This is a genomic window from Faecalibacterium sp. Marseille-P9312, assembly GCF_902497445.1.
Classification (GTDB): domain Bacteria; phylum Bacillota; class Clostridia; order Oscillospirales; family Ruminococcaceae; genus Faecalibacterium; species Faecalibacterium longum.
The window spans coordinates 1-55,880 of the sequence record NZ_CABVEW010000010.1 but is presented as its reverse complement, the minus strand read 5'-3'; the positions used below and the strand labels follow the sequence as shown (position 1 = coordinate 55,880).

Sequence of the window (55,880 nt, the reverse complement as noted above, 5' to 3'; positions counted from 1 at the left end):
GCAGCCAGCGCTCCAGCGCAATGTCCAAAATCGGGCGCAGGATCTTGCGCGAGCTGCCCTGTTTCCGTCCAGCATTCCTGCCTCGTAGAGCTGCGTTTTGTATGCCGCTCCCAGCCGATGCAGCGTGTAGTCCTGAAAGGCTGCTACTTTCTCGCTTTGCGCCTGCTTGTCCTTGAAGAACACCCGAATATCCGCATCAGTCAGTTCGTCCACTCCAAGGATCATCTTTTCCCGCACAACTTCGTACACAAAGTCAAAGAAAAGCGTATCGTGTGCAAGTGCTGCTACCAGCGCAAACATCTTCTGCGTTGCAATATCGCTGCTCAGGAAAACCGGGTAAAAGCTGGGGTCCAGCATCTTTATGCGCGCCGTAACGGTAGAGAGTAGATCATCTGTGCCCGTGCCTTTGTGGATGCGCTGTAAATATTCTCTTGCTCGTTCAACAGTTTTATTTCCGAAAAACTTTTGCCCTCTGCCAGTAACTGGACCGTTTTCCGAAACTCAATAAACCAGAATGAAAATTTCACGGCTCCTGCACTATATGGTTTTCTGTTCATCTATATCTTCTCCATTTTCATTCTTCGATTTAATGTATTTTCTGCTTTTGACTCTAGCATCTTTTGGTTTTGGAGCATTTGCCGGAATGATCCACTGATGCCCAACACGCTGTGCTCCTTCGATGCGGCCTTCTGTACATAAGGTCTGCACTCGTCTTGCACAAATGCCCCATTTTTCAGAGATTTGTTTAATTGATACGTATTCCATAGTAACCCTCAACATCGTTCATTCACAGATTGTGGCGGTCTATAACAAACCATAAACGAATGAAATCAATGCAAAGGTCTTACAAATCTCGGAATGGTTTTTTATGTCAAATACACCTTCCCGTCCTTTAACTAAAGAGGAATAGAATTAGAAATCCGGACTATTCCTTGCTATCTGAGAAGGTTTCAGTAATCCATCAGACGAGACTGAGCTCACAAAGCTATAACCCCATCATCTTTATAGGGAGCACAAAAAAAACGCCATATGCTGTACTGTCCGTCCTTCCTCCTCTTTCCATCCAAAAAGACAATACCAGATAAATTAGCACCTCCCTTTTTCCGTCCGTCAACGGATTGTTTGTCAAGCATTTCAAGTTGCACAAAAGGAGCTTGTTCAGTAAAGCAATATGCACAATATGTTTTCTCATGTCGAATACAGAAATAGCCATTTAGCGGCATTGCCATACAACTTTTAGCAAAAAACAAGAAAATTTGTTGACTTGCAATGAGTGAACATGCTATTCTGGTGACAACAAAAGCACCGTTCAGTGCTTTCCTCACACGAAAAGGCATAAAGAAAAAAGGAGAGTAAAATGATGAAAAAGCGTATGGCGGCGTTTGTTACCGCTGGTGTGCTCGCTTTGTCGATGCTCACTGGCTGCGGAAGCAAACAAGAAAGCTGGAAGGTCACCTGCCCGTGGGCACCGTCCGGTGTTGCTGCAATGGTAAGTCAGAAGGCTGCGGCCATGTCCCCGGATTACTCGGATAAGAAGATCACTCTGGTGGCAGAGGCCATCAAGGGCGATGCTGCTACCGTCAACACATGGGTATCCAGCACCAAAGCAAACGACAAGGAACTGGTTTTCGCTGGCGAAGGTCTGTTCGCCATCACCGAGACGCTGGACCCGGCCAAGCTGCAGTTCAGCTATGACGATTTCGAGTTCGTTGAGAACCTGTATTCTTCCGTTTTCGTTCTGTCCGCAGATTCTTCGCTGAACCTTAAGAATCTGAACGACCTGGAAGCCTATGTCAAGGCTGGCAACCCGGTGTCTGTGGCAGTCAACGGTGCTACCGGCTCTGAAGCTTTCCTGGCAGCGGCTCTGTTCGGTTCAATGGGTGCCGGCGACCAGCTCAAGTTGACTCCGTATCAGTCTGCAGCCGAGGCTGCACAGGCTGTGGCAAAGGGCGAAACGAATTTCGCTGTTTCTCACCAGTCCCAGATCCTCGAAACCTACCAGCAGGGCGGCGTTGACGTGGTCTGCGCATTCGACGACAAGGCTATCGAAAACGGCCCCTTCGCAGGGGTCGAGGGCGTCGGCTCCAAGGGCTATCCCTTCTTCCGCAACCGCTGCTTCGTGATGGCGCGCAAGGGCACCGATGCTGCAAAGGTTGCAGAACTGAAGGAGCTGTACGACAAGATCCTTGCCGACCAGGAAATGGTCGAGTGGTTAAACGATACCATGCTGCTGGAAGTTGACACGATGAGTGAAGATGACGTCAAGGCTCATATCGAAAACGTCAAGAGCATCGTTGAGCAGTATAAGGACATCGTAGCCGGCTGATAAAAAACTCATAGCGAAAAAAGCCGAAGCAGGGGGAACGGGGGTCATCCCTTTCCCCCTGCTTTTACATTTCAAAAAGGAGTTGAAACTGGTGAAAAATCTGATAGAACATACCGAGGCAAAGCTGGACGAATGGGGTACAAAGCTCGAGCTGAAGAATATCGAGTACCCTGTAGACCTGATCTGCGGCGTTCTGTTTCTGGTCATCGGCATTGTGTTGCTGCTCATCATGCCCCAGCAGGTGCAGATTTCGGAAAAGGACGTTGTGAACGGCCGCGCCTTCCCGACGATGCTGGTCTGGCTCATGCTGGCCATGAGCGCCCTTCTGGTGGGCCGGGAGGCATACAACATGGTGATGCACCGTCCCGTCAAAACGAAAACGCTGAATCTCTTGGTGGAAGCAAAAGCTCTGGTCATCGTCTTCATTCTGGTGATCACCTATCTTCTGGCGAAGGTCACCGACCTGTTCGTGGTGGGTGCCGTGTTCTGCGCACTGGCCTTTCTGCTGTTTTTCCGCTGCAAGAAGCCCCTCTACTACGCCATCACGGTCTCGATGGCCGTACTGATCTGGGTCGTGTTCCACTTTGTTCTGAATGTTAGTTTCTGAGGAGGCAGAATATGGGTTTGTTTGATTTTATCGGCCCGGCCTCCGGGCTGCTCTTCACCCTCGAAAATATCATCTGGATCAACCTCGGTGTCTTTATCGGCTGCGTGTTCGCAGCCATCCCGGGCCTGAGCGTTATCCTCTGCATCATCCTGTTCCTGCCCGTCACCTACACCATGAGGGCGATCCCCGGCATGATGTTCCTTCTGGGCATCTACTGTGCGGGCGGATACGGCGGTTCGGTGTCGGCTATTCTTATTAACACGCCCGGCACTCCCCATGCGGCCGCTACGATGCTGGACGGTAATCCGCTGTCCAAGATGGGCCGCACGAAAGCCGCACTTAAAATTGCGCTCTACGCCTCCACCTTCGGCGGCATCTTCTCTGCGCTGGTGCTGCTCTTCCTCGGCCCCCAGGTCGCCAAAATTTCGGCGCAGCTTGGAACAGCCGAGTACTTCATGGTCTGTCTGTTCGGCATGACCATCATCGCAGGCGTTTCGGGCAAAAGTCTCGTCAAGGGCATCATCGCTGCCTGCCTCGGTCTGATCATTTCTTGTGTTGGTGCAGACCCCATGACCAGCTATGACCGCTTCACCTTCGGTATCCCTCGTTTGTATCTGGGCCTCGACCTTGCCGTCACCCTCATCGGCCTGTTCGCACTGGTGGAGATCATCGGCAAGGCTGAATTGAAGCGAAATGAACTGAACCTCCACGCCGGAAAGATCGGCAACGACGACGGCAAGATCACGAAGGATGAGTACAAGCGGATGCTCCGCCCGGTGCTCATCGGCTCTCTCATCGGCTCCTGCGTGGGCATCGTGCCCGGCACCGGTGCATCGGAGGCCTCGTGGTTCTCCTACAACACCGCAAAGAATATGTCCAAGCATCCGGAAGAGTTCGGCCACGGTTCTGTGGAGGGCGTTGCTGCGGCTGAGTCGGCCAACAACGCCGTCTGCGGTGCAACCCTCATCCCCCTGCTGACACTGGGCATCCCCGGCGATGGCTGCGTGGCTATCATGCTGTCCGCTCTGATGATCAACGGTCTGAACCCCGGTCTCTCCCTCTTTACCACGGATGGCCCGATCATGTATGCCATCATGCTGGGTCTTATCCTTGTGAACATCTTTATGTTCCTGCAGGGCAAGTACCTGACCAGCCTGTTTGCAAAGGTCGTCTCGATTCCGCAGCAGATCCTGACCCCCATCATCGTTATCTTCTGTTTTGCCGGTGCTTACTCGGTAAACAGCAGCTATTTTGATTTGAGCGTGGCACTGGTATTTGGCGTGATGGCATGGTTCATGCGCAAGCTGGAGCTGCCTGCCGTCCCTGTGCTGCTGGGTATGGTGCTGGGCAACATGACGGAAACCAACTTCCGCCGCGCTCTGCTCATCTCGGATGGAAGCCCCAGAATTTTCGTGAGCAGCGTGTACTGCTGGATCTTCATTGCGCTGATTGTGGTCGTCATTCTCGGCATTCTTCGTGGCAAGATGAAGGAAACAAAAGCCGCTAACCTGAAACCGTAAACGGAGGTAAACACATGGCATATAATATTATTTTCTATTTCAGTGACCAGCAACGCTGGGACACCTGCGGCTGTTTTGGTCAGCCGTTGAATATCACGCCCAATCTGGACGAGCTGGCAGCAGAAGGCGTGAAGTTTGACAATGCCTTTTCGCCTCAGCCAGTGTGTGGTCCCTGCCGTGCCCTGTTCCAGACCGGCAAATACCCCACCGAGACTGGCTGCTTCCGCAACAATCTGATGCTGCCCTCCAACATCAAGACTTTGGGCGAGTACATGGAAAAGGATGCCGGCTACGAGACGGCCTACATCGGCAAGTGGCATCTGGCTTCGGACGGTGAGCTGGAGAAAAAGCCCACCGTTGACCACACCATCACCGCTGTTCCGCTGGAGCTGCGCGGTGGCTATACCGGTTACTGGCGTGCTGCGGATGTGCTGGAGTTCACCTCCCACGGCTACGATGGCTATGTGTTTGATGAGAACAACAACCGCATCGATTTCAAGGGCTACCGTGCCGACTGCATTAACCAGTTTGCGCTGGACTATCTTGACCAGTATGCCGGCGAAAAGCCCTTCTTCATGACCGTGTCGCAGATCGAGCCGCACCATCAGAACGACCATAATCACTACGAAGGCCCCAACGGTTCCAAGCAGCGATTCGCAGATTTTGTTCTGCCGGAAGATCTGAAGGCTCTGGGTGGAAACGCAGCGGAAGAGTACCCGGATTATCTGGGCCAGTGTGCCAGCCTTGATGAAAACCTTGGTAAGCTGGTGTCAAAGCTGAAAGAAAAAGGCCTGTATGATAATACAGTTATCCTCTATGCTTCCGACCATGGCTCTCACTTCAAGACCCGCAACCGTGACGCGCACCTGAACGGCTATGATGATTACAAGCGCTCCTGCCATGACGGTTGCCTGCATGTGCCGCTGGTCATCTGCGGCGGCCCGTTCACGGGCGGCAAAGAGATCACCGACCTGGTCAGTACCGAAAGCATTCCCAAAACTCTGCTGGCTCTGGCAGGCGTGGATGTCGGTGATAAGATGATCGGTGAAAATCTGCTTGACGTTGTGGAAAAGAAAAACCATAATAGAGTCAATGAGGTCTATGCACAGATTTCGGAAAGCCGTTGCGGACGCTGCATCCGTACTGCAGATTATATGTATTCTGTCTATGCACCCGGCGTCAACGGCGGCGAGGCTGCGGCATCCGATGTTTATGCAGACGACTTCCTTTACGATATGCAGAAAGACCCGTGGCAGCTGAACAATGTGGTCGCAGATCCTGCATATGCCGACGTCAAAGCGGAGCTTCGTGAGCGCTTGCTGAACTGGATTCAGCACGCAGAAGGCACCCGCCCCACCATCACCGACTGAAAAGGAGCGTTTGCCCATGCTCTCGGCTGCTGAGAAAAAATCTGCTCAGGTATATCGTTGGCTTCTGGCTTATATCGACGAAAACAAGTTTTCTGGAAATCAACGACTGCCCTCGGAAAATGCACTCTGCCGAAAGCTGGGCGTCAGCCGGGAAACGATTCGAGTTGCCATTGACCGATTGGTGAATGAAGGAATCGTGTACAAAGTCAAAGGGAGCGGCACCTATTTCCACCGGGAAAAGGTGATGACGCGCGATTTGAACACCGAGGATGCACTTTATAAGATCGGCCTTGTTTTGCAAGGTCAGGATACGAGTGCAAATTCGGGATTAATCGAAGGGGTTCGCAGTGTCCTGACGCAGGAGCAGGTTGACCTCCATGTATTTCTGACCGATAACAAATTCTGCAACGAACGCCGCTGTCTGGAGACTGTGGTACATCAGAATTTTCACGGTTTCATCGTGGATGGTGTCAAATCGAGCATCCTCAGCCCAAATCTTGACTGCTACAAGGAGCTTTACCGACGTAAGATCCCGGTGATATTCTACAACAACTTCTATCGGAACTTGCGCTGCCCCCGCGTAACGATCAATGATATCGAATGTGCCCATCAGCTGATAGAACGCCTGATGGATGCCGGACACAGCCACATTGCAGGCATCTTCGTGTACGACAACTACCAGAGCGTAGAAAAGTTTCAAGGCATGGCGGAAGCGATGCGAAATCGTGGTTTGGAACTGAACGATGATTACATCAAGTGGTGTATTTCGGACGAAGCCCACAACGAAAGCTATGTCCGTTCCATTGAAAGATTTCTGAAGAGCATCCCTAAATGCACCGCTATCGTCTGCTGCAACTACATCATCTATCGGCTGGTCATGAAAACCTTGCAGAAAATGGGGAAGACTGTACCCGAAGATTATTCGCTGGTCTGTTTTGATTATTCCGAAGAAACTTATCGGCAGGAGGATGTTACCTGCTCCGTGGAGCAAGGCTTCGAGATGGGACGTCAGCTTGCGCTGCGGCTTATGGAGATGATTTCCACCGGCGAATGCGATGACCGGAACTACACTTATGTCATGAAGCCCATCCTCTACGATGGCCATTCCATCCGGAAGCTCAAAAAGGTAAAATAAAGATTCTCCCGGAGGCAGTACTGCTCTCCGGGAGAATCTCTTTACCGGTTTTGTTGTGCCAGAAAATGTGCAGCAGTATGCAGGCGCGGAAGCACATAGGCAAAGAACTGCTTATACGCTGCGCAAAAGCGGTTGCTTCCAGAGGCATCCCAATCTCGCTTGCATCCGCCCCGGCAGAGCAGCTGATAAGCACATGCTGCGCATTCCGCCGGGCGTTTGCGGCCCTGTGCCAGAAATGTCTGGCTTGTGGGAGAATCAAGCGCATCTTCAACGGTACAGTGGCTCAGATTTCCCAGCTTCCACTCATCCAGAACATAAAAGTCACAGGGATAAAGGCTTCCGTCACCTTCTACGGTAAGATAATGTCCACAGGAACCGGAGGAAGCGCAGGAGGTAGGCGGCATTCCCAGCAGGATACGCAGATAGTCCTCAAAATTGCGAACGCTGATATAATTGCCTCGTTGCAGCTGCTGATACCAATTATCAAAGACGCCGCACAGAAAACGACCATAAAGTTCCGGCGTTAGAGAATATGCCTGCCCTCCAATCGTATCAAGTGGGTCAAGACATGGGATGAATTGCAGATTGTGCTGTCCCAACTCGCAGAGGCTTTTGAAGGCTCGCTGCGGCTTTCTGGCCAGCTGTCCGGTCACAACACAGAGCAGATTCGTTTCGACCCTGTAGGCATCCAGCAGCGCAAGCGCATGAGTTACTTTATCCCATGTGCCCTGCCCAGCTGCGTCCAGCCGATAGAGATCATGGTTCTCCTGTGTGCCGTCCAGAGAGAGGCCTACGAGGAAAGAGTTGGCTTTGAAAAAGGAAGCCCACTCTTCATCCAGACAAATGCCATTGGTCTGGATGCTGTGGAACACAGAGATATTGCGCTGCATGGAACGCTCCGTTTCCAGAAAGAACCGGAAGAAATCCAACCCGGCAAGAGTCGGTTCGCCGCCCTGAAACAGAAAATGGACGCTGCCGCCTTCCTCTGTGGCTGCAAAAGCCTTTTCAACCAGTTCTCCTGCCATTTCATGGGAAAGCAGTCCCATATTTTTGCAGGCTCGGCTGTTGGAAACATCGTCATAAAAGCAGTACCGGCAACGCAGATTGCACAGGCTGGACGCTGGCTTGACGAGAAATGTATTATGTTTCATAGAGATTCCCTCCGTGCTTCGCAGTTCTTAAAACAAGGATACCGGAAAATACGGGCTTTCGCAAGCAGTAACAGTTAAAAGCTGTTTGAAATAGCAAGAAAACGAATATAGTTGTCCGAAAATCAAAAAAAGGAGAAGAAAACTTGTATGGATGAAAATAAAACATACGGTACACGGTCAGCACGGCTTTGGAAGCTGTTTTTGAGTACGCTGTACATTAGCAGCTTTACCTTCGGCGGCGGTTTTGTCATCGTGACCTTTATGAAGAAAAAATTTGTGGATGAGCTGCATTGGATCGATGAGCAGGAAATGCTGGACATGACTGCTCTGGCGCAGTCCTCGCCGGGCGCAATCGCGGTCAATGCTGCAATTCTGGTAGGCTGGCAGGTAGAAGGGCTTATGGGAATGACCGTGGCAGTGTTGGGCACGATCATTCCCCCTATGATCATTCTTTCCGTCATTTCCGTGTTCTACAGCGCCTTTGCCGCCAATCATTACATCGCTTTGCTGCTCAAGGGAATGCAAGCCGGCGTAGCGGCGGTCATTCTGGATGTGGTATTCGACCTCGGCGACAAGGTTCTGAAGACCCGCTCGTGGGTGTATATTGCCCTGATGGTCGCAGCGTTTGTCGCCAATACAGTGTTTGATGTCAATGTGGTTGTGGTCATCCTCGCTGCAGCAGCCTTCGGTGTAGTACGGGCATTGAACCAGTGGAAAAAAAGAGGTGCAAAATGATCTACTTACAGCTTTTTCTCAGCTTTTTGCAGGTAGGAATGTTCAGTGTAGGCGGCGGTTATGCTGCCATGCCTCTAATACAAAGTCAGGTGGTGGAACAGCACGGCTGGCTGACCATGCAGGAATTCACCGATCTCATTACGATAGCAGAAATGACCCCCGGTCCCATTGCGGTCAACTCAGCAACTTTTGTAGGTCTGCGTATTGCACAGGCTCCCGGAGCCATTATCGCAACTCTGGGCTGTATCACACCCGCCCTGTTCTTTGTTTCACTGCTGTCATACATCTACCGCAAATACAAGGATATTTCTCTGCTGCAAAGCGTTCTTGCCTGCCTGCGCCCGGTCATTGTAGCACTGATTTTTGGGGCAGGGCTTTCCATCCTGTCCATGGTAGTATTCGGAGGTAATGCAAAAGCATTTAGGAATGTAGATTGGATCGGCGTCAGCAGTTTTGCAGTTGCGTTCTTTGCGTTGCGCAAGCTCAGGAGGAACCCCATCCTGACTATGTGCTTGTGTGGTGTGGCGGGGCTTGGACTTCATGTTCTGTTCGGAGTATAACAATTGACGCCTGAAGGGATGCATTGTCGTGGCAAGCAGTACATCTGTCTATACAAACGCCTATTTTGCGTTGCAAAATGCTTGTTGGGGAAGGTCAAAAAAAAAAAAATGGCCTTTTGAGACAGCACAATGGAATCCCGAAGGTACGCTACACTTACTGCTCTTTCCGTGGCAGACTTTTCAACTGCACCTGCTGTACAAAGGACGAAGCCCAGCGGCTGTGTGAAGATTGGCTTATAAAACAGGACCGCTGCTATATAAACTAAAAAAGCCTCTGAGGACAACTCCCAAATGGGAAGAGTCCTCGGAGGTATTTGTTTAGCGGGTGTTCTGCTGTCTGCGAGCGTCCTTCCGCACAGTTTTCTGTCCGCATCAAAGATATTTTCGGATGGTCGGAACAAGGATATTCCGATTGATTAACTTTGCGATACTGTTCATGTTGTAGTTGGTTCATTGCAGTTTCAGCTTACAACAAAAAATGAGATAGGCACCCCTTTCGGGGAAGTCTATCTCATTTTTTCGTTGGGGCTATTTTGCAACAGCCCCCCCCCCCTTTTTTATAACAACCCTGCCTTACAGTTTGGGAGAAACGCTTAGTGCTTCAGTTCCAGCAGCGCATCGCCCTGCTTTACGGCACCACTGGCTTTAGCCGCGACAGCGGCATAGTCATCCGTATTGCAGACAATGAGCGGCGTGGTCACGGGATAGCCTTCGGCCTTAATGGCCTCCAGTTCAAAGCGGATCAACGGCTGGCCTTTCTTCACCTTGTCACCCTCGTTGACGAGGTAGGTAAAGTGCTTGCCACCCAGCTTGACCGTATCGATGCCGATGTGCATCAGCAGTTCGGCACCGTCAGCTGTGGTCATGCCCACGGCATGGTGGGTCTCAAAGGTGGAGGAGATCTCACCGTCAGCAGGTGCCACCAGTTCACCATCGGTGGGCTCAATGGCAATGCCGTCCCCCAGTGCACCGCTGGCAAAGGCTTCATCCTTCACATCGGCCAGCGGGACGACGGTGCCGTTCAGGCAGGCAGACAGCACGGTATCCTTTGCTGCGGGGGCCGCCGGAGCGGGTGTTGCAGTCGCCGCCGGGGTCTTAGGTGCATTTTCCAGATAATCTTCCAGCTTTGCCTTGATGACGGCCACCTTGGGGCCGTACACCACCTGCACACCGTTGCCCTTGCAGATCACGCCGGAGGCACCGGAGGCTTTGAGCACATCCTGCCGGACCAGCGCAGCGTCCTTGACGGTGCAGCGCAGGCGGGTTGCACAGCAGTCCACGTCGGACAGATTCGCGGTGCCGCCCAGACCTTCTACGATCAGGGCGCTGACCGGGTCATCCCCTGCGGGGGCGGTGCTGCCGGAAGCGGCGCTGCGGGCGTTCACGTCCGCACGGGTGTACAGCTTGACTTCCTCGGCATCATCGCGGCCCGGGGTCTTGTAGTCAAACTTGGAGATCATAAAGCGGAAAATGATGTAGTACAGTACAAAATACACCGCACCGACCACGACCACCCACACCCAGTGGGTCTTGGCGTTGCCCTGCATCACACCGAACAGCACCAGGTCGATGAGACCGCCGGAGAAGGTCATGCCCACGCCCACATTCAGAATGTGCATCAGCATGAAGGACAGACCGGCCAGCACGCAGTGCACCGCGTACATGGGCAGTGCCACAAAGATAAAGGTAAATTCCAGCGGCTCGGTGATGCCGGTGAGGAAAGCCGTCAACGCAGCAGACAGCAGCAGGCCGCCTGCCGCCTTTTTCTTTTCCGGCTTGGCGCACTGGTACATCGCCAGCGCCGCGCCGGGCAGACCGAACATCATAAAGGGGAACTTACCGGCCATGAAACGGGTAGCGCTGACCGAGAACACCGTGGTGGACTTGGAAGCCAGCTCGGCAAAGAAGATGTTCTGTGCGCCGGTCACGGTGACGCCATCGATGATGGCGGTGCCGCCCACAGCGGTCTGCCAGAACGGCATATAGAACACATGATGCAGTCCAAAGGGGATCAGCGCACGCTCCAGCAGGCCGTAAATAAAGGTGCCTGCGTAGCCGGAAGCCAGCACCAGTGCGCCCAGCGCGGCAATACCGCTCTGCACCACCGGCCAGATATAGAACATGGCAATGCCGACCACCAGATACACGATGGAGCTGACGATGGGCACGAAGCGGGTGCCGCCGAAGAAGGCCAGCACCTGCGGCAACTCGATCTTATAGAACTTGTTGTGCAGCGCCGCCACGCCCAGACCGACCACGATGCCGCCGAACACACCCATTTGCAGGGTCGTGATGCCCAGCATGGTGGTGGTGGAGTTGGCGGGCATTGCTTCTACGCCGCCTGCCGCATTGATCATGGCCTGAATGGCTGTATTCATAATGATATAGGCCACTGCGCCGGACAGGGCGGCCACCTCTTTTTCCTTGCGGGCCATGCCGATGGCCACGCCCATGGCGAAGAGCAGGGCCAGATTGTTGAACACGGCGCTGCCGGTCTGGCTCATCACGTCCAGAATGGTGTAGATCAGGGTACCGGGGTGGATGACGCTGTTCAGGCCATAGGCCGCCAGCATGGTTTCGTTGGTGAACGAGCTGCCGATACCCAGCAGCAGGCCCGCTACAGGCAGCAGTGCAATGGGCAGCATAAAGCTGCGTCCCACGCGCTGCAGCACGCCAAAGATCTTGTCTTTCATCTTCAGTTCTCCTTTTCTCAAGTTCGTATCCAGCATATATATCCACACAGGAAAGACCTGTGGAGAATCAAAGGTGGCGCAAGAAAGCTTACTTCCCCATCCGAATCCGTTTCAGATGGATCGTAAGGAACACCAGTTCCTCGTCCGAAAGCTCCTTGTGCCAGGTGTTGCGGACATACTCCGCAATGCAGCAGGCGCATTTGTAGTGTTCGCTGCAATTGCGGGCGATCAGGGCGCGGAACACTTCGTCGTGGGTATCGTTTTCCTGTTCCTGTTTTCCTTGAAATACGCGTTGCGCAAAAAAGCGCAAATGCACTGTAAAGCGGCTGAAATCCAGTGCATCCCGGTCAAAATGGCAGTTGTAAAAGTATTCCACCACCTGCACGCAGCCATCCACAAAGCGGGTGACATCGTTCACCACGCTCATGGTGGTGTTGAGCTCTGCGTTGACGATGTGCAGCGCAATGAAGCCGCCCTCGTCGTCCGAAAGGTCTGCATGGCAGCGCTGGCGGATGGTGTCAAGGCACTCCATACCAAGGCGATACTCTTCCGGGTAGAATTCCCGAATGGGAGCCATCAGCGGGTTGGAAAAGCGAATCCCCTGCTCGCTGCGCTGAATGGCAAAACTGATGTGGTCGGCCAGCGTGATGAGCAGGCTTTCGTTCAGCGGGTAGTTCACCCGGCTGCGGATCATTGCCACCAGCTCATCGGTGAGCAGCAGATGCTCATACGGGATCTGTTCCAGAAGTTCCACCAACTTCTGCTGCACGGCAGGGCTGGTCATGCGGTAGCTGCGCTCCACGGTTTCAGCCTCGATTTTATAGCCCGGCTTAACGCCAAAGCCCAGACCGCGCCCGGTGACGATCAGCTCACAGCCCGTGGGGTCCACCACGCGCAGAATGTTGTTGTTGATCGGTTTTTTGACGGTATATTGCATTGTTTCTCCTCCTCAGGTTGAAAAAGGCAATAAAAAAAGACCACTCTTGACACAGCAAACATACCGAAGGCTGAAACACGCTTTCGGCTTGTGCTATGCAGAGTTGGTCTAGCCCGCCAAACGGTAACAATCCAACGACGCTGCTCACGTACAATTTTCTTTTTTGTAAGGCACGAACAAATTAAGCACTTGAATGGAAATTTATTCTATGCTTGATTACAATACCATATTCTTTGCGGAGTGTCAAGATGGGAACGGGTTTCTTTTTCACTTTATCAATTTTGCCCAAACTCAGGTGATTTTCTACAGCAAATTGACAAGTAAGAATATTCTTTTTTTTTTTTGCTTTATATGTGCAGTTGTTTTCAATCGAGATCATTGCGGAGAAAGCTGTGCTCTATCTCGTAACTCATCACCTTCACAAAAAACGGTCAAGAATTGCTGCCCTATATACAAAAAAGCCGCCGAGGACACCTCCACAATGGGAAGAGTCCTCGGCGGTATTCGCTTATCGGGTATGCTGCGGTCGGAGATTGCTCTTGTCCTCCGCAAAGAACAACTCCACATTTTTCTGTGCTTTCATCAACTCCTGCATCTCGTCCCGTGCTTTGCGATAGTCTGGATAGGCTGCTTTCTTCTTGATCAGCAGTTCGGCGTATTCTGTATCCAACTCCTTGACCTTTGGCAGCTTTTTCATCCCGGCTTCGTCAAAGGCAGCTTTCGCTGCCTTGTGCAGGGTGATCTCCTCCCGGTGGGCTTCCAAAAACTTTTTACTGTACCCTGACTTGCGGTAGGCATCATAGGCTGGGCGGGTCTTGGCATAGTTGATGATGTGGGTTTTCAGGACAGCGATTTCGGCCAACCTCGTTTCCGCCGCCTTGATGGAATCGCCCAGTTCGTGATAGCAAGCAGTTGCGGCATCCACACGGTCCTGCATTTCCTCAATGCTTCCGATTTTGTTCTCCTGCAAGAAAATCAGCGTCTTGGACATTTCTTTCAAATTGTATTTTTTCGCCCATCGTGCATAGCCTTCGCTTTTTCCCTCGGCCAGCTTTGCCTGAATGTCAACCAGAAATTGGAACGGCGGCTCTTGGAGCGGCTGTATTTGACGTGGATGGTGTTCAGTTTTTCCCGCAATCACCGCTTGCAGTTCATCCTCGCTGTACCCAGCCCCCAGTGTTTTGAAGCGTATGAACCGTTTTTGCCGTGCGCCCTTGACGGAGGTGTATTTTCCACGCTTGACCTCATAACCTTGCTGTTCCAGTTTTTGCAGAAAATCTTCGTAATCCTTGGGCTTTTCTGCAATGATGCTGTCGATGATGCCACACAGCCTATCACGATTGCTTTCTTTGGGTGGATAGAGGGTACGTTTCTGCCGTTTTCGGTAGGGCTTTATTTCAATGACAGAGAGCTGATGCTCCAGACAGATCAAGTCGCTCAACCGCTGCACTGCCAACGCCGAAAAGAAAAAATCCCGGAATTTTCTGGTGCCATCCAATGCTGTGGAGTTGAAGATCACATGGTTGTGGATGTGCTGCTGGTCCGTGTGCGTTGCCACCACAAAGGCGTGTTTGCCCTTGGTAAAGCGCATTGCTAGTTCGTAGCCCACCTTATTGGCTTCCTCGGCGGTGATCTCACCGGGCTTGAAGGACTGTCGAATCTGATAAGCGATCACATCATTTTTTTGTCTGCGCCCAGTCATCAGTTCATACTGGCGTTTGGAGAGCATAAATTCTTCGTCTGCGGTCAAGGGGCTGCACTCATAGCTGCTGACCAACTCTCCCTTGTTCGTTTTGTCAGGATTCTGCGCATAGTCCGTGCGGCTTTTCAGGCAGGCCGCAACCGACTTGCCCTTGTTTTTGTGCAGCGCGATCAAACGTGTTGCAGCCAATTCTACCACCTCCCGGCAAAAAGAAAATGCCGCACAATGGCGGCATAAAAATTTTATAATTCTGCAATCCAGCCACTGAACCATTCCACGGCTTCCACAATGACCGTTCCGGCGGTGATGAGCAGGAAGCAGCCAAACTCTGCCACCAGCAAAATCAAAAACTGCATCCACTCCCGGCAGTACAGCGTATAAAGACCGCAGCCGAAAATATACAGCATGGGCAGCGCCAGCACAAACGCCGACAGGTTCAGCGTCCATTTCAGCATCAGCGCAAGGAAAGCCGTAAGCAGCCAAAACGGGAAAACGATCATCTTAAAAACGAACCTCATATCTAGCACCTGCCTTTCTTTCACCCCTATTATAAAGGTGGCAACCACCGCTTTGCAAGGATGTCAACCCTTATGTAGCCCCGCAGTCCTCCAACTGCGGGAAAAAATTTTAGAGTTCTGCCAGCCGGGAAAGAATCTGCCGACCAATGTCGATCAGCTCGTCCAGCCGCTGCCGCAGGTCCTCCATGTCGGTGGCGTAGATTTTGCCGCTCTCATTGGCACGTTTGGCGTACTGGTTCAGATTGTTGCTGCACATCTGCAAAAGATACGCCATGCGCCGCAGTTGCGGCAGGTCAAGGTTCAGGCAGTAGCCGTCCAGTGCCATCTTGCGGATATAGGCACTCAGGCTGCGGATGCCCATGCCCAGCATCTTTTCATAAATGCGGTTCTTCTCTGTTTTGGTCAGGCGCAGGATGATGATTTCATCCCGCTTCTCTTTCATCGTGCATCACCATCCTTGTCGTAATAACTGCGGAAGGGCTTCACCGGCTCCGGCTTGTCCGACTTTTCTTCCAGCGCTGCCAGCACCGAGGGGCGGCGAGGTGCATCCTCCTGTTCTTCCTCATCCTGTTCCGGCTCATGGCTCTTTTCGTCCACATCCAACTGGGCGTTCAGCTCTGCAAGGCGGGCTGACTTTTCAGCCAGTTCTTCTTCCTGCGGGAAGGGCTTTTCCACCTCAATCTGCGCCGCCGCCTGCTGCTGATGCAAGGTGGCTAGTTCATTCTCAGCAGAGTTAATGCGCTCCGGGAAGTTGTTCAGCGAATTATCCAGACGGATAATGTTGCCCAGCGGGTCGGTGCCCAGTGCTACCGGGTACCTCCGCTGACCCTTCAAAATAGCCTGATACTCGCTGCGGAAGGTATCAAACCGCAGGGACAGTTCAAAGCCCCGGTAACTGCCGATGACTTTTTCCTCGGCGTTGGGCAGTTCGGAACAAGCGAGGACCAGTCGCTCACCGGCGGTCTTTTTCTCGTCGTAGGTCACGCCCTTGATGACCATGCCGCAGAACTCTTCTTTGCCCTGCGGGTGGGTGGCGGCAAGCTGTGCATCCGCTTTCAGCCCGGCAATATAGGCGTTCGTTTCCTGAATGTCTGCCGGGAATTTAGTCAGCAGCTTGTCCTGCAAGCGGAATTTCTGGCTCTGGTGGTCGGCTTTCAGCACCTTCAGCTTTGCCACCTGCACGTCCAAATCCATTTTTTCTTTAATCAACGGATTTCCAGCACACAATGCTTTGATCTCCGCATAAGAAAGTGCCTGTTCGTCTACGTCCTCGCAGGAGCGCACTGGAGATTTGGAAGTCATAATTTGGCTGATAAATCGCTGTTTATTTTCAAGGGTCTGAAAGAGGTAGCTGTCAAATGTCCCTTCCGTGACGTAATTGAACACCTTGACTTCCTTATTCAAATTGCCCTGCCGGATGATGCGACCATTGCGTTGGGTCATGTCGCTGGGCTTCCAGCCAACATCCAGATGATGCACCGCCACAAGTCGGGACTGGACGTTGGTGCCCGCTCCCATTTTCGCCGTGCTTCCGAGCAAAACTCGCACATCGCCGGAGCGCACTTTGGAGAACAATGCCGCCTTTTTCGCTTCGGTGTCGGCGTTGTGGATAAACTCGATCTCATTCTCCGGCACACCGGCGGCAACCAACTTCTTGCAAATGTCATCGTAGACATTGAAGTTGCCGTCATTTTTCGGGGTGGAGAGGTCGCAGAACAAAAGTTGGGTCAACTTCTGTTCTTTACCCTCCTCCCAGATTTTCAACACATTTTGAACGCATACGTTCAATTTGCTGTTGGGGTCATCCGGCAGCATGGGGTTCATTAGGCGCACATCCAAGCCGATCTTTCTGCCGTCGTTGGTGACACAGAGCATATTGTCCACGGATGCATCCACGGTGCCGGAGTGGATTTCTGCCGCACGCTTGCTCAGTTCCTGCACCATTTCTTTTTGGATCTCCGAGGGTTTCGCCACCACGGTCTCAAACTTTGCTTCGGGCACCGGCAGATGAAGCTGGTCACTGGTTTTGATGTCGGCCACTTCTTTGAACATGGACATCAGCTCCGGGAGGTTGAAGAACTTGGCGAACCGGGTGCGGGCACGGTAGCCGGTACCCTCGGGCTGGACTTCGTCAAGAGGTTTTCGGTAATTTTTCTAAATTCATCAGGTTGTCCGCAAGGAAGCCCTTGTAATTTCGTGTCTGCACATATCCTTGAACATCTTTTCAATCGGCTTTTTGGCGGTTTCGGACTGCTTCACGCACACAATAAAGGTGGTTTTACCAATCTGCACCGAATAACTCGAATTCTGATTTTCCATTGATTTTCTCCTTTTATCGTCATTTTCTGAATTTGGCTGGCAGACTGGCAACTGTGGGTGTACCATGATTTTCTTGCCAGCCAAAATTTTCTGCCAGTCAAATGGCTTATTCCATCCAAAAGACCTTTTTGCGGCCTTCCACGATCTTGCTTTTCAGGGCATCACCCAGTTCCCGTTTTGCATCCCGGACGGTTCGACCGGGGATGCCCCTTTCCAGAGCCGCCTTGTCGATGTCCTCGCTGAGCACCTGCTTTCCTCCGGCAAGCAGGGTGCAGATCAGGTCTTTGGCTTGCTGGGTCTTGGTTTCCCGCTGCGGCTCGATGCCGGACAGCATCTCGTCTGCGGTAATGTCGTACTCGCCGACCCAGCGGAAGCCACCCTCGTCCCCCAGAGAGAACGCCAGTGACGCTCCCGGCGGGGCAAGGGAGCTTTTTTCATGGGTCAGGATGCGCATGGTCGGGTCGTGCTTCAGCTTGCCGATGAACATAACGCTGCGGACGGCGGCGGCGATGTCGATGGAGCCGAGACCCCGTTGCAGGCTCTGCATTCCAGCGGCTTTGTTCAGGTGCCCAATCAACAAAATAGCGCAGCCTGTTCGCTGCGCTACCTGTCCCAGCCGCATGAAGATGGGGCGCACTTCGTTCGCCCGGTTCATGTCCACGTCGGCACCGAGATACGCCTGGATCGGGTCGATGATGACCAGTCGGGCGTTGTTCTCGACAATGGCTTTTTCAATTCGTTCATCGGAGAGCGTCAGTTGCACATCGCTATCATCAATGACCAGCACCCGGTCAAGGTCTGCACCGGCTTCGATCAGGCGAGGCTTGACCGTATCGCCCAGACCGTCCTCTGCGGTCTGGTAGATCACGTTGAAGGGTTCCATACGCTCCATGTTGGGCAGCAGCTTTCCATTGGTGCAGGCAGCGGCAAGATGCATGGCAAAGTAGGTCTTGCCCTCGCCCGGATTGCCTTGCAGCACACTGAGTTTTCCAAAAGGCAGATACGGTTTCCAGAGCCATTCCACCGGGGTCAGCTCCACATCGCTCATGCGGATAATTTTCACCGTTTCCGGTTTTGACGGCTCTTTCAGCACGATGCTTTTGAAATAATTGCGGTTCGGAATCTCTGCCCGGTGCACCAGAACATCGTTCCAGTCTTTCATGCAGGGCTGAATGCGGGTCACACTCACGGTGTCCGGCAGCAGAGCAGCCAGACGCTTGCAGGCATCCTCTCCGGCTTTGTCTGCATCCAGACAAAGGAACACCCGCTCCACGTCCGGGCGTTCTGAGAGAAACTGCCGCAGCGCCTTGCCCGACACCCCGCCCAGCGACAGATAATTGTGTTGCTGCCAATTTTTCGGGAACAGTTCGATGAAAGACAGCAGGTCGATGGGCGCTTCAAAGACCAGCAACTGTTTGTCGGTGCCACGATGGGCAAAGCCAAACGCCTTTTCTGCACCGGCTGCATCCTGCCGAAACTTCTCCTGAATCCCACGGCTGCTTGCGTAGCGGGGATGCCCGTCTGCATCCCGCCCCACAAAGACCACGTTGTGGTGGGAGGAATCCTCGTAAATATCTCCGGCAGCGATGAAGAAATTCACCAACGAGGGGCTGAGTTTCCGCTCCTGTGTCAGATAGTTCAGGATGTTGGCATTGGTGACGTTCCGCAGTGGCAGACGAAACGCCGGAGAGGGGGCGGGGTCAGCCTCCGGCTGGGCTTCGCCCGGCTCTCCGGTCAGCATCTGCACCGCTTCGGGGAAGGACTTGCCGTAAAATTCCATCACGAAATCCACAGGAAAGCCGCCCCTGCTCTGGCTGTGCCGAAACCATTTGTTTCCGCAGACGGTCAGGCTGTCGTGGGCTTTCCAGCGGTATTCTTTTCCGCTGCGCACCAGCGTTTCGCCCTGTGCCCGGAGAAATTTTTCCAGATCCACCGCATTGGCTTTGTCGATCTGGGCTTGGGTGTAGGTCATGCTACTTCCTCCTTAAAGCTCCTGTGTTTGATTTTTTTGCTCGGCCTTCTTCTGGGATTGCGCCGCCTTGGCTTCTTCCAACTTTTTCAGCACCGATTCCTTTTCCGGGGTCTTGCCGCCCGGTACGGAAAGCTGCTGCTTATTCAGCACCATGTCGATATACTTGCGGATATTTTTCAGGGCAGAGACATCCGGCTGCAAGGTTTCCAGTTGGGTGCGCAGCTCTGCGCTGCCGGATTGCAGCGCAGAAAATTCGGCATCCAATGCCGAAAAATCCACCGCTGTGCTGCCGTTCAACTTCATCAGGGTGCGGACAGTTTTATTAAAAGTGTCCAGTTCTTCCTTGTGCTGGGCAGCGTAAGCGTCCTTGGTCAGCTTGAAGTTCTTCTTCATAAAGGTATCATGGATTGGCTTCAGCTTGGCATGAACGGCGGCAGCATCTTTTATCTGGGCGATTGCCCGCATACGGTTTTCGTTCTGCTTCAACTGCTTGCGAAGAGGAGCGGCGGTCTGGTTCAGATTAGAAATTGCGGTGTCCAAATCCTCGATGGTGTTCAGGGAATGGGCTTTCAGGTAGTCCACCGCCTGCCGAATCTCCTCAAAGTCCCGGACAGTGCATTTCAGTTTTGCCTTGCCAGACCAATCGCTGCGCTGCTCGTTGCGGAGATTGAAGTAGTCCACCAGCAGGTCGGACAGCGTGGGCTCCTTCGCCTTTTCCAGTGCGTCCAGAAGAAGCTGCTTCTTCTCATTCAGGTCTGCAATCCAGCGTTGCAGCCCACGGATTGCACTGCGGATAGACTGCATCAGGCTGTTGGCTGCACGAATGTCCCGGTTCAGGTTTCCGAGAAAGGTTTCCACTCCACGCTTTTCCATCTGGTGTGCGGCGGGGCCGAGATGCACAGTCGGTATCTGCTGGATGCCCTGCCGCTCAAAGGAGCGCAGGTCAACACGTTCCGGTCTGCCAGCGGCTTCCAGATAGCGGTTGGTAATGGTTTCCCAGCTATGCCGCCAGACCTCAGCGTACTTCTGGTCGTTCCAGTCCACGGTGTTTTCCTTGTGGCACTTCCAGTTCCCAGAAGGGAGCTGGATGCGCTCGCCGTTCTCGTCAAGGTCGTAAACCTTTCGGGCTTTTGGAAGCCACCTGCCGTGTTCGTCCATCGCTCGGAGCGTCAGCAGAATGTGGGCGTGTGGGTTTCCATCTCCCTTGTCGTGGATGGCAAAGTCAGCAATCATGCCTTTGGAAACAAACTGCTCGTTGCAAAATTCTTTGAGCATGGAAAGATACTGTTCCTTCGGCACCTCCACCGGGAACGCCAGCACGATACGCCGGGCAAGCTGGGAGTTCCATTGGTTCTCCACGGCTTCCACAGCGTTCCAGAGGGTTGCCCGGTCTGCAAATCCGGGCGGCGCATGGGACGGTAGCATGATCTCAGCATGAACAAGTTCTTTCTTCTTGTTGTAGAATTTTGTTTTCTGGTCGTACTCGCTGAACAGCCGTTCGCCGCTCTGGTAAGCGGCCCCGGCAACAGCGGACTGTCCTTGGCTGCGCTTGACGATGGTAATTTTGAAATGCGGACACGGAATAGGCATCACCTCCAAACAAAAAGACCGCCCAGCAAGATTGCTCTTGATGAACGGTCGGACAGTAAATTATATCATTCAGTTCATATTTAATTTATCGAGTAACGCTAGAAGCCCTTCTGATGGTAAACTTTCATAGCACTCTTTCGTAACCAATTCTAGCTTTAATGGGAAGGTATCTCCATTATCCAGTATGTTAAGAAGCGCCTTTATCTTATCAATTTGCATGAAGCGAACATTTTTCAATTCTCGAACAATTTGAATATCAAATGCGTGATCAAATATAGTCACCCTGCTCGGACCAACATGGACTAAATCTTCCGTTTCTCTTTCTCTTTCCATAACTGTTTTTTTAATCTCATCTCCAACTATTGCCGTGCATTCGATTGTGCCTATATTCCGCTTTACTCTTTCGCCACGTATCAAATCGCTCAAATAGAAAACCAATTTATAGTCGTTCCTTGTAAAGCTATCCGGAATTTTTAGCTTGACAGAAAAATATTTTTCAATCTCACAAATACGCTTTAAAAAATCCAATTCGTCATCTATATTGGCGAACCTACTTTTATAATCACAACCTTTTAAAACCCCACTGAGAAAAGTAGTATTGTTCTTCAAATCATAAAGCGAAATATTTTTACCTTCGGATACCGCTTTCATCAGTGAAACGTATCTCAGATGTGTTTCACTTGATTGATCTGCGACTTCCATTGATATGCTTGCGCTATTTGTCTTTGCATTAAGAACCAGCCTGACCTTAAGTAGCGGCGACAGTTGTTTTTCGTTCGTTAAAACAATAGAATCATCCTCGAGTATTTCGATTGCACCTAATTCTATATAGTCAAAAATCGGGTCACCATCTATTCTAATAGAAAATAGTCTCGGCTCCGGAAATTCACGCGGTTTCTTGATAATTGTCGTTCCAATTAACGATTCTGCTTCTATTTGCATCGGATCTTTTTCTTCGCCCAAATACTTTATTGCTGAATGAATCTCAAGCGAAATTAAAAGCTGATGTCGATTTGCATATTCTATAATTTCAGGAGATAACTCACTAATTTGGTCATCGCCAATTTTAGCAATACCATTGAGCACAAAACGAGGTGGGTATTTTTTTCTTGCATCATCTCTTAATGGTGAGCTCACTAAATTCCCCGCATATTCTTGAGATGGAGTAAATTGATAATATGGATACAATGGATGTTGTGTCCCTAGTTGATTTTGAAATTGTTTTGAAAGCGTATTTAACTTTTCATACTCATGATTTGAACCAAGCTTATTTACATTTTCAGGTGAAAAAGGAGATTGATTGTTTTCTTGAGCCTTCTTAGCTAATGCTTCGATAGCTTTATCCGTATGAGCGTTCACATCATCTACTATCTCAGCCTGCATAACACGGTCGCTCAATAAAATTTTGCTGTGTTGAATTTCTCGAAGTATGTCAACTGTTTCAGAAACGAGTCTCCTGACTTTTTCTTTAGACTGGGCCGTTTCTGCGTGCGCAGCGTGATATGCGCCGGTATATAGTTCTGAGCGCGCCGCTTTGCGTTGGCTGTCAGTGCCCGAAATTGCATCGAGAACCTTTTGAAAAGAATTCTCCTTGAGATAGTTACAAATCCCGGCAAAATCGTACTCCTCAGCAACTGAGTATAATCCGTTATATTTTTTCTGCTGATTAAGATATTTGATGATTTTTTTCTCAACTTGCTGTTTTTCACAAGAATCCTTTAGGTGTTTTATTGTTTCATCTGTTCCTGCATCAATCATAAGATTCACAAGCGTTTGAACAAAATCTTCAATCATGGCAAAATCCTTTCCTTCTATCGTTATTCTGACATCAAGTTTAGCACTATTCATTGAATCAATCAAGAAATCCCGTGCCGTATCCAAGAGGAAAGGATAGCTGCGGAGCAGCGCAAGGAAAATGCAGTTTTCCTTGGGATGGAATCGGGCTGGCGCACAAACGCCAGCTTCGATTTCATCGAGCCGTCTGCAAGACCGCAATTTCACCGGAACGGTGTATAATTGCAACCTATCCCAGAACTCGGATAGGGCGCATTATCCGAGATATTCAATTATCCGAGGAGAATCTTAAAAAGTGCCGATATGAAAGGCTTTCAGAGATATTTCCTCGGATAATGTTTTACTCATATGCTACAGTTAAAACCACCAAAGAAACAGGAGGTTTTAACATGAATCAACAGACAAATGAAAACAATTCAACATCATGCAGCTATCAGGAACTGAATCCGGAAATGGATGCCTTCCTGCAGGGTTATCTTGAAGAGGGACGTCGCAAGGGTTTGCAGGAAAGTACCATACATCTTCACGACAAGATTGGCCACTACTTTTTATTCGCTATGACAGAGACAGGCTGTTTGAAACCGCAGGAAATGAATGCACAAAATGTAGGTATCGCCTGCCTGAAAATCAGCAGCAGATGGTATCTCTCGCATATCCGCACATTCCTTCGGTATGCGTATCAATCCGGCAATACAGACAGGGATTACAGTGGTATCGTCCCTCTTTTCAAAATACCGCAACCTTATCCGTCTGTTTACACGGCAGAGGAAATCCAAAAAATTGAAAACAGCGTTGATCAGAGTTCTCCACACGGAAAGCGGGATTATGCAGCATTGCTCCTTGCAACACGGCTGGGGATCCGGAGTGGGGACATTTCATCCATGACGCTTGAATGCCTAGATTTTGAAAGGAATCTAATCCGGCTTACACAGCACAAAACAGGCGTTTTCATTGAATTCCCAATGGTTTCTGACGTAAAGGTTGCACTGGAGCGGTATTTACAGGAAGAACGTACTGCCTATGACAGTCCATATGTATTTCTCCGCATTGTTCCTCCCTACGGCCATATCTCCGTGCAGGCAATCGCTAAGATTGCCAGGACAGCCATTGCCGTAGCCGGGATTGAACCGGGCGGGCGCAAACAGGGGGCACATGCCTTTCGGTCATCCCTTGCCAGTTCCATGATCAATGACAACATCCCTTATGAAGCGGTAAGAAAAATCCTTGGACATACAGACCAGAATGCCATCCGTTCTTATGCCAGATTAGATATGGAGCAACTCCGTGGGTATGCCCTCCCGGTCATGGAAGCGACCGGTATATTTGCCGAATTCTTAGAGGGGAGGTGGAGTCTGTCATGAAAGAGTTCCGAAGCATTTTTAAACAAGATTTTGCAGACTACATCGAAACCAATCAAGGGACAATCAGCAACGATACCTTGCGGAACACACGCAGCGTATTGCTTACGTTCGATTCCCTGTTGGCAAAAGAAAACACTGGAGAAATCTCGGAAGCGATTGTAAACCAATGGATCAAGAGACTCCATCAGGCCAATGCACCCAAGACCGTCAGTGACAAGGTGAGTTATCTCCGTAAATTTTTAAGATATCTTCAGTACAAGGGATACGTTGTTTTTATGCCAGACTGTCCAAAAACATCAGACAGCTACATGCCATATGTTTTTTCGGAGGAAGAAATACAGATACTTTTATCCAGTGCCGACCAATGGTGTGACAGGCATAAAAACTCAAAAACCCGACAGGCGGATATGGAGTTCTGTATGTTGCTGAGGATGCTCCTTGGGTGCGGATTCCGTTTAGGCGAGCCACTGACTGCCAAGGTAAAGGATGTCAATTTTTCCAGCGGAATCATACTGATTCGCCATGCCAAAAATAATAAACAGCGAGCTATCCCGATGAATGAAACCCTGACAGAGATGCTGGAAAGATACTGCATTGCAATGGGCATTAAAGCAGAACCCGAAAGTTATCTGTTCCCTTCACCCGTAAAAGAAGGGGCTGCGGCCAGCAAAGGGATTTTTGATTTACGGTTTCGGAATCTGTTAATGGAAACCGGCCTGTATGTGCCTGGGAAAGCTCATTCCAGAGGTCAGTGCCTTCACTGCTTCCGCCATTATTTTGCTATCCACTCGTTTGCGCAAGCGGAAAAGAACGGACGCTCTACGGACGACTCTGTTCCGTTCCTGTCTGTCTATCTTGGACATCATGACATGGACGAAACAGAGAAATACTTAAAATTTAACGGCGACATGTTCCCTGAGTACATGGGGCTGTTTGAGGATTATGCTACTGGCGTGTTCACGGAGGCAGCATATGAGGAAAAATAAACTCCCCGAATTTACACTCCTGTTGGAACAATTTTTTACAGAATACATGCCGTTCTCATCAGGGCTTTCACCCAATACCATCCGCTCCTATAAGCATTCCTTCCGGCTCCTGTTTCAGTATATTTATCAGGTTCAGAAGAAGAATGCCGATGAAATCCTGTTCCGGGACTTGGATTATGAGACGATTGACGGATTTTTAAAATGGATAGAAACGGAACGGGGCTGTTCAGCATCCACAAGGAATCTCCGGCTTTCGGCGCTCGCTTCTTTTTCTTTCTACGCACAAAACAGAAATTTTGAAGCTGCAACTGTATTTGCCAATGCCGTTAGGAGGACTCCCGTTAAAAAGGAAGCTATCCAACCAAGAATTACCTTTTCCCTTGATGAAGTCTCAGTCCTGCTTCACCTTCCCAATCCCCAAAAACGTCTGGGATTCCGGGATCAGGTGCTTTTAAACTTGATGTACGCCAGTGGAGCAAGGGCACAGGAAATCTGTGACCTTAAGGTTAGAGACTTTTTTGTAGAGAAAAACCTGTATAAGCTTACGATTACAGGAAAAGGGAACAAAACACGCCGAATTGTGATTGCCAAACCCAGTGGGATTCTTTTGAAACGGTATCTGGAAGAAACTGGACGTGCTGGACAGTTGGAAACTTATATCTTTTCCAGCCAGACACATCCACAGATGACCATTTCCTGTGTTGAAGAGATTTACAAAAAATATATCGCCCTTGCAAGAGCAGGACATCCCGGAATGTTTCTGGAAAAACGCTATACCCCGCATACCATGAGACATACAACCGCCACACATATGTTAGAAGCAGGAGTTCCGATCGTGGCGATTAAAAATTTTCTCGGCCATTCATCTATTTCTACCACTGAGCGATATGCTGAGCTTTCGCAGGGAACTGTGAATAGACATATCAGGGATTGGAATGAAAAATGGTTTTCGCATCAAAAAGAAGAACCTGTTGAGCGTAAAAAAGAAAATGTGTTGCCGGACTTCCTGAAATAGTTGTTACATTATCCGAGGAAATATCTCTGAAAGCCTTTCATATCGGTACTTTTTAAGATTCTCCTCGGATAATTGAATATCTCGGATAATGCAACCTATCCCAGAACTCGGATAGGGCGCAACTATACACCGGCCGAGCCGGTGTGTTGCGCCCTGCCGGGGGCTTCCTGCGGAAAGCGGATGATTGCCAGCACACTTGCGGCTGCTTCCAATCATCACAGGGGACGCTACACTTCCCCTGCGCTGGCTGACGCCAGCTACCCCTTTGTGGACTTGCCGCCTGGGAACACCTTGCGCTGCAAGCAGTTCCCATCCGGCAGGTTTACAATTAAGCTATTCCCAAAAGTGACCCACCATAGTATAATAAAACCATTGACATACTGGTTATCAAGGGAGAGAATACAAAATGAATTTGATTTACAAAAGAGCAAAACTTGAAGACATAGATATATTAACTAAAACAAGAATAGAGGTATTAAGGGCAGCTAACCAACTATCTGATGATACCGATATGAGCGAAGTAGAACGAGAGTCCTATAACTATTACCAAAAGGCACTTTGTGATGGTTCTCACATTGCATATTTAGTTTTTGATGAGGAGCGTTTTGTCGGAGCTGGTGGAGTTAGTTTTTTTCAAGTAATGCCGACTTATCACAATCCAAGCGGAAATAAGGCTTATATAATGAATATGTATACTAATCCTGAGTACAGGAGGAAGGGCATTGCTATTAAAACATTAGACATGTTGATCAAAGATGCTAAAAATAAAGGTGTGACAGCCATTTCATTAGAAGCAACTGATATGGGACGACCATTATATGAAAAATATGGATTTATTAAAATGAATGATGAAATGGAATTACCAGAGTAACGAAATTTTATTTGTAGACTATCCACCTTCGGGCCACCATGACCCGAACTTTCAAAACTGAATACCAGCCGCCCACTGGCGGCACCACCGAGCAGGAAATCAGAAACGGTTTCCTGCTTTTCTTTTGCCCAAAATGAGGTGGCAAACCACCACCCCATCCAATCAGCCACAGGAAGGAGGAAACCGCTATGCCCTGTCCCCACCATGATATAAAAATCGTCCAACGCAGCAACCGCCAGTCAGCCGTAGCCGCCGCAGCTTACCAGAGCGGCGAACGGCTGTTTTCCGAGTACGACCAGAAGCAGAAATATTATTCCGAGAAACGAGGGATCGTCCACACAGAAATCATGCTGCCGCCCCACGCCCCGCCGGAGTACGCAGATCGCAACACTTTGTGGAACGCCGCCGAAGCCATAGAAAAACAATGGAACTCCCAGCTTGCCCGAAGAATCGTGCTTGCCATACCGAGGGAAATCCCCCCGGAGCAACACGCCGATCTGATCCGGGACTATTGCCGGGAGTTTTTTGTTTCCAAAGGCATGATTGCTGATTTTGCCATTCACGATAAGGGGGACGGGAATCCCCACGCCCACATCCTGCTGACCATGCGGGCAATGGACGAAAACGGCAAATGGCTTCCCAAGAGCCGGAAGGTTTATGACCTTGACGAGAACGGCGAGCGTATCCGGCTCCCGTCAGGGAACTGGAAAAGCCACAAGGAGGACACCGTTGACTGGAACGACCAGAAGTACGGCGAGATATGGCGGCAGGGCTGGGCGGCTACCACCAATCGCTATTTGGAAGCCAATGACCGCCCGGAGCGCCTTGACCTTCGTTCCTATGAACGGCAGGGACTTGATAAAATCCCCACCGTCCACATGGGGCCAGCGGTTAGCCAGATGGAGAAACGAGGGATACAGACCAACATCGGCAACCTGAACCGGGACATTACCGCCGCCAACCGGCTCATGCAGTCGATCCGTCAGATGGTGCGCCACCTGAAAGGCTGGATTGCAGACCTAAAGGAGAAAAAAGCCGCCCTGCTGGAAGCCTTGCAGGAAGCGAAGGAACCCACCCTGCCGGAGCTGCTGGACAAATATCTGGAACTGCGCCGGGAGGAGCGCACCGGCTGGACGAGCAAAGGCCAGCTCAAAGGCACTGTAAATGACTTCAACAAGGTTATGGACGCCATCCGCTATCTGCGGGAAAAAGAGCTGTCCACCGTGGAAAGCATTGACGCCTATCTGGATACCGTCAGCGGGCAGGCCGTTTCCATCCGGGCAGAGATGAAGCCGAAGGAAAAGCGCATGAAGGAGATCGACACCCTGCTTTCCCATATCGCCATCTTTGAAGCCCACAAGCCGGTTCATGCGGAATATGCCGCCATCCGGTTTAAGAAACCAAAGGAACAGTTTGCCGCCGTCCATCGGGACGAGCAGGACGCCTACAATGCTGCTGTCCGCTATTTCAAGGTGCATTTGGAGGGAACCAAGTACAGCACCAAAAAGCTGACCACGGAACGGACGCAGCTTGCCGGAGAAGTGGCCGAGTACAAGGAATGTCTGTCAGCGGTGCAGGAGGATGTGAAGATTCTCCGGGATGTGCGCCACTGGCTCAATCAGGTGCTTCCGTCCGAGCAGTACCGCCAGACCGCCGAACCGGGCAAGAAACCGTCCATCCAGCAGGCAGTCAAAGGCCGGGCGCAGCGTATCCGGGAGGAACAGGCCGAGAAACGCCAGCAGCCCCGCACAGAGAAAAAACAGGATATGGAACTTTAACAGGCGCTTGCCATTTTCTTTTTGAGAATGACAGGCGCTTTTCTTATTTTCAGGAGGATTTATTTGAATGTATTTGAAGCTGTCAAGCAGTCTGTTACCACCCGGCAGGCTGCGGAGCATTTCGGAATCCGGGTGGCACCAAACGGGATGTGCGTCTGTCCCTTCCATGCCGACAAAAACCCAAGCATGAAGGTTGACCGGCGCTTCCATTGTTTCGGCTGTCAGGCAGATGGGGATGTGATCGACTTTGTTTCCCGTCTGGAAGCTGTCAGCCCCAAGGAAGCCGCCCTCATGCTGGCACAGGAGTTTTCCGTCCCCTATGAGGACAAGGAGCTGCCCCACAGGAGCCAGAGGAAGCCCCGGCAGGAAACCCTGGAACAGCGGTTCCGCCGTATGGAACGCTACTGCTTCCGGGTGCTGTGCGACTACCGAAACCTGCTGTGCGGCTGGAAACGGGACTATGCCCCTAAATCGCCAGACGAGGATTTCCACCCGTTGTTTGTGGAAGCCCTGCAAAAGCAGGACTATGTGGACTATCTGCTGGATGTGCTGCTCTCCCCGGACATGGAGGAACGGGCAGCCCTTATCATCGACTGTGGAAAGGAAGTGAGGAATCTTGAAAGACGAATGGCAGAGCTTGCCGCCGGAGATACGGCAGGCCGCAGAACAGACCATGCAAGAAGCACCGCCGCCCCGGAGCGTTGAGGAAGTCAAGGCCATGCTGGAAAGCACCGAGAAAGGCGGTGTCCGCAACAGTATCCGCAACTGCCTGACTGTCTTTCAGAATGACCCGCTCCTTTCCGGGGCAATCGCCAAAAATCTGCTGACCGAGCGCACCGACATCATCAAGCCCATTGGCTACCACCGTACCGGCACCGCCATCACGGACACGGATATGAATTATCTGCTCCTGTATCTGGAAGAAACCTATGGGCTGACCAGCGAAAAGAAGATTGCCGCCGCCATCGGGATCATTGCCAATGAAAACGGCTATCACCCCATCCGGGACTATCTGAACGGCCTTTCATGGGACGGAACCGAGCGTATCCGTACCTGTCTGCACCACTTTTTAGGAGCCGACAGTGACCAGTACACCTATGAAGCCCTGCGGCTGTTCCTGCTGGGAGCCATCCACCGGGCATTTCATCCCGGCTGCAAGTTTGAAGTCATGCTCTGTCTGGTGGGCGGTCAGGGAGCCGGGAAATCCACCTTTTTCCGGCTGCTGGCCGTGAAAGACGAGTGGTTTTCCGATGACCTTCGTAAGCTGGACGATGACAATGTGTACCGCAAACTGCAAGGCCACTGGATTATTGAGATGTCGGAGATGATCGCCACCGCAAACGCCAAGAGCATTGAGGAAATCAAGTCTTTTTTGAGCCGACAGAAGGAGGTCTATAAAATCCCATACGAAACCCACCCGGAGGACAGGCTGCGGCAATGTGTGTTCGGCGGCACTTCCAATGCCCTGGACTTTCTGCCCCTTGACCGTTCTGGCAACCGGCGCTTCCTGCCGATCATGGTGTACCCGGAACAGGCGGAAGTTCACATTTTGGACGATGAAGCCGCTTCCAGAGCCTACATCGAACAGGTATGGGTGGAAGCCATGACCATTTACCGCAGCGGGGATTTTAAGCTGTCTTTCAGCCCCGAAATGGTGCGCTATCTCAAAGAACACCAGCGGGATTTCATGCCGGAGGACACCAAGGCTGGGATGATCCAAGCCTACCTTGACCGCTACACCGGCAGCATGGTGTGTTCCAAGCAGCTTTACAAGGAGGCCCTGAACCACCCCTTTGACGAGCCGAAGCAATGGGAAATCCGAGAGGTCAACGACATTATGAACCACTGTGTCACAGGCTGGCACTACTTTTCCAATCCCCGGATGTTCCCGGAATACGGCAGGCAAAAGGGCTGGGAGCGTGATAACCCGGCAACGGACAGCAGCAACGGAGCCGAAAAAATCCCGGAGGGATTTGTGGAGGTCACAGAGCAGATGGAGCTTCCTTTCTGAAAATCCCACCCCGTTGCCGACTTTGTTGCACTCCCGTTGTCGGGCTGGTTGCCGGGGAAAACCCCGTAACTGCGGGCTTTTTCCCTTATCAGCAACCAAAGCAACAGAAAAATAAAAGAAAATATAAATCGTAACCAAACCGCCAGACAGAGATGGTTTTGAGGTTTTTTGAAGCCCGTTGCCGGACTTCGTTGCCGACCTTCTCCTTGTCTGGCTATTCTATTATGGAGGATAACTGCCTATGGCAAAAACGAAAACAGAGATTCATGTTACCACAGTTTTTGACGGCGAGCTGGACGCAGCGGATGTCTTTGTAAGCCTGATTGCCCAAAAATATGGGCAGAATACCGGCAAGGAAAATCTTGCGAAAACACAAGATTTAGGATATAATAAAGACGAGGTTCAGAAGAACCGTGTTCCGTCTGGATTGTGCGGGTAAACGGTTATGATGAACGGATACGAATACACAGGCATGGACGCAATTCTGGCGGGCAGCTTCCGGGCGGCCATCTATTGCAGGCTTTCCAAAGACGATGACCTTGACGGGGAGAGCGCCAGTATTGCCAACCAGCGGGATATGCTGGAAAGCTACTGTGAAAAGCAGGGATGGGAGGTTGTGGCAGTCTATCAGGACGATGGCTACACGGGGCTGAACATGGAGCGCCCCGACCTGAAACGGATGTTAAAGGCCATCGAGCGCAGGCAGATAAATCTTGTGATAACAAAAGATTTATCGAGGTTGGGTCGAAATTACTTGCAGACCGGCACACTGATCGAGGACTTCTTCCCTCGTCACGGCGTCCGCTATATCGCCATGAATGACGGTATCGACACCATGCGGGACAACAACGACATTGCGCCGTTCAAGAACATCCTGAATGAGATGTATAGCAAGGACATTTCCAAGAAGGTACATTCCTCGTATCTTCTGAAAGCCCAGCAAGGCCAATTTACCGGCTGCGTGGCTCCCTTTGGGTATCGGAAAGACCCGGAGGACAAAAACCACCTGCTGGTGGACGAGGAAACCGCCCCCATTGTCCGGCAAATCTTCCTTTGGGCGCTGGAAGGACACGGCCCCAATTTCATCCGGCGCAGGCTGGAAGAGCAGAAGGTGCCTTGCCCTACATGGTGGAACCGGGAACGGGGCTTCCGCAATGTCCGCACCAAATGGGAGAAGAAAGACCCGGAAAACGGGCGGTATATGTGGGATTTCTCCGTGATAAAGGACATCCTGATGAATCCCGTTTATACCGGGGCGATCGCTTCCCAAAAGAAGGACTACCGTTTCAAAATCGGCACCATTGGCGAGAAGAAGCCGCAGGACTGGATCGTGGTGGAGGAACGGCACGAACCGTTGATTGACAGCAAGAGTTTTGCCATCGTGCAGGACAAGCTGAAATCCCGCCAGCGCCCCCGTCAGGATGGGGAAACCAGCCTGTTTGCCGGGCTTATCAAGTGCGGCGAGTGCGGCAAGTCGCTGACCATCCGCACCACCCACGCCAGGCACCCGCAACAGATTTACGCCTGTAAGACCTATGGGGCTTTCGGCAAGAACCATTGCACCCAGCACCGGGTGGAGTACGACACCCTATACCACCTTGTGCTGAACAAAATCCGGGAGTGCGCCAAGGCTGCCCTGACCGATGGGGAAGCCATTGCCGGGAAGCTGACCAACACCTGCGAAGCCGAACAGAAAGGCCAGCGGGAAGCGTTGGAGCGTTCCCTGACAAAAGACGAGGAACGGATCGAGGTGCTGGAAAAGATGGTGCTGCGGCTCTATGAGGACATGGTTGCCGGGCGGATCAGCGAAGCCAACTTCAATCTCATGCTGGACAAGACGCAGAAGGAACAGGCAGAGTTGAAAGAACGGGTTGCACAGGGGCGCAAGAAGCTGGCCGATGAAATGCGGCTTGCTATGGACGCCAAACAATGGGTGGACGCCATTCAGGAATATGCCGACATCACGGAGCTGGACGCAGCCACCTTAAACCGCCTGATTAAAGAAATCGTTGTCCATGAACACATCGACAGCGATAAGACACGACACATTTCTATCGAAATTCATTTCAATCTCAAACCCATCCCGGAGGTGGAACAGGTCACAGCCTGACCTGTTCCCGCCGAGGCGGTTCTAAAACAATTCCATATATTTCTTGACACGCCGCCGCCCGCCATCGAGCAAGGTTTTACTCCTAATTAGGGATAAAACAGCTCATGGCGGGCGGCGGTGTCGTTCTGATCGGTCTTCAGCTTATCCCTCTGCTGTCCGGCCTGTTCAGCTAAGTGTCACCCGTTGTCCCTTTTCCAGAAAAGGAGCTGATGTATGGACTTTATCATCGACGCAATCGTTGAATGGCTGAAAGGTCTGCTCGTCGATGGTATCATGGGAAATCTGGATGGCCTTTTCGATAACGTCAATCAGAGCGTTGGCGAGATCGCCACACAGGTAGGCACGACCCCGGCGGACTGGAACGCCGGGGTCTTTTCCATGATACGACAGATCTCTGAAACTGCCATCCTGCCAATCGCCGGGGTCATCCTCACTTTTGTAATGACTTATGAGCTGATACAGATGCTCATAGAACGCAACAACCTCCATGAAGTTGACACATGGATGTTTTTTAAGTGGGTGTTCAAAACCTTTGTGGCTGTGATGATCCTGACGAACACCTTCAATATCGTGCTGGCGGTCTTTGATGTGAGCCAGCATGTGATACAGCAGTCAGCGGGCATTATCCAGAACGGGACAGAGATCACGCCGGATGTGCTGGACAGTTTGCGGACAGAGCTTGAGGCGATGGAGTTAGGCCCTCTGTTCGGACTCTGGCTCCAGTCCTTCCTGATCCAGCTTACCATGATTGCCTTAAACATCGTGATCTTCGTCATCGTATATGGCCGTATGATTGAAATTTATTTACTCACAAGTTTAGCGCCTATCCCGTTTGCCACAGTCCCCAACAGGGAAACCGGACACATGGGGCAGAACTATTTCCGCTCCCTCTTTGCGGTGGGCTTTCAAGGTCTATTGATCTTAGTCTGTGTCGCCATCTATGCGGTGCTGATCCAGAGTATCGCCACCGACGGCGACCCCATCGGGGCGATCTGGGGCTGCGTGGGATATACGGTGCTGCTGTGTTTTACCTTATTCAAAACAGGCAGTCTTGCAAAATCCATCTTCGGCTGCCATTAAGAGACTTCGGGCCATGCTGACCCGAAGCGGAAAGGAGGCGGTATGCCTCGGCGTTACAAACAGGGTGCGGACGGACAGCCGCACCCGGCTTTCTATGGAAAGCTCCCCGAAGAATTTTCTAAAGCAGACACCATGCGCTTTATGGTGGAAACCGATCTGAAACTGTCCGGGTTCGTATCGGCGGACACGCTGGCGGCACTCCGGGCGGAAGGCTATGACTACAAGGACGGGAACCTTGTTCCCGCCGGAAAGGAGGAAACCATGCAGGAAAAGGTTGCAAACACCACCCCGGCCGCACCGTTGAAGCTGGATGTAAGCGTGCGGGTCATCGAACCTGTGAAAAATCTGATGGGCTTTGCCAGCGTGAAATTCAATGACTGCTTTGTGGTGGAAAATCTGAAAATCGTACAGGGCAGCAAGGGCCTCTTTCTTGGGATGCCCAGCCAGCCGGACGGCAAAGGCGGCTATCGGGATATGGCCTACCCTGTCACAAAGGAGTTCCGGGAACAGCTCAATACTGCTGTTCTGCAAGCCTATGAGGCAAAGCTGGAACAGATGGCGGAGCGCGGCTCTGTGGGGCGTGCGTCCATCAGCGACCAGCTCAAAGCCGGAAAAGCGGCTGCCGAACAGGCAAAGGCAGAGCGGCCTCCGAAGGAAAAGCCCAGCCGCGGTGCAGAGCGTTGACCTCGGGCCATGCTGGCACGAAGCAGAAAGGAGGCGGGAACCATGCCACGCAAACGGACGGGCTATGACGCGGCCTGCTATTACGACGGAAAACTGCTGGGCCGCTGTACCAAAGCGGACAGCGACGCCTATACCCTGTTGATGAACGCCTGCGGCGGGGAGGCTGCCCGTGTCCTTCGGGAATATGCCTATTTTTCCCCAGAACTGAAAGCCATCTTGGAAAAGGCGGCGCTCATGCAGGCGGACCGGAGCCGGACGGGCGGAATGTTCCATGCGCCGAAAAGCTCCCCGTGGGGCGAGGTGCAGAATTGTGAAACCCTCTGTCCGGGGGTGTTTCTGGTATCTACCGCCAGCCACGGCGGAACGATGGTGGCAAACGAGGTGGCCGCCGTTCTCTCCCCAGCGGCCAAAAAATGCGGCTTCAAGGACAAGGGCTATATCTGCTATGAGGAGGACGCACAGGAAAGCGTAGTGCTCCGGGAGCTGCTGGACAAAAAGCTGTGGAAAATCCCCGACCGTATCAAGGACAAAGAGCGGTTTGAAGAAAACCTCAATCAGTCCATTCGGCAATACAATCCCGAATACTGGCGGGCAAGGCAGAGCGGACGGGAGGCCGCCGAAGCCGCCCGCAGCACAGCCCCGGCCAAAGAGGCCGCAAGGTAGCTTCGGGCCATGTTGGCCCGAAGCAGTAAAGGAGGTGTACCAAAATGGCCTATGTGCCAGTACCAAAAGACCTTTCCAAAATCAAGACAAAGCTGGCCTTCAACCTAACGAAGCGCCAGCTTGTTTGTTTTTCCAGCGCGGCGGCGGTGGGCCTCCCGGCTTACCTGTTTTCCCGTGGCAGTATCGGGAACAGTGCCGCCATGTTCCTGATGATCGGCCTCATGCTCCCGTTCTTCTTTCTGGCTATGTATGAACGAGACGGTCTGCCGCTGGAAAAAGTGCTGAAAAACATCATCCGCACCCGGTTCCTCTATCCCCGTGTGCGGCCTTACAAAACCGAAAACTTCTATGCGCTGCTTAGCGCCAGAAAGGAGGCGCAGCCGATTGCGAAACAGCAGAAGGGCCGGAAAGCCCGCAGGCAAAAAGCCTGAAAAGCAGAGCCTTCTCGGCCTGTTCACAAAGGGAAAGAACATTCCCACCACCGCCCAGCAGACCCTCCCTTACCGGGAAATGTACCGGGACGGGGTGTGCCGGTTAGCGGACCGCTATTACACCAAAACCATTGAATACGAGGACATCAACTACCAGCTCGCACAGTCCGAAGATCAGGCAGCCATCTTTGACGGGTGGAGCGCCTGCCTCAACTACTTTGACAGCAGCCTTCCGTTCCAGCTTTCCTTCCTCAACCACCGGAGCCGCCCGGGCAGCCGGTACAGCGTGAACATCCCCATGCAGGACGATGATTACAACAGCGTCCGGTGTGAGTATGTGGAAATGCTGGAAAACCAGATCGCCAAAAGCAACAACGGCATTGTCCGCACAAAGCTCCTGACCTTCGGCGTGAATGTGGACGACCTTCCCACCGCCAGGGCAAGGCTGGAACGTGTAGAGGCGGACATTTGCGGGAACTTCAAAAAGCTGGGCGTCAAGTGCCGTTCCCTTTCGGGGCTGGAACGGCTGGAGCTTCTTCACGGGCAACTCCACCCCGGCAGCGGCTCCCCCTTCCGGTTTTCATGGGATATGATCCCCAAAACCGGGCTTTCCACCAAAGACTTTATCGCCCCGGACAGTTTCGATTTTCGTTTCAGCCGTCTGTTCCGGGTGGGTACGAGCTTCATTTTTTCCAGTATTAAATCCCGTTCCGCTTCCGTCACTCTGAATTTGATTTGCACTGTCCTTTTGCGTCCGTCCATGTGTTCGCTCCTTTCCTTTCCGTTCCGAGGGTTTGGGACACTTCCCAACAAGCAATTTTCAACCGACGCGCCGCAGCGCGGGAGGGCGAAAATACGGAAGTGGTACCCGCTTCCTATGCTTGCTACGAATGTTTTTATCCTTTAGGCTCTTATCACCTACTACGGAGAAAAAGCGATTTTGCCAAACTTACGCAAAAGAAAAACGCTGCAACCTCAAAAAAGATTACAACGCTTTCTAAATCCTGTTCAGTTTTAAGTCGGACATTCCTATTCGCCCTCTTTTTCGACTTCGGAAATCTCCTTTGCCGTTGCGGTTACAATCCGTATGCCTGTATCGCTCATACCGTCAAGAAGCGCGTCAAGCTGCCGCCGCTGCGTGTTCTTCTCCGGCGGCGTTTCTAAAAGGAATTGGTCTACGGATATATGGTAACGCTGTATCAGCTCAAAGAATATCTGTAAACTTGGGTGCTGCCCCTTGTTCTCAATGTTCGCAAGGTAGCGCGGCGAGATAAACATTTCGTCGCCTACTTTCTTGCGGCTCTCCTTGCATCCCTCACGCGCTGCCTTTATCGCTGCCCCAAAAGCCTTAAAGTCGTATCGTGGTACTGGTCTTTTTGCCATAGTTATTCACCCTATTACATTTTACTGTTCCCCTTTCTTCTTGGATATGTCTACGTAGTTCTATCAGTTAGCCAAAATAATTCATATATATATATATATATATATGTTGACAACAAGCTGCTTTTGTATATAATATTATATAAAAAGGGGGGGGGGGAATGTTTATGTTACATAGCATGCGTATTCGATAAGCATTGAAATCAAAAAAGATTTTTCCCATTTTCAATATGGGCTTTTTTGTCATGCTTATTTTGCGTATGCTATACAACAAAACTAACGACGTATAGACATAGTATAAAAACTATGCCTTAATTTTGTTGTAGTATTATATGTATAAATGCAGGTCAATGCTCATGTTGAGAATTGACCTGCATTTTTTTGCGCAAAAGGAGAAATATTATGCTTGAAAAATATTGGATAAAATGTCCAATTTGTAACGGAAAGACGAGGGTTCAAGTATTTTATAATACGGTATTAAGAAATTTTCCTCTTTTCTGCCCTAAATGTAAATTAACGCATATCGTTGATGTTGAAAAACTAGAAATCATAATCAAAAACTCTGAAAAACAAACTTTTTAATTTTGAAAAGGAAGGATATTTAAATGAAACACTTACCTAAAAGTACACCTACGGAAATATTGAATGACCCATACGGATTTACTTACAAAGAAATGTCGGAAGTAATTGGAGAGGATAAAGCAAGAGCCTTATATACGGAATTGTATAAACAGCCATTTCACAAAGAAAATCTATCAATATCAACAAAAAAAGTCTATAAAAGTAGCGATACTGAAAAGTATGTTTATGAATTGAAAGATAACAGGTATATTGAAACGGTTTTTATTAAACGGCGAGATGGTGGGACTGTTTGCGTAAGTACGCAAGTTGGTTGTTCTGTTGGCTGTATTTTTTGTGAGTCCGGACGCAATGGTTTTGTTCGTAATCTAACACCGTCTGAAATTGTGCAGCAGGTTGTATTGATACGTCAAAAAGTAAATCGTATCGTTTTTATGGGAATGGGAGAACCTTTATTCAATTACGACAACTTGATTGCAGCAATCCATATTCTTCGAGATAGAAATGGACTTAACTTTCCAACCGACGGCATTACCGTATCAACAGTTGGTCCAGTTAATCAATTAAAAAAATTGCGCGAAGAACATCTAAAAATTCAGTTGACAATATCTTTACATGCAGCAACACAGGCTGCGAGAAACTGTATCATTCCTCATATGCACATGTACGCTATTGAAGATGTTGTTAAGCAAGCATTGTCCTATTCTCAAAGGCATAATCGAAAAGTGGTATTTGCGTATTTGCTTTTACCAGGTATAAATGACCGTTCCTCAGATATAAGGCAACTTGCAAAATGGTTTAAGGGCAAAAATGTTATGATTAACGTGCTGCAATACAACCCGACGAGTAATTCAAAAATTAGAGCACCACAAAAACAAGAAATGGTTGCGTTCAAACATCAATTAGAGCAAACAGGACTTGAAGTTACCATGAGAGTTTCTCATGGTAGAGAGATTAAAGCAGCTTGTGGACAGTTAGCTAATACATATAATAAAGCCAAAAAACAACAGAAATAATTTAATTAAAAGAGCCAGACGCACAGACGCAGAGCCGATAATATGCAGTTTGAAATACTGCTGTTATCGGCTCTTTTTTGATTTTAATTTGTGCCCCTAATAACCATATTGGAGCAAAATCAGAACTGTTGCTTGTCGTTCTTTGATTTCCGCAGCAGCTTTGAAAAATCAAAGCCGCCGTTTCTTTTTATCTTCTAATGAAATGACGCGGTATCACTGTTAAAAGCGGCGGCTAAAGGAGGTAGCCGCCATGAAGCACATACCCTATCGACAAAATCCGACGGTCATTGACATATCAAAAAAAGCCCGACCACCGCCGGGAACCTCTCTACCCTTGACTATGAACTGTCTAATCATCTAAATACTGCTTACAATACCTATACGCCTGTCCGGGCTTTTCGGACAGGCGTATTTTGCTGCTCAAAAAATTTTTTGAAAAAATTTCAAAAAATCTTCGGCGTTTTTCAAAAACGCCGTATTGCCCCGCGAAAAGGGGGAAGCACCACCAACTTTCCAACGAGAAAGGAGGTGAGAATGTGGAACCTAATAGCAGGGAGTTTTACAAACAATGTGCTTTGCAACGGTGTACAAAGGGAACATACCAGAAAACTTAATAATGGACTGCCAATCTTACACAAAGTACCGCCCAAACGAGACTACGGGCGGTATTTTTGTATCATGGCGGAGAAAGGAGGAACTTCCCACGGGGGCTTGACTGAAAAGTTGAGCCCATTTTTTCATGCCAAAAAACAGGAGGTAAATGCTTACGCTACCGCACCGAAACCAGCACCGACCCGGAGACCGGGGAAACCACCACCGAGGAAGTCCCCTATGAGTATTACATTCTCAATGTGACCCTCACAAACAAGACGCTGCCCGCCGTGATCCTGCCGAGGCTTAACGAACAGCAGCGGGAAATCTACACCGTTATGCAGCAGCTCAAAGGCAATAAACCCTATCTGTGGGAAGGGATTTACAACGGCGGCGAAGATACCGGCCCCAGCTATGAGATACCCGGCGAGGCGCTGGATGACCCGGCTTTTGCGGCGCTCATGGAAGAAGCCACAAAGTACATCGGCTGGCCCTATGTGTGGGGCGGCTCCAGCCCATCCACCTCCTTTGACTGTTCGGGCTTTGTCTGCTGGGTGTACACGGCCAGCGGCGTCCACAACCTGCCCCGTACCACGGCGCAGGGCATTTACAACCAGTGTGCTATCATTTCCCCCTCCGAGGCAAAGCCCGGCGACATTATCTTTTTCACGGGAACCTATGATAGCCCCGGCCCTGTGTCCCATGTGGGGATTTATGTGGGCGACGGGATGATGCTTCATTGTGGTTCGCCCATCCAATACGCAAACATCAATTCAAGCTACTGGCAGACACATTTCTATGCCTTCGGGCGTTTGTGAGCCAGAGGAAAGGAGTCCTTGCATGAACAAGATCGACAAGCTCGATAAGGAACTGGAAAAAGCCCGGGAGAAGGCTGCCGAATGGCAGGCCAAAATCCGGGAGCTGGAAAAGCAGAAACAGGAGGAAGAAAACAGCCAGATCGTGCAGGCGGTGCGCTCGCTCAAACTGACCCCCGCCCAGCTTATGGCTTTTCTGAATGACCCCAAAAACAGCCTTACCGCTTCGGGCCATACTGACCCGAAGCCGGAGGAACCCGGAAAGGAGGACACGGCCCATGAAGAAAACTAAATTTCGCAGGCTGGCGGCGATGGCTGCCAGCCTTTTGTGTTGCCTGATCTTTACGGTCCCGGCCTATGCACAGAGCAGCGAGCCGCAGCCGGAGACAGCTCCCGCCCCGGCAGAAACCGAAGCAGAGCCGGAAACCCAGAACCCCTTTACCCCGGACGGGACGGGAACCGTGGTGGACAACGCCACCGACGAGGATGGAAAGGAGTTCTACACCATCACCACCGCAGACGAGAGCGTGTTTTATCTGGTGATCGACAAACAGAAAACCAGCGAGAACGTCTATTTCCTCAATACCGTTACCACAGACGACCTTCTGCCTCTTGCCGAACAGGGCAAGGAACCGCCCAAAGAAGTGACCCCGGAGCCAGAGCCAAAGCCCACCGAACCGGTGGAGGAAGTACCGGAACCCGAGCCGGAGAAAAAGGACAGCTCCCTTCTCTCTCTGCTCCTGATCGGCGCGGTGGTGCTGGCCGGCGGTGGGATTGGTTACTATTTCAAGATTTACAAGCCGAAGCATGAGGCCCCGGATTTGGAGGATGATTACTGCGAATATGAGGACGGGGAGCTGGAGGAGATCACAGAGGAACCCGAGGACGAAGATACCCCGCCGTGGGAGGAAGATACGGAGGAATGAGAATGAATTTTACAAGCAGCCCTTTTGAACGAATGATGAAGGAAGTACCGCACCCCGGCTGGGACAATGACAACCCTTGTAAGGGATGCCGTTATTACAAGGAGTGCAAAGGAAAGAAAAAACAGTGCCGGAAGAAGTTCCGGGCGCTGATCGTGGAGCCCCGCCCTTCGGGCCATCGTGGCCCGAAGTCTTAAATGGACGCCCGGGAGCTGACCCGTGACGAGAAGAAGAAAATCCGTTCTCTTGTCACGGGGATGTGCGCCAACTATGACCGGGAAAGCGGCCTGTGCCTTCCTCTTGACTGTGCCTGCTATATGCTGCACAAGTGCTGGACAGGGGCGTACTGCCGTTATTTCCGTGAGGCTGTCCTGCCTCTTAACCCGGAGCTTCAAGCGTCGTTGACAACGGAAGGCATCTCCCCGGAGCTGCGAGCCTGTGCGGTCTGCGGAAGGGCGTTTTTGCCCGGGGGGCGTCAAGCCTACTGTTCCGACGCCTGAAAGGCCGAAGGGAACCGCCGAAAAAGCCGGGAACGCATGAGGAAAATGCGGGAGAAAAGGCCGGGCGGCTGTTACGATTTGCCGCCTCCAAAGGCTTGACATTCCGGGCTTTTTTGAGGGTGTTTCCGGGGTGGGAATATCTTATTACATTTCTCCCCGGTCTGCCCTCTTATTTCGTAACATCCAGCACTTCGGGTCATGTTAGCCCGAGGCACAGAAAGGAGGGATCTCTTGGAGACAGTACAAGGATATGTGATTTTGAAAGCTGCCACCTTTGAAACCGGACACGGCTTTGCGCTGGGGCATAATCCGGGAGCGCCGAGCCCCTTTGTGACCTGGCAGTTTACCGAGGGGGAAACCGGCCATCGGGATTACTACTGGGGCCGCTATGGAACCAGTCAGGCGTGGGCGCAGAGGGACTTTGACCGCCGGGTGGACGACTATCAGCAGCTTTACCATGCGGCGGTCAAGCATACCGAGCTGGGACCGGAGGGCGTTTACCGCTATTATTCCACCCAGCGGCCCGTGGACATAGGAACTTACCCGAAGCTGCCGGATAACCAGCCTCTTTCCATCGTCAACTACGACGATGACAGGCGGCGTCCTGTGGCAGACGGCAGTCTGATGGCATGGGGCGAACTGACCTACGCAAAGCCGCTGACCGAAAAGCAGATGGAGGATTATGAACTGAAACCAGCACCGGGCAATCCTGACCGGGTGCGCCCATCCATTACCGCCCGGCTCAAAGAAGGAACCAGAGGGCAGGAACCCCCGAAGGAGCCCGGCCAGAAGCGGAGCCATAAAAACCATGAGGAACGATAAAGGAGGAACGCCATGCACGAAAAAGACAACTATCTGAAAACCGCCGAGCTCTCCACGGAGCAGAACTGCAACATGATCGACGGCGTACCCAACAACACGCCCATCCCACCCACGCCCCCGGAGCTGGACGCAAAACCGCTTGATAAGGTAAAGGAACCAAAAGAGCGCCGGAAAGGCCGGGAGCTGGAACGCTGATGGAGAACCGCAAGCGGAATGTCCATCTGCACGTCATGGTAACGCCGGACGAGCTGGCAGCCATCCATGAACGGATGGCTGAGGCGGGCATTTCCAACGCCGGGGCTTATGTACGGAAAATGGCTCTGAATGGGTATATCCTGCACATCGACCTTGCGCCCGTAAAAGAGCTGATCTCTCTGCAACGGCGCTGTTCTAACAATCTCAATCAGGTTGCCATACACGCACATACCTATGGCGTGTACCCGGAGGAAATCGACGGATTGAAGCGGGACTATGAAAAGCTGTGGGGCGAGGTGTCAAAGGTGTTGCGGGAGCTCTCCGAGCTGGTGGCAAAGTAAGACGAGGGCGGCAGGCTTCCGTTGCGGGGCTTGCCGCCCTGCTCTTTTTTTACCACTTCGGGCCAGTATGACCCGAAAGTTTGGGACAGGATTTACTAATCTTTCGCAACATTTATGTCCCCGGGCAGGCATGATAAAATAGAGGTAGGAAGGATAGATAAAGGAGGTTTTGAAGATGAAGATACTGCTGAAAATATTGGTTGCTCCCTTTGCTTTAGCGTTGTCCCTTCTGGCGGCTCTGCTGGTGTTCCTATTTGATATTTGTGCCGTCCTGCTGACGATTGCCTCTGTGATCCTGACGGTGCTGGGTGTCGCTCTCTTTTTCACGCCGACGCCCATAGGCGGGATTGTATTTCTGTTTCTTGCCTTCCTTCTTTCGCCGTATGGACTGCAAGCGGCGGCAGGCTCCCTTCTTTGGGCGCTGGACGGAGGCAAATCCGCTCTGTACCGGTTTCTGGCAAGTTAAGCAGCCTCGGGCCATACTGGCCCGAAGTCGGGGCGGTCTGAATGGGCCGCCCCTTTCTCATGGAAAGGAGGAATGATTTTTGGCTACCACAACTTTGTTACAGCGCCATGCGGGCGAAGGCGAAACGATTGCTGAGGCTATCCGGGATTGTCTGGACTATGGCAAGGACCCGGAGAAAACAGAAAGCGGAAAGTATATCTCCGCTTATGAATGTGATCCGGCCACCGTGGCGGACGAGTTCCTTTTGGCAAAGGCCAGCTATGCCGCTATGACGGGCCGGGAACAGAAGAAAGAAAATAATGTGCTGTGCTATCAGATACGACAATCCTTCTATCCGGGCGAGATCACCCCGAAGGAGGCGAACCGTATCGGCTATGAGCTGGCTATGCGCTGGACAAAGGGGCGGCACGCTTTTATCGTTACCACGCACACCGATAAGCAGCACATCCATTGTCACATTTATTACAACTCCACCACCCTTGACTGCACCCGGAAATTCCGAAATTTTTGGGGCTCCAGCTTCGCCCTTCGGCGGCTCTCTGACAGGCTGTGCCTTGAAAACGGGCTATCCATCGTGGAGAACCCGAAGCCCCGGAGCAAGGGCAAGTATCGGAACTATGGAGAGTGGCAGAAAGACCGGAAAGGGCCGCTTTCCTATCAGGACAGGCTGCGCCTTGCCATTGATACTGCGTTGGCGGAACGCCCCGCTGATTTGGACGAATTTCTCAATTTGATGAAGCGGGCCGGGTATGAGGTCAAGACGGTTCGGGGCGGCGGTATCAGCTTCCGGCTGACCGGGCAGGGACAGGAACGCTTCACCCGTCTGCGTGCCTCCACGTTGGGGGACGGCTACGACTTGCAAGATGTTCTGTCCGCCATTGAGGGCAAAGAAAAACGCCCCGGGCGCTCGGAGCGGAAAATCAGTCTGGCGGTGGATATTCAAGCAAAGCTGGCTGCCGGTAAGGGGCCGGGATATGAACGCTGGGCGAAGGTATTTAACATTAAGCAGATGGCCGCCGCTCTTGCCTATATACAGGACAATAACCTGACCGATTATGAGCAGTTGGCGAAGAAAGCCACCGAGGCGGCAGACCGTTTCCATGTTATTTCCGAACAGGTCAAGCAGACGGAGCAGGCCATGAAAACCAATGCCGGGCTAAAGGCCGCAACGGTTCAGTATGCCAAAACCCGCCCAGTCTTTGAGCAGTATAAGGCGACGAAGTACAGCCGGAAATTCCTTGCGGAGCATGAGGCCGACCTTGAACTGTACCGGGCTGCACAAGCGGAAATGCGCTCTCTGCTGGGCGGGGCGAAGCTCCCTAAAATGGATGTGCTGAAGGAGGAAGGCCGCAAGCTCACAGCAAAGAAAAAACAGCTCTATGGAGAATACCAGAAGGCACGACGGGATATGCAGGAGATCGTCACGATCAAGGCGAACATTGACACTCTGATGGGCTACACCGAGCCGGGAAGAAAGCAGGAAAAGGAGCGTTAAGGTTATGAAAATAAGGAGCAAAGCGACGCTGACACTTCGGGCCATGTTGGCCCGAAGATACGGGTTTGGGGCGAGCCCCAACAAGCCGCCTTTGTGCCACTTGTGGCCACAGAGGCATTGCTTGCCACTTAGCGGCAGCCCCAAAAATGGCGCAAAAAAACAGAGGCCCTTATTCTGGAACCTCCGTTTCTCTGGCTTTCTTAATGCCCTCGGCTGTGGCTTCTATCACGACAAGCTCTTTTTCATTCATGGAGTTTAGAAGCACATCAATATGCTTTCTGCAAGAGCTTGACCTTGCCCCTCCGTCCGCATGAATAAACTGGTCAACTGAAACGTCAAACATGGTAATGAGTTTAACAAAAAGGTCGAAGCTGGGATACTGACCTTTGTTCTCAATATTCATAATGGTACGGGAGTCACGGTCTACTAATTCCGCAACATAGGCTTGTGTCCAGCCCTTTTCTTCTCTGGCCCGTTTGAGAGCCGCCCCGAGGCCGTGAAAGTCAAACCTTCTTTCATTTTGGTTCATTCTCATATCACCCTATATCATTGTACATTTCGGGTTGGATTATGAGAATGTAATGGAATTTTACATAAAGTAGTATTTCATTTCATCAATATGCAGCCTCCAACTTGTACTATTCGAGATAAAGAACTATAATGTACTCTGTGGAGGTGCGAAATGGACTATATGACATTGAAAGAGGCCGCCGAAAAGTGGGGCGTGACACCTCGTAGGGTAAATTATTATTGCGCTGTTGGGCGTATCCCCGGCGCTGTAAAGATGGCTGGTGTTTGGCTGATCCCAAAGAACGCAGAAAAGCCGATTGACGGAAGGACAAAACAAGGGAAGGGGTTGCACCATGAATAAAATCCTGATTATAGATGATGACAGAGAACTGTGCGCTTTGATTAAACGTAGCGTACAAGCAGAAAACATAGAAGCTGATTTTTGTAATACCGGAAAAGAGGGCTTACAAAAATTAAGAGAGCAGGAGTATCAGCTTGTGGTGCTGGATGTGATGATGCCTGGTATGGATGGCTTTGAAACGCTGGAAGAAATCCGCAAAGAGAACAGTCTGCCGATTTTGATGTTCACATCTAAAAATGACAGCATTTCTAAAGTACGGGGCTTACGGGCCGGCGCGGACGATTATCTTACAAAACCGTTTGATATGGATGAACTGATTGCCCGTATTGCGTCTCTTATTCGCCGCTACACTCGCTTTAATCAGCAAGCTGGAGCCATACAAAAGCTAAATTTTGACGGATTGCAGATTGACCTTGAAAATCGTTCTGTTACTACATCAAACGGCACTTTTGAACTGCCCCCAAAGGAATTTGATTTGCTCCTGTACTGTGCAAAACATCAAGGGAAAATTTTGACCAAACAGCAGATTTATGAGGAAGTATGGGGCGAAGAATATTTCTATGATGATAGTAACATTATGGCGATCATCAGTCGGCTTCGTAAAAAATTAGAAGTCAATCCTTCAAGCCCAAAGTATATCCAAACGGTCAAAGGGATTGGCTACCGGTTTAATAAGGAGGTATAGCTGGTATGGAAATCATCGTTTCCTTGTCCATTGTGATTGCTGTTGTGGCTGTATTGACTTCCATCGTTCTCGTTCGGCGCGTAAAAAAACAAATCGCAGAAATGACCGATGTGCTGGTTGATGTGAAAAACGGAAATGGCAACCGGCGTATTCTGTCTGCAACAAATGAACTGACAGCACCTCTTGCCTATGAAATCAACGAGATCGTTGTGGCCTATGAAAGCAGACTTTCAACTGTACGGCAGACAGAAGAAACCAACCGCCAGCTTATGACGAGCCTTTCCCATGATGTGCGAACGCCCCTTACTACTCTGATTGGGTATCTTGACGCTGCACACAAAGGACTGGTCACAGGAAAAGACCGGGATGATTATATTGAAACCGCCCGTCGGAAAGCCCATGATCTGAAAGAATACATTGATGTACTCTTTGACTGGTTCAAGTTAAATTCAAACGAGTTTGCTTTGGAGATCCAGAGCGTTGAGGTTGCAGAGCTGACAAGAAATATTCTGATCGACTGGATACCGATTTTTGAGGATAAACAGGTTGATTATGACATTGATATTCCTGAACAGCCTGTCCGGGTAAGATTGGATATGGATAGCTATATGAGGATCATCAATAACCTTATTCAAAATGTAATCGCTCACAGCCATGCGGACAAAATCAAAATTTCCCTATCGAAGAAGGAAAATAACATGGAGCTGCTGCTGGCGGATAATGGAGTGGGAATTGAGAAGGAAGATTTGAAACACATTTTTGAACGGCTCTATAAGTGTGACAAAGGACGGTCTGAAAAAGGAAGCGGGCTTGGTCTTTCTATTGTCCATCAGCTTGTAGAAAAGATGGGTGGAAGTATAGCAGTTGAAAGTTTGCCGGGAAAAGGAACTGAATTTATGTTGCTTTTTCCTTTGGAGAGTTAAGCGGGTTCCCGTCTTTATGGCGGGAGCCTTTGTCATTTTACTGGATTTCAAATTGCAAGGTTAATGCAAGGTTGCGGCAAGGTTAATGCAAGGTTGGCATGATAGAATACCTTACAGAACAGGAGGTTTTGAATATGGATACAAATTATATCATTGAAACAAAAAATCTGACGAAGCAATACGGCTCACAAAAGAGTGTGGCTGACTTAAATATCCATGTCAAGCGTGGGAGAATTTACGGTCTGCTGGGCAGAAACGGAGCCGGAAAAACCACTACCATGAAAATGCTGTTGGGCTTAACGAAGCCGACTTCCGGGGAGGTCAAAATCTGGGGAAAGTCTTTGCAAGAGAATAAAAAGAAGCTGTTGCCCCGTATCGGAAGCCTGATTGAGTCCCCCGGTTTTTATCCCAATCTGACCGGCACAGAGAACCTGCGTATCTTTGCTACTCTGCGGGGCGTACCAAACAATCATGCTATCAAAGATGCTCTGGATCTGGTAGGACTGCCCTACAAAGATAAAAAGCTCTTTTCACAGTATTCTCTTGGTATGAAGCAGCGGCTTGCCATCGCCCTTGCCGTTATGCACGATCCGGAGCTTTTGATTTTGGATGAGCCGATCAACGGCCTCGATCCCATCGGTATTGCAGAAGTACGCTCCTTTATTCGGGAGCTTTGCGACGCAAGAGGAAAAACTATTTTGATTTCCAGTCACATTCTTTCGGAGATTTCTTTGCTGGCTGACGATATTGGAATTATCGACCACGGCGCGTTGCTGGAAGAAGAAAGCCTTGCTGAGCTGGAGCAAAAAAGCAGTAAGCATATCCGTTTTACGCTCTCTGATACTGCACAGGCGGCAAGAATTTTGGAACGCAATTTCCATGAAAACCATTTCTCCATACAGGACGACCATAATCTGCGCCTGCACAACCTGGATCTGCCTGTGGGTAAAATTGTAACTGCCTTTGTAGAAAACGGATTGGAGGTATCAGAAGCACATACCTGTGAAGAAAGTCTTGAAGATTACTTCAAGCGTGTGACAGGGGGCGAAGGAATTGCTTAAACTAATCAAATGCGAATTTTTGAAATTAAAACGGAAGAAATTTATTCCGCTGATTATTTTGGCTGCGTTCCTGTTTCCAATCCCGCTGACTTATCTGATGACAACGCCCTCTATGATGGAGCGATATACGGATCGGGCAGATGCTTTCGATGGACTATTTAACATGGTGTTGGGATATGGTATCCAGTTTTTACTGCCCTGCATTATCGGAGTGATTGCCGCTATTCTGTTTTTTATGGAACGCGACAACGATACATTCAAAAATCTGCGTACAATTCCCGTAACCAGCACGCAAATGGTACTTGCAAAGATTATTGTCCTTTTTATCTTTGGAATTGTTTTTTGCGTGGCTTCTACCATTGCAACAATTCTTTGCGGAATTGGAACATTAGAAGTTTATGGAATTGGTTATAAGCTGTTTTTGGCGGTTGAAACGGGGATCTTCATTACGGCAGGAACACTCCCGTTGATTGTCCTTGTTGTCTTTTTCAGTAAGACCTATGTTTTTTCCATTTTGTTGTGTGTCTTTTACAGCGTTCTGAACATGAGTGCTACGGCATTGTTTGACACACTGCCTAAAACTATGTTATGGCTTCTGCCCACGCCACTGACTACATTTTGGAGTGCGGGAGATATGGCGGCTCATGGAATAAAAATGGACTTGGAGCAAATGACAGGGCTAATTCCCTCAACATTTCAAGTTGTATTCATTCTTGGGATCATGGCATTGGTTTCGTTCTTACTGATTGACAGATTATATAAGCAGAGGGGGGAATAAACATGGTTCGCATTGTAAAAACAGAATTTTATAAATTGAAAAGGTATCATATCCTTTGGGCGGGCGTTGCACTCATGCTCCTATCCGTCCTGCTGACCTTGTTTACCTCTATGGCGAATGATGGTTCCGTTTGGAATTTTGCCTATCTTACAGAACAGGTCATCAAAAACAATATGTCCATGATTTTTCCGATGTGTATCAGCCTAATTGCTGGATATATGATTTCTCGTGAGCAGACGGATGACACATTGAAAAATATTCTGACTGTGCCGATCTCTTTTAAGAAACTGTTGACCGGAAAATTGATTGTGTGCGGCGTATTGTCTATTATTTTCGGGCTGATATGCAGTCTGTTTACAATCATAGCAGAAATGATTGTGGGATTTCCCGGCTTTGAGATTTCCTTAGCTCTAAAAGCAGCCTTGCAGATTACTGCGGTTAATTTCTTTTTATATCTTGCGGTTCTGCCGATTATCGCTCTTACTTGTCGGAGGGCAGGCAGCTTTTTAGTCGGTGTAATCATTGCTTTTGTCTATGGATATGGAGGGATGTTTGCCGCAGGAAATATGACATTAGCAAACCTTTATCCGATTACCGCAAGTCTTGGAATGGTAGGCTACCGTAGCTATGATACCGCAGTCAACTGGAATATCGGAACCTGTTCTTGCAGTCTTGCGCTTGCTGTCGTTATTTCTGCCATCTTGATTTTGTGCATGAAAGAACGAGAAGCAACCCAAACAAAGAAAAAGGCCAAAAAGGTAGCTCCAAAGAAAGGCTGGTGATGATTTTATGAAGAAAATAGTTTTAGCATTAACATTCGTCCTTGTGGGAAGTTTTATGCTTGCTGGCTGTTCAAAAGATGAAATTCTCAATCATTACAATAACATGGTTCAATCTGCGGGCTCCATAGAACTGACAGGGAAATCGTCACTGCAAGGGGAAAAAGAAAAAGGAATTGATGATTATACAGGGACTTATACGGCTGATTATGCGAACTTTTCAGGTACAGAGTATTTGTTCGGAGGAACTTCCATAAAGAGAAAAGCCGGTAAGGAGCTGTCCATTGATTGCACCTTGGAGATTACGGAAGGTACTGCAAAAGTATTTTGGATTTCTGGATCTGATGAAGCAGTCACGTTGATTGAAGCAACCGGAACTTATAGTGACACAATTACACTTCCTGATGGTGGAAATTATATCGGAATTGAATGCGAGAGTTTCACAGGAAGCATTGAATTAAATATTGAATAACATTCTGCCGGACGACGGCAAAAGAAAAAAAGCCGTCGTAGAGCAGACAATTTGACACGCCCATTTGAAACGGCGGCTTTGATTTTCAGAGCCGCCGTTTCTTTGCGTTTACACAAACCTATGACGACTTGCAGGGACACGGTAGCCGATTGGAGGTTGATTTACCGTGTCCTTCTTTTTATTTCGCAGTATCCATGATCTGCACCAGTTAAAAAAAGCGTAGCTCCCCCTCCGGGACAGTCTGGTTATGAATGTGAAATTAGACAACACATAAATGAATATGTCATTTCATGCGTCCGTGTGGCTTCATGCCGCCCGGGCGCTTTTGTGTTCTTATGGGGCTGCTTCGGGTCATGTTGGCCCGAAGTCATTCCCCGGTGTCGCTCCCCGCCGCCTTCGTTTCGGTCACTCGTCAACCAACAACCGAAACGGAGGTCAATATGGCTATTATCAATTTGCGGGACTATTACCCATTCTATACATCAGATTGCTTCATGGAAGTATCGGAAGAAGTTGCAGAAATGTTCAAAGAATTTGATCGTAAAGAGGCTGCCTACCGGCTGCGTACATACCGCCACAAAGCCTACTATTCCCTTGATCGGGATGATGGGCTGGAGCATGAGGCTGTCTTTGTCGCACTTTCGCCCCATGAGCTGTACGAGCGAAAAGTTACCATGCAGGAACTTCACGCAGCGATTGCCAGTCTGCCGGACAAACAGGCAAAACGGATTTATGCTCATTTCATTCTCGGCATGACCAAACAGGACATTGCCCGGGCAGAGGGCGTCCATGAAAAAGTGGTTCGTGTCGCAATCGAGCGAGGTCTGCGGCGCTTAGAAAAAATTTTGAAAATTTCTTTGTAAGGCGTACCGATTTAGGCCGGAAAATGAAATGGCTTATGAGAGGTAAAACACTTCGGGTCACAATGGCCCGAGGTTCAGACAAGCCTCATGCAGATTGAAAATTGAATAAAAAGACACCCGGATACGAAGGGGAACGCGCTGTGTGACAGACCCGCCATGACCTCGGATTTCAGAGAATACAGTCTTTGTAAAACTGAGCGAGCGAACAGGTCCATGCCATAGGTGGGGCAAGGCTGGCTCCACCGGAACAGGTGCAGGCCCCGGATACTTGCGTTTAGTCACAGTCCGAGCGTTGAAGCGGCCTTGCAAGCCGTGAGCCGTCGCAGGCAATGAGAACGCCTTGCCATCAGAATGGGGAGAGTTGAAATACTATGGGGCATGAAGCCTATGTCCGTCCGGTGTGTCTGAAATGAAGTGAAAACCTATGGGGAGCCCCCGGCAATGCTGTCTGATGATAGGCCAACCGATCCGGCGCGGCTCCCCATCTTTTCAAAAAAGGAGCACTTTATGGGAAATGCGTTTGGAATGATCCCCGGCTTGGAACCGGACGAATGGAGCAATGACGCTTGCCGTGGTTATGTCATTATGGCAATGGAGAACTGCGGATTTTCAAAGAAGGATATACGGCGTGTTGTGGGGCAGCTTTATGAAGTATTTGACCTCAACAGCGTGGAGGACGCCAAAGAAAAGTACCATTCCAGTCCTTACTGACCTCGGGCCACATCGACCCGAAGTGGAGAAAACTCAAAGGGCGGCACCTGCCGGGTGCCGTCTTTTGACATTTCCCCACGGGACAAGTGGGAAAGGCTGGCATATACACGCACTTTCGCAAAGGAGGTTTTCAATGACGCAAGCTGTCACTTATGAACGAGAAACAAAGTCTGTCGCATTTCAAGGGAAGATCATTGTGCTGGAAAGCCTCACGCCGGTACTTCCCCCGAAGGAGAAAGCACAGCGCAAAAAAGAAATTGAGCGTTGTCTTTACGAGGTGTTCAGCAAATATGGAGACAGATTTCCCTAATCATTCGCAACATTGTTGTCCGGGGCTGCTGATGGTATAATATAGTTGTAAGGTTGGTAGCTCCATTCCAACAAGGAAAGGAGCCCAATATGGAATTTATCAGAGAAGATTGTATTTACGCAAGACAGTCAGTAGACCGCAAGGACAGTATCAGCATTGAAAGTCAGATCGACTTTTGCAAGTATGAATTGAAAGGTGGGAGCTGCCGGGTATTCAAGGACAAAGGCTATTCTGGTAAGAATACGGACAGACCGGAGTTTCAAAAGCTGCTGGGCGAGATCCGCAAAGGAAAGGTCCGGCGGGTCATCGTGTACAAGCTGGACCGTATAAGCCGCTCTATTCTGGACTTTGCAACGATGATGGAGCTGTTTCAAGAGTACGATGTGGAGTTTGTATCCTCCACGGAAAAGTTTGATACTTCGACCCCGATGGGCCGGGCCATGCTGAATATCTGCATTGTATTCGCCCAGCTTGAACGTGAGACAATTCAGAAGCGTGTCACAGACGCCTACTATTCACGGTGCCTGAAAGGTTTTCACATGAGCGGACAAGCACCATACGGTTATCAGTTAGAGCCTACTGTGGTAGAGGGTATCCGCACAAAGAAAATGGTTGCCGACCCCGTAGCCGCCGACCATGTTCGGCTGATGTTTGAAATGTACGCTGAACCGGAAACCTCCTTCGGAGATATTACCCGATACTTCGAGGAACATGACATAAAAATTTATGGAAAATCCATGTTCCGTACATTTCTTTCCCAGCTTTTAAGAAACCCCGTTTACGCACAGGCCGATTTGGAGCTGTACGAATTTTTCAAGAGCCAGGGCGCAGCGATTGTCAATGACGCTTCCGACTTTGCCGGAACAAACGGCTGCTATCTCTATCAGGGGCGGGATGTGAAGGAGGACAAGGACAGGTGCTTAAAAGACCAGATACTTGTTATCGCTCCCCACGAAGCACTCATTTCCTCTGACACATGACTTAAATGCCGGAAAAAACTTATGGCAAATACCACCTTCCAGCAGGGACGGAAACCGAAAAATACTTGGCTGGCCGGAAAAATCAAATGCGGGCATTGTGGGTATGCTCTGAAAGCCACCCATGTACCAAACAGCACCGGCTATTTCCGCTGTACCAAACGGACGGAAAACAAAGGCTGTCCGGGCTGCGGGAAAATCCGCAAAGAAGAATTTGAGCAATTCATTTTCTCGGCCATGCAGGAGAAGTTCAAAGACTTTCAGATACTCCACGGCAGGGAGGAAAAAGTCAATCCGAAGCTGACCACCTATCAAGTGGAGCTGGCACAGGTGGAGGCAGAAATTGAAAAGCTGCTGGATACGCTGACCGGAGCCAATGCGACCTTGCTTGCCTACGCCAACAAAAAAATTGAAGAACTGGACACCCGACGCCAGACCATTTCAAAGGCAATCGCTGAATTGAGCGTTGAAACCATATCGCCCCAGCAGATAAAGAAGTTATCCTATTATCTCGACAACTGGGACAGCATAGATTTTGACGACAAAAGAAAAGCCGCCGATGGTTTGATCTCTACGATCAAGGCCACCAGCGACCGTGTTCAGATAGAGTGGAAAATCTGACATTTCCGCTCTATCGCCCCTCATTTCTATTTTATCTCGTTTGTACCCCTTGTACACCGATGTTTCTTCATCTTTTAGAACAAATCTCGAAAAGCGTTTGACCGATGCCAATATCAGGGCTTCAACATTATCGGCACTGATTGAATGGGCAGTACAGCCATTCACCCGACTTGCATATCCACCACAACGATAAGAATATTGAGTAGACCCATCCTTTTTACTGTAGTGTGTTTGCAAGGTCAATCTTCTGCCACAGTCGGCACAATACAGATACCCGCTTAAACGGTTGGTGTGCGTTCCCCAAGCAGAAGCACGATTCACTCGGCATCTGCGTTTCTGAACACTATCCCAAAGTTCTTGCGATATAATCGGTTCATGCGTGTTCTGGAAAACGTACTGTTCATCTTCATCTGTTTCTTTTCTCTTGTGAAGTTTGAAATTTGTGCTTACAGATTTTCGTAAAACAGTGTGTCCCAGATATTCCTGCCGACCTAAAATTGTTCTTACGGAGGAGGTGCCCCACAGGTACGGATTGGAGAACTTTGTCCCATTGTACTGCTCCGGGTGATATTTCTTTGCGTATGCAGCAGGAATCAGGACTTTTTCCTCTGTCAACAGTTCTGCGATTGTCCGTGGGCTTTTTCCTTCGTTCGCAAGAAGAAAAATGCGCTTTACGGCTTCGGATGCCACCGGATCAACAACAAGTGTCTGCTTGTCGTTCGGCAAACGGTTATATCCATACGGAATAGAGCCGCTGCAACGTTTTCCATCTTTCATCCGGGCATCGAACACAGCCTTGATTTTATTGCTCGTGTCTTTGGCATACCATTCGTTCATAATATTCAAAAACGGAGCAAAATCATTGTCTGAAGCATTGTTGCTGTCGATGCTGTTGTTGATTGCAAGGAATCGGACGTTTTTCTGTGGGAACAGAACTTCCGTATAAAAACCGACTTGCAGATAATTTCGTCCTAAGCGGCTCATATCCTTCACAATAAGCGTTTCGACATTTCCTGCTTCTACCTCTTTTATTAGAGATTGAAAGCCGGGACGATTGAAATTCACACCTGAAAAACCATCATCTGTAAAATGGCGGATGTTCTTGAAGCCGTTCTTTTGGGCGTAATCTTCCAGATATTTCTTTTGGTTGGTGATGGAATTCGATTCACCAGCAAGATCATCATCTCTTGACAAACGCTCATAGAGTGCGGTGATTTTTGGTTCTTTAGGCATTTGTTCTACCTCCTTTCTTATGGAATCTTTCAATTTAGGACAATCAAGTTTATCGTCCTATTAAAGTATAGCCTTCCGGGGCAAGCTCAATGGCCGTGGTCGTCTCACCAAAGGTGGATGCCCAGCAGTCGAAGTGGGTCAGCTTTTTCTGCTGTAAGGTGCTGTACTGCAAATACCGCATGACCGTGTACAGTTCGGTCATGGAGTTGCTCACGGGCGTGCCCGTGGCGAACACCACGCCCCGCCCGCCAGTCACTTCATCCAGATAACGACACTTGCCGAACATATCGCTGGACTTCTGTGCTTCGGAGGTAGAAAGGCCGGCAACATTGCGCATCTTGGTGTAAAGATATAATGTGCAGCACCTCTGCGGCTGCGAAGCAGTCCGCAGAGTAGTCTGCTTTGTTGTGATAGGTAACTTTTTGAAGTAATCTCCAAGTTTTCCCCCACCTCACGCCGGGCGTGCACCTTTCAGCGCACCCGGCGTACCATCAAATCGATTTACTTTCTTCCTTCAGATTTCAACACTGCTGTGTTCTCACGGACACAGAGTG

58 protein-coding genes and 6 pseudogenes (1 of these 64 running past the window's edge) are annotated in these 55,880 nt (G+C 50.2%); 45 read left to right on the top strand and 19 right to left on the bottom strand.

What is annotated here, in order from left to right:
* The 3 genes in view from F3G95_RS09030 to F3G95_RS09025 are tightly spaced (at most 2 nt apart) and all read right to left on the bottom strand, a layout consistent with a single transcriptional unit that may run on beyond the window.
* A protein-coding gene (locus F3G95_RS09030) for a DUF1819 family protein (protein WP_347562908.1) crosses the window boundary here: on the bottom strand, positions 1 to 357 show its 5' portion. It extends 45 nt beyond the left edge of the window; the window shows 357 of its 402 coding nt (coding positions 1-357); it begins with the start codon at positions 355 to 357; its stop codon lies beyond the left edge, outside the window.
* A gap of 2 nt (positions 358 to 359) precedes the next feature.
* The gene (locus F3G95_RS14105; RefSeq protein ID WP_347562907.1) at positions 360 to 557 is read right to left on the bottom strand and encodes a BrxA family protein; all 198 of its coding nucleotides are present in this window, start codon (positions 555 to 557) and stop codon (positions 360 to 362) included.
* Complete coding sequence (locus F3G95_RS09025) at positions 538 to 765, bottom strand: DNA-binding protein (RefSeq protein ID WP_149794664.1); 228 nt, start codon at positions 763 to 765, stop codon at positions 538 to 540. Before F3G95_RS09025 ends, F3G95_RS14105 begins: the two co-directional genes overlap by 20 nt.
* Positions 766 to 1,360: 595 nt before the next feature.
* On the opposite strand from F3G95_RS09025, the gene F3G95_RS09015 reads away from it, so the two are divergent.
* The 5 genes from F3G95_RS09015 (at position 1,361) to F3G95_RS08995 (ending at position 6,958) form a co-directional block, all read left to right on the top strand.
* Positions 1,361 to 2,326: a tripartite tricarboxylate transporter substrate-binding protein gene (locus tag F3G95_RS09015; protein WP_149794695.1), complete on the top strand. Its 966-nt coding sequence runs from the start codon at positions 1,361 to 1,363 to the stop codon at positions 2,324 to 2,326.
* A 91-nt stretch (positions 2,327 to 2,417) separates the two neighbouring features.
* A complete protein-coding gene (locus F3G95_RS09010) occupies positions 2,418 to 2,933 on the top strand; it encodes a tripartite tricarboxylate transporter TctB family protein (protein ID WP_243130340.1) in 516 nt (171 codons plus the stop codon).
* A gap of 11 nt (positions 2,934 to 2,944) precedes the next feature.
* Positions 2,945 to 4,453 carry a tripartite tricarboxylate transporter permease gene (locus F3G95_RS09005; RefSeq protein WP_149794661.1) on the top strand — a complete coding sequence of 503 codons (1,509 nt, stop codon included), beginning with the start codon at positions 2,945 to 2,947 and terminating at the stop codon, positions 4,451 to 4,453.
* A 14-nt stretch (positions 4,454 to 4,467) separates the two neighbouring features.
* On the top strand, positions 4,468 to 5,823 hold the full coding sequence (locus F3G95_RS09000) for a sulfatase-like hydrolase/transferase (protein ID WP_149794660.1): 1,356 nt from the start codon (positions 4,468 to 4,470) through the stop codon (positions 5,821 to 5,823).
* A 16-nt stretch (positions 5,824 to 5,839) separates the two neighbouring features.
* Positions 5,840 to 6,958 (top strand): GntR family transcriptional regulator, encoded by a 1,119-nt coding sequence (locus F3G95_RS08995; RefSeq protein WP_113991663.1) that lies wholly within the window; start codon positions 5,840 to 5,842, stop codon positions 6,956 to 6,958.
* Between the two features lie 41 nt (positions 6,959 to 6,999).
* Here F3G95_RS08995 and F3G95_RS08990 read toward each other — a convergent pair whose 3' ends face one another.
* Complete coding sequence (locus tag F3G95_RS08990) at positions 7,000 to 8,109, bottom strand: anaerobic sulfatase maturase (RefSeq protein WP_113991664.1); 1,110 nt, start codon at positions 8,107 to 8,109, stop codon at positions 7,000 to 7,002.
* A gap of 147 nt (positions 8,110 to 8,256) precedes the next feature.
* Between F3G95_RS08990 and F3G95_RS08985 the strand changes: the two genes are divergently transcribed.
* Positions 8,257 to 8,844: a chromate transporter gene (locus tag F3G95_RS08985; protein WP_149794659.1), complete on the top strand. Its 588-nt coding sequence runs from the start codon at positions 8,257 to 8,259 to the stop codon at positions 8,842 to 8,844.
* Entirely contained in the window at positions 8,841 to 9,404 is a 564-nt protein-coding gene (locus F3G95_RS08980) for a chromate transporter (protein WP_149794658.1), read from the top strand. The genes F3G95_RS08985 and F3G95_RS08980 overlap by 4 nt, the downstream gene beginning before the upstream one ends.
* A 593-nt stretch (positions 9,405 to 9,997) precedes the next feature.
* Here F3G95_RS08980 and F3G95_RS08970 read toward each other — a convergent pair.
* From F3G95_RS08970 to F3G95_RS08925, 10 genes are all read right to left on the bottom strand, one after another.
* Entirely contained in the window at positions 9,998 to 12,097 is a 2,100-nt protein-coding gene (locus F3G95_RS08970; protein ID WP_149794657.1) for a PTS transporter subunit IIABC, read from the bottom strand.
* Positions 12,098 to 12,185: 88 nt separating this feature from the next.
* A complete protein-coding gene (locus F3G95_RS08965; RefSeq protein ID WP_149794656.1) occupies positions 12,186 to 13,034 on the bottom strand; it encodes a PRD domain-containing protein in 849 nt (282 codons plus the stop codon).
* Between the two features lie 508 nt (positions 13,035 to 13,542).
* Positions 13,543 to 14,925, bottom strand: a complete 1,383-nt coding sequence (locus tag F3G95_RS08960) for a relaxase/mobilization nuclease domain-containing protein (RefSeq protein ID WP_149794655.1) — start codon at positions 14,923 to 14,925, stop codon at positions 13,543 to 13,545.
* Between the two features lie 53 nt (positions 14,926 to 14,978).
* Entirely contained in the window at positions 14,979 to 15,254 is a 276-nt protein-coding gene (locus tag F3G95_RS08955) for a hypothetical protein (RefSeq protein WP_117476075.1), read from the bottom strand.
* Positions 15,255 to 15,363: 109 nt separating this feature from the next.
* The gene (mobC, locus tag F3G95_RS08950; protein WP_149794654.1) at positions 15,364 to 15,696 is read right to left on the bottom strand and encodes a plasmid mobilization relaxosome protein MobC; all 333 of its coding nucleotides are present in this window, start codon (positions 15,694 to 15,696) and stop codon (positions 15,364 to 15,366) included.
* Positions 15,693 to 17,306, bottom strand: coding sequence for a helicase C-terminal domain-containing protein (locus F3G95_RS08945; RefSeq protein ID WP_243130339.1), 1,614 nt, complete (start codon positions 17,304 to 17,306; stop codon positions 15,693 to 15,695). The genes mobC (F3G95_RS08950) and F3G95_RS08945 overlap by 4 nt, the downstream gene beginning before the upstream one ends.
* Positions 17,307 to 17,417: 111 nt before the next feature.
* Positions 17,418 to 17,573, bottom strand: coding sequence for a transposon-encoded TnpW family protein (locus F3G95_RS08940; protein ID WP_117532921.1), 156 nt, complete (start codon positions 17,571 to 17,573; stop codon positions 17,418 to 17,420).
* A 106-nt stretch (positions 17,574 to 17,679) separates the two neighbouring features.
* On the bottom strand, positions 17,680 to 19,545 hold the full coding sequence (locus tag F3G95_RS08935; protein ID WP_149794652.1) for an AAA family ATPase: 1,866 nt from the start codon (positions 19,543 to 19,545) through the stop codon (positions 17,680 to 17,682).
* 12 nt (positions 19,546 to 19,557) lie between these two features.
* Positions 19,558 to 21,129, bottom strand: a complete 1,572-nt coding sequence (gene mobQ, locus F3G95_RS08930; protein WP_347562909.1) for a MobQ family relaxase — start codon at positions 21,127 to 21,129, stop codon at positions 19,558 to 19,560.
* Between the two features lie 75 nt (positions 21,130 to 21,204).
* Complete coding sequence (locus F3G95_RS08925) at positions 21,205 to 22,929, bottom strand: hypothetical protein (RefSeq protein WP_188117537.1); 1,725 nt, start codon at positions 22,927 to 22,929, stop codon at positions 21,205 to 21,207.
* A gap of 389 nt (positions 22,930 to 23,318) precedes the next feature.
* Here F3G95_RS08925 and F3G95_RS08920 point away from each other — a divergent pair, with 389 nt between their 5' ends.
* From F3G95_RS08920 to F3G95_RS13805, 15 genes and pseudogenes are all read left to right on the top strand, one after another.
* Positions 23,319 to 24,290 carry a tyrosine-type recombinase/integrase gene (locus F3G95_RS08920; protein WP_002583485.1) on the top strand — a complete coding sequence of 324 codons (972 nt, stop codon included), beginning with the start codon at positions 23,319 to 23,321 and terminating at the stop codon, positions 24,288 to 24,290.
* Complete coding sequence (locus F3G95_RS08915) at positions 24,287 to 25,276, top strand: tyrosine-type recombinase/integrase (protein WP_149794649.1); 990 nt, start codon at positions 24,287 to 24,289, stop codon at positions 25,274 to 25,276. The genes F3G95_RS08920 and F3G95_RS08915 overlap by 4 nt, the downstream gene beginning before the upstream one ends.
* Positions 25,263 to 26,291: a tyrosine-type recombinase/integrase gene (locus F3G95_RS08910; protein ID WP_002583487.1), complete on the top strand. Its 1,029-nt coding sequence runs from the start codon at positions 25,263 to 25,265 to the stop codon at positions 26,289 to 26,291. Before F3G95_RS08915 ends, F3G95_RS08910 begins: the two co-directional genes overlap by 14 nt.
* A gap of 406 nt (positions 26,292 to 26,697) precedes the next feature.
* Entirely contained in the window at positions 26,698 to 27,162 is a 465-nt protein-coding gene (locus tag F3G95_RS08905) for a GNAT family N-acetyltransferase (RefSeq protein ID WP_149794648.1), read from the top strand.
* Positions 27,163 to 27,350: 188 nt separating this feature from the next.
* A complete protein-coding gene (gene mobQ / locus F3G95_RS08900; RefSeq protein WP_149794647.1) occupies positions 27,351 to 28,940 on the top strand; it encodes a MobQ family relaxase in 1,590 nt (529 codons plus the stop codon).
* A 63-nt stretch (positions 28,941 to 29,003) separates the two neighbouring features.
* Positions 29,004 to 29,645, top strand: coding sequence for a CHC2 zinc finger domain-containing protein (locus F3G95_RS08895; protein WP_173877403.1), 642 nt, complete (start codon positions 29,004 to 29,006; stop codon positions 29,643 to 29,645).
* Positions 29,614 to 30,951, top strand: coding sequence for a virulence-associated E family protein (locus F3G95_RS08890; protein WP_173877404.1), 1,338 nt, complete (start codon positions 29,614 to 29,616; stop codon positions 30,949 to 30,951). The genes F3G95_RS08895 and F3G95_RS08890 overlap by 32 nt, the downstream gene beginning before the upstream one ends.
* A gap of 241 nt (positions 30,952 to 31,192) precedes the next feature.
* Positions 31,193 to 31,390, top strand: coding sequence for a hypothetical protein (locus tag F3G95_RS08880; protein WP_015536493.1), 198 nt, complete (start codon positions 31,193 to 31,195; stop codon positions 31,388 to 31,390).
* A gap of 6 nt (positions 31,391 to 31,396) precedes the next feature.
* Positions 31,397 to 33,061, top strand: a complete 1,665-nt coding sequence (locus F3G95_RS08875; RefSeq protein ID WP_149794645.1) for a recombinase family protein — start codon at positions 31,397 to 31,399, stop codon at positions 33,059 to 33,061.
* Between the two features lie 89 nt (positions 33,062 to 33,150).
* Positions 33,151 to 33,234, top strand: a pseudogene (locus tag F3G95_RS08870) (Maff2 family protein); the annotation flags it as partial.
* Positions 33,235 to 33,274: 40 nt separating this feature from the next.
* The gene (locus tag F3G95_RS08865) at positions 33,275 to 34,141 is read left to right on the top strand and encodes a VirB6/TrbL-like conjugal transfer protein, CD1112 family (RefSeq protein WP_005927637.1); all 867 of its coding nucleotides are present in this window, start codon (positions 33,275 to 33,277) and stop codon (positions 34,139 to 34,141) included.
* A 42-nt stretch (positions 34,142 to 34,183) separates the two neighbouring features.
* Positions 34,184 to 34,825 (top strand): septation protein SpoVG family protein, encoded by a 642-nt coding sequence (locus tag F3G95_RS08860; RefSeq protein WP_175301777.1) that lies wholly within the window; start codon positions 34,184 to 34,186, stop codon positions 34,823 to 34,825.
* 9 nt (positions 34,826 to 34,834) lie between these two features.
* The gene (locus tag F3G95_RS08855; RefSeq protein ID WP_149794644.1) at positions 34,835 to 35,488 is read left to right on the top strand and encodes a hypothetical protein; all 654 of its coding nucleotides are present in this window, start codon (positions 34,835 to 34,837) and stop codon (positions 35,486 to 35,488) included.
* 44 nt (positions 35,489 to 35,532) lie between these two features.
* On the top strand, positions 35,533 to 35,919 hold the full coding sequence (locus F3G95_RS08850; RefSeq protein ID WP_003500106.1) for a PrgI family protein: 387 nt from the start codon (positions 35,533 to 35,535) through the stop codon (positions 35,917 to 35,919).
* A 79-nt stretch (positions 35,920 to 35,998) separates the two neighbouring features.
* A pseudogene (locus F3G95_RS13805) lies at positions 35,999 to 36,604 on the top strand (conjugal transfer protein TraE); the annotation flags it as partial.
* On the opposite strand, the pseudogene F3G95_RS08840 reads toward F3G95_RS13805, so the two are convergent.
* Positions 36,583 to 36,681: pseudogene (locus F3G95_RS08840) on the bottom strand (plasmid mobilization relaxosome protein MobC); the annotation flags it as partial. The pseudogenes F3G95_RS13805 and F3G95_RS08840 overlap by 22 nt on opposite strands.
* Positions 36,682 to 36,948: 267 nt before the next feature.
* Positions 36,949 to 37,302 carry a helix-turn-helix transcriptional regulator gene (locus F3G95_RS08835; protein ID WP_002569186.1) on the bottom strand — a complete coding sequence of 118 codons (354 nt, stop codon included), beginning with the start codon at positions 37,300 to 37,302 and terminating at the stop codon, positions 36,949 to 36,951.
* A 399-nt stretch (positions 37,303 to 37,701) separates the two neighbouring features.
* Here F3G95_RS08835 and F3G95_RS08825 point away from each other — a divergent pair, with 399 nt between their 5' ends.
* The 12 genes and pseudogenes from F3G95_RS08825 (at position 37,702) to F3G95_RS08765 (ending at position 45,042) form a co-directional block, all read left to right on the top strand.
* Positions 37,702 to 37,881: a cysteine-rich KTR domain-containing protein gene (locus tag F3G95_RS08825; protein WP_002588768.1), complete on the top strand. Its 180-nt coding sequence runs from the start codon at positions 37,702 to 37,704 to the stop codon at positions 37,879 to 37,881.
* A gap of 23 nt (positions 37,882 to 37,904) precedes the next feature.
* The gene (gene rlmN, locus F3G95_RS08820) at positions 37,905 to 38,894 is read left to right on the top strand and encodes a 23S rRNA (adenine(2503)-C(2))-methyltransferase RlmN (protein ID WP_002569187.1); all 990 of its coding nucleotides are present in this window, start codon (positions 37,905 to 37,907) and stop codon (positions 38,892 to 38,894) included.
* Positions 38,895 to 39,658: 764 nt separating this feature from the next.
* A pseudogene (locus tag F3G95_RS08810) lies at positions 39,659 to 40,303 on the top strand (C40 family peptidase); the annotation flags it as partial.
* A gap of 22 nt (positions 40,304 to 40,325) precedes the next feature.
* On the top strand, positions 40,326 to 40,592 hold the full coding sequence (locus F3G95_RS08805) for a DUF4315 family protein (RefSeq protein WP_023042370.1): 267 nt from the start codon (positions 40,326 to 40,328) through the stop codon (positions 40,590 to 40,592).
* Positions 40,579 to 41,226 (top strand): DUF4366 domain-containing protein, encoded by a 648-nt coding sequence (locus F3G95_RS08800; protein ID WP_149794643.1) that lies wholly within the window; start codon positions 40,579 to 40,581, stop codon positions 41,224 to 41,226. The genes F3G95_RS08805 and F3G95_RS08800 overlap by 14 nt, the downstream gene beginning before the upstream one ends.
* Positions 41,223 to 41,420, top strand: coding sequence for a hypothetical protein (locus F3G95_RS08795; RefSeq protein ID WP_015567061.1), 198 nt, complete (start codon positions 41,223 to 41,225; stop codon positions 41,418 to 41,420). Before F3G95_RS08800 ends, F3G95_RS08795 begins: the two co-directional genes overlap by 4 nt.
* Positions 41,421 to 41,723 (top strand): cysteine-rich VLP protein, encoded by a 303-nt coding sequence (locus F3G95_RS08790; protein WP_149794642.1) that lies wholly within the window; start codon positions 41,421 to 41,423, stop codon positions 41,721 to 41,723.
* A gap of 231 nt (positions 41,724 to 41,954) precedes the next feature.
* A complete protein-coding gene (locus F3G95_RS08785) occupies positions 41,955 to 42,545 on the top strand; it encodes a hypothetical protein (protein ID WP_243130338.1) in 591 nt (196 codons plus the stop codon).
* A gap of 12 nt (positions 42,546 to 42,557) precedes the next feature.
* Entirely contained in the window at positions 42,558 to 42,740 is a 183-nt protein-coding gene (locus F3G95_RS08780; protein WP_003500078.1) for a DUF4316 domain-containing protein, read from the top strand.
* Positions 42,740 to 43,081 carry a plasmid mobilization relaxosome protein MobC gene (gene mobC / locus F3G95_RS08775; protein WP_012741672.1) on the top strand — a complete coding sequence of 114 codons (342 nt, stop codon included), beginning with the start codon at positions 42,740 to 42,742 and terminating at the stop codon, positions 43,079 to 43,081. Before F3G95_RS08780 ends, mobC (F3G95_RS08775) begins: the two co-directional genes overlap by 1 nt.
* 175 nt (positions 43,082 to 43,256) lie before the next feature.
* On the top strand, positions 43,257 to 43,547 hold the full coding sequence (locus F3G95_RS08770) for a CD1845 family protein (protein ID WP_005927606.1): 291 nt from the start codon (positions 43,257 to 43,259) through the stop codon (positions 43,545 to 43,547).
* Positions 43,548 to 43,626: 79 nt separating this feature from the next.
* Positions 43,627 to 45,042, top strand: a complete 1,416-nt coding sequence (locus F3G95_RS08765; protein ID WP_008401432.1) for a relaxase/mobilization nuclease domain-containing protein — start codon at positions 43,627 to 43,629, stop codon at positions 45,040 to 45,042.
* 169 nt (positions 45,043 to 45,211) lie between these two features.
* Here F3G95_RS08765 and F3G95_RS08760 read toward each other — a convergent pair whose 3' ends face one another.
* A complete protein-coding gene (locus F3G95_RS08760; RefSeq protein WP_173762803.1) occupies positions 45,212 to 45,577 on the bottom strand; it encodes a helix-turn-helix transcriptional regulator in 366 nt (121 codons plus the stop codon).
* Between the two features lie 147 nt (positions 45,578 to 45,724).
* On the opposite strand from F3G95_RS08760, the gene F3G95_RS08755 reads away from it, so the two are divergent.
* The 11 genes and pseudogenes from F3G95_RS08755 (at position 45,725) to F3G95_RS08710 (ending at position 54,093) form a co-directional block, all read left to right on the top strand.
* Complete coding sequence (locus tag F3G95_RS08755; protein WP_149794640.1) at positions 45,725 to 45,913, top strand: helix-turn-helix domain-containing protein; 189 nt, start codon at positions 45,725 to 45,727, stop codon at positions 45,911 to 45,913.
* Positions 45,906 to 46,598, top strand: coding sequence for a response regulator transcription factor (locus F3G95_RS08750; protein WP_008705950.1), 693 nt, complete (start codon positions 45,906 to 45,908; stop codon positions 46,596 to 46,598). Before F3G95_RS08755 ends, F3G95_RS08750 begins: the two co-directional genes overlap by 8 nt.
* Positions 46,599 to 46,603: 5 nt before the next feature.
* On the top strand, positions 46,604 to 47,521 hold the full coding sequence (locus F3G95_RS08745) for a HAMP domain-containing sensor histidine kinase (RefSeq protein ID WP_149794639.1): 918 nt from the start codon (positions 46,604 to 46,606) through the stop codon (positions 47,519 to 47,521).
* A 134-nt stretch (positions 47,522 to 47,655) separates the two neighbouring features.
* Positions 47,656 to 48,582 carry an ABC transporter ATP-binding protein gene (locus F3G95_RS08740; protein ID WP_149794638.1) on the top strand — a complete coding sequence of 309 codons (927 nt, stop codon included), beginning with the start codon at positions 47,656 to 47,658 and terminating at the stop codon, positions 48,580 to 48,582.
* Positions 48,575 to 49,360: an ABC transporter permease gene (locus tag F3G95_RS08735; RefSeq protein ID WP_055303121.1), complete on the top strand. Its 786-nt coding sequence runs from the start codon at positions 48,575 to 48,577 to the stop codon at positions 49,358 to 49,360. The genes F3G95_RS08740 and F3G95_RS08735 overlap by 8 nt, the downstream gene beginning before the upstream one ends.
* A gap of 2 nt (positions 49,361 to 49,362) precedes the next feature.
* Positions 49,363 to 50,142, top strand: coding sequence for an ABC transporter permease (locus F3G95_RS08730; RefSeq protein WP_128866118.1), 780 nt, complete (start codon positions 49,363 to 49,365; stop codon positions 50,140 to 50,142).
* A gap of 7 nt (positions 50,143 to 50,149) precedes the next feature.
* A complete protein-coding gene (locus tag F3G95_RS08725) occupies positions 50,150 to 50,611 on the top strand; it encodes a hypothetical protein (RefSeq protein ID WP_149794637.1) in 462 nt (153 codons plus the stop codon).
* A gap of 440 nt (positions 50,612 to 51,051) precedes the next feature.
* Complete coding sequence (locus tag F3G95_RS08720; RefSeq protein WP_027643547.1) at positions 51,052 to 51,474, top strand: sigma factor-like helix-turn-helix DNA-binding protein; 423 nt, start codon at positions 51,052 to 51,054, stop codon at positions 51,472 to 51,474.
* A 507-nt stretch (positions 51,475 to 51,981) separates the two neighbouring features.
* On the top strand, positions 51,982 to 52,185 hold the full coding sequence (locus tag F3G95_RS08715) for a hypothetical protein (protein ID WP_117506436.1): 204 nt from the start codon (positions 51,982 to 51,984) through the stop codon (positions 52,183 to 52,185).
* Positions 52,186 to 52,318: 133 nt separating this feature from the next.
* Entirely contained in the window at positions 52,319 to 52,495 is a 177-nt protein-coding gene (locus F3G95_RS13800) for a hypothetical protein (RefSeq protein ID WP_005927581.1), read from the top strand.
* 89 nt (positions 52,496 to 52,584) lie between these two features.
* A pseudogene (locus F3G95_RS08710) lies at positions 52,585 to 54,093 on the top strand (recombinase family protein).
* A 63-nt stretch (positions 54,094 to 54,156) separates the two neighbouring features.
* Here the strand turns inward: F3G95_RS08710 and F3G95_RS08705 are convergent.
* Positions 54,157 to 55,326: pseudogene (locus F3G95_RS08705) on the bottom strand (recombinase family protein); the annotation flags it as partial.
* Between the two features lie 49 nt (positions 55,327 to 55,375).
* On the bottom strand, positions 55,376 to 55,612 hold the full coding sequence (locus F3G95_RS08700; protein ID WP_243130337.1) for a hypothetical protein: 237 nt from the start codon (positions 55,610 to 55,612) through the stop codon (positions 55,376 to 55,378).
* Positions 55,613 to 55,880: the final 268 nt, after the last annotated feature.

What these genes read in the sequence shown, in the direction of transcription:
- F3G95_RS14105 (WP_347562907.1), bottom strand. Translation starts at nt 557, where the DNA reads ATGAACAGAAAACCATATAGTGCAGGAGCCGTGAAATTTTCATTCTGG.
- F3G95_RS09025 (WP_149794664.1), bottom strand. Translation starts at nt 765, where the DNA reads ATGGAATACGTATCAATTAAACAAATCTCTGAAAAATGGGGCATTTGT.
- F3G95_RS09015 (WP_149794695.1), top strand. Translation starts at nt 1,361, where the DNA reads ATGAAAAAGCGTATGGCGGCGTTTGTTACCGCTGGTGTGCTCGCTTTG.
- F3G95_RS09005 (WP_149794661.1), top strand. Translation starts at nt 2,945, where the DNA reads ATGGGTTTGTTTGATTTTATCGGCCCGGCCTCCGGGCTGCTCTTCACC.
- F3G95_RS09000 (WP_149794660.1), top strand. Translation starts at nt 4,468, where the DNA reads ATGGCATATAATATTATTTTCTATTTCAGTGACCAGCAACGCTGGGAC.
- F3G95_RS08995 (WP_113991663.1), top strand. Translation starts at nt 5,840, where the DNA reads ATGCTCTCGGCTGCTGAGAAAAAATCTGCTCAGGTATATCGTTGGCTT.
- F3G95_RS08990 (WP_113991664.1), bottom strand. Translation starts at nt 8,109, where the DNA reads ATGAAACATAATACATTTCTCGTCAAGCCAGCGTCCAGCCTGTGCAAT.
- F3G95_RS08985 (WP_149794659.1), top strand. Translation starts at nt 8,257, where the DNA reads ATGGATGAAAATAAAACATACGGTACACGGTCAGCACGGCTTTGGAAG.
- F3G95_RS08980 (WP_149794658.1), top strand. Translation starts at nt 8,841, where the DNA reads ATGATCTACTTACAGCTTTTTCTCAGCTTTTTGCAGGTAGGAATGTTC.
- F3G95_RS08970 (WP_149794657.1), bottom strand. Translation starts at nt 12,097, where the DNA reads ATGAAAGACAAGATCTTTGGCGTGCTGCAGCGCGTGGGACGCAGCTTT.
- F3G95_RS08965 (WP_149794656.1), bottom strand. Translation starts at nt 13,034, where the DNA reads ATGCAATATACCGTCAAAAAACCGATCAACAACAACATTCTGCGCGTG.
- F3G95_RS08955 (WP_117476075.1), bottom strand. Translation starts at nt 15,254, where the DNA reads ATGAGGTTCGTTTTTAAGATGATCGTTTTCCCGTTTTGGCTGCTTACG.
- mobC (WP_149794654.1), bottom strand. Translation starts at nt 15,696, where the DNA reads ATGAAAGAGAAGCGGGATGAAATCATCATCCTGCGCCTGACCAAAACA.
- F3G95_RS08945 (WP_243130339.1), bottom strand. Translation starts at nt 17,306, where the DNA reads ATGTTCAAAGAAGTGGCCGACATCAAAACCAGTGACCAGCTTCATCTG.
- F3G95_RS08940 (WP_117532921.1), bottom strand. Translation starts at nt 17,573, where the DNA reads ATGGAAAATCAGAATTCGAGTTATTCGGTGCAGATTGGTAAAACCACC.
- F3G95_RS08935 (WP_149794652.1), bottom strand. Translation starts at nt 19,545, where the DNA reads ATGACCTACACCCAAGCCCAGATCGACAAAGCCAATGCGGTGGATCTG.
- F3G95_RS08925 (WP_188117537.1), bottom strand. Translation starts at nt 22,929, where the DNA reads ATGATTGAAGATTTTGTTCAAACGCTTGTGAATCTTATGATTGATGCA.
- F3G95_RS08920 (WP_002583485.1), top strand. Translation starts at nt 23,319, where the DNA reads ATGAATCAACAGACAAATGAAAACAATTCAACATCATGCAGCTATCAG.
- F3G95_RS08915 (WP_149794649.1), top strand. Translation starts at nt 24,287, where the DNA reads ATGAAAGAGTTCCGAAGCATTTTTAAACAAGATTTTGCAGACTACATC.
- F3G95_RS08910 (WP_002583487.1), top strand. Translation starts at nt 25,263, where the DNA reads ATGAGGAAAAATAAACTCCCCGAATTTACACTCCTGTTGGAACAATTT.
- F3G95_RS08905 (WP_149794648.1), top strand. Translation starts at nt 26,698, where the DNA reads ATGAATTTGATTTACAAAAGAGCAAAACTTGAAGACATAGATATATTA.
- mobQ (WP_149794647.1), top strand. Translation starts at nt 27,351, where the DNA reads ATGCCCTGTCCCCACCATGATATAAAAATCGTCCAACGCAGCAACCGC.
- F3G95_RS08890 (WP_173877404.1), top strand. Translation starts at nt 29,614, where the DNA reads ATGCAAGAAGCACCGCCGCCCCGGAGCGTTGAGGAAGTCAAGGCCATG.
- F3G95_RS08880 (WP_015536493.1), top strand. Translation starts at nt 31,193, where the DNA reads ATGGCAAAAACGAAAACAGAGATTCATGTTACCACAGTTTTTGACGGC.
- F3G95_RS08875 (WP_149794645.1), top strand. Translation starts at nt 31,397, where the DNA reads ATGATGAACGGATACGAATACACAGGCATGGACGCAATTCTGGCGGGC.
- F3G95_RS08865 (WP_005927637.1), top strand. Translation starts at nt 33,275, where the DNA reads ATGGACTTTATCATCGACGCAATCGTTGAATGGCTGAAAGGTCTGCTC.
- F3G95_RS08860 (WP_175301777.1), top strand. Translation starts at nt 34,184, where the DNA reads ATGCCTCGGCGTTACAAACAGGGTGCGGACGGACAGCCGCACCCGGCT.
- F3G95_RS08855 (WP_149794644.1), top strand. Translation starts at nt 34,835, where the DNA reads ATGCTGGCACGAAGCAGAAAGGAGGCGGGAACCATGCCACGCAAACGG.
- F3G95_RS08850 (WP_003500106.1), top strand. Translation starts at nt 35,533, where the DNA reads ATGGCCTATGTGCCAGTACCAAAAGACCTTTCCAAAATCAAGACAAAG.
- F3G95_RS08835 (WP_002569186.1), bottom strand. Translation starts at nt 37,302, where the DNA reads ATGGCAAAAAGACCAGTACCACGATACGACTTTAAGGCTTTTGGGGCA.
- F3G95_RS08825 (WP_002588768.1), top strand. Translation starts at nt 37,702, where the DNA reads ATGCTTGAAAAATATTGGATAAAATGTCCAATTTGTAACGGAAAGACG.
- rlmN (WP_002569187.1), top strand. Translation starts at nt 37,905, where the DNA reads ATGAAACACTTACCTAAAAGTACACCTACGGAAATATTGAATGACCCA.
- F3G95_RS08805 (WP_023042370.1), top strand. Translation starts at nt 40,326, where the DNA reads ATGAACAAGATCGACAAGCTCGATAAGGAACTGGAAAAAGCCCGGGAG.
- F3G95_RS08800 (WP_149794643.1), top strand. Translation starts at nt 40,579, where the DNA reads ATGAAGAAAACTAAATTTCGCAGGCTGGCGGCGATGGCTGCCAGCCTT.
- F3G95_RS08795 (WP_015567061.1), top strand. Translation starts at nt 41,223, where the DNA reads ATGAGAATGAATTTTACAAGCAGCCCTTTTGAACGAATGATGAAGGAA.
- F3G95_RS08790 (WP_149794642.1), top strand. Translation starts at nt 41,421, where the DNA reads ATGGACGCCCGGGAGCTGACCCGTGACGAGAAGAAGAAAATCCGTTCT.
- F3G95_RS08780 (WP_003500078.1), top strand. Translation starts at nt 42,558, where the DNA reads ATGCACGAAAAAGACAACTATCTGAAAACCGCCGAGCTCTCCACGGAG.
- mobC (WP_012741672.1), top strand. Translation starts at nt 42,740, where the DNA reads ATGGAGAACCGCAAGCGGAATGTCCATCTGCACGTCATGGTAACGCCG.
- F3G95_RS08770 (WP_005927606.1), top strand. Translation starts at nt 43,257, where the DNA reads ATGAAGATACTGCTGAAAATATTGGTTGCTCCCTTTGCTTTAGCGTTG.
- F3G95_RS08760 (WP_173762803.1), bottom strand. Translation starts at nt 45,577, where the DNA reads ATGAGAATGAACCAAAATGAAAGAAGGTTTGACTTTCACGGCCTCGGG.
- F3G95_RS08755 (WP_149794640.1), top strand. Translation starts at nt 45,725, where the DNA reads ATGGACTATATGACATTGAAAGAGGCCGCCGAAAAGTGGGGCGTGACA.
- F3G95_RS08750 (WP_008705950.1), top strand. Translation starts at nt 45,906, where the DNA reads ATGAATAAAATCCTGATTATAGATGATGACAGAGAACTGTGCGCTTTG.
- F3G95_RS08745 (WP_149794639.1), top strand. Translation starts at nt 46,604, where the DNA reads ATGGAAATCATCGTTTCCTTGTCCATTGTGATTGCTGTTGTGGCTGTA.
- F3G95_RS08740 (WP_149794638.1), top strand. Translation starts at nt 47,656, where the DNA reads ATGGATACAAATTATATCATTGAAACAAAAAATCTGACGAAGCAATAC.
- F3G95_RS08730 (WP_128866118.1), top strand. Translation starts at nt 49,363, where the DNA reads ATGGTTCGCATTGTAAAAACAGAATTTTATAAATTGAAAAGGTATCAT.
- F3G95_RS08725 (WP_149794637.1), top strand. Translation starts at nt 50,150, where the DNA reads ATGAAGAAAATAGTTTTAGCATTAACATTCGTCCTTGTGGGAAGTTTT.
- F3G95_RS08720 (WP_027643547.1), top strand. Translation starts at nt 51,052, where the DNA reads ATGGCTATTATCAATTTGCGGGACTATTACCCATTCTATACATCAGAT.
- F3G95_RS08715 (WP_117506436.1), top strand. Translation starts at nt 51,982, where the DNA reads ATGGGAAATGCGTTTGGAATGATCCCCGGCTTGGAACCGGACGAATGG.
- F3G95_RS13800 (WP_005927581.1), top strand. Translation starts at nt 52,319, where the DNA reads ATGACGCAAGCTGTCACTTATGAACGAGAAACAAAGTCTGTCGCATTT.
- F3G95_RS08700 (WP_243130337.1), bottom strand. Translation starts at nt 55,612, where the DNA reads ATGTTCGGCAAGTGTCGTTATCTGGATGAAGTGACTGGCGGGCGGGGC.